The sequence below is a fragment of the Kocuria sp. APC 4018 genome, from assembly GCF_030407675.1.
Classification (GTDB): domain Bacteria; phylum Actinomycetota; class Actinomycetes; order Actinomycetales; family Micrococcaceae; genus Kocuria; species Kocuria rhizophila.
The window spans coordinates 1-47,202 of the sequence record NZ_JASDCY010000017.1 but is presented as its reverse complement, the minus strand read 5'-3'; the positions used below and the strand labels follow the sequence as shown (position 1 = coordinate 47,202).

The following is a 47,202-nucleotide window of genomic DNA, read 5'->3' as shown; positions in this document are numbered from 1 at the left end:
GCTGATCGTCACGGGGATGTCCGGTGCCGGCCGCTCCACCGCGACCCATGCCCTGGAAGACCTCGGGTGGTACGTGGTGGACAACCTGCCGCCGCAGATGCTCGGGACCCTCGCGGACCTGGCCTCCCGCACCCCGCAGACGCTGCCCAAGCTCGCCGTGGTGATCGACGTGCGAGGCAAGGCCCTGTTCAACGACATGCGCGAGACGCTGGCCGCCCTGGAGACCTCGGGCGTGGACTTCTCGGTGCTGTTCCTGGAGGCCTCGGACGAGGTCCTGGTGTCCCGCTACGAGCTCCAGCGCCGCCCGCACCCGCTGCAGGCCGGCGGGCGGATCCTGGACGGCATCAAGGCGGAGCGGGAGCTGCTGCGTGATCTGCGCGAGACCGCGGACTCCGTGCTGGACACCACGTCCTTCAACGTCCACGCCCTGACCAAGGCCGTGGCGGACATGTTCTCCACGAGCGGGCCCGTGGTGCTGCGCCTCACCGTGATGAGCTTCGGCTTCAAGTACGGCGTGCCGGCGGACGCCAACTACGTGGCGGACGTCCGCTTCATCCCCAACCCGCACTGGGTGCCCGCCCTGCGCCCGCGCACGGGCAAGGACCCGGAGGTGCGGGACTACGTCTTCGGCAACGACGGCGCACGCACGTTCGTGGACCGCTTCGTGTCCATGCTCGAACCGGTCTTCGCCGGCTACCGCAACGAGAGCAAGCACTACGCCACCATCGCCATCGGGTGCACGGGCGGCAAGCACCGCTCCGTGGCCATCACCGAGGAGGTCGCCCGGCGGCTCAGCAAGTCGCCCCGGGTGACCGTCAACATCCAGCACCGGGACATGGGCCGCGAGTAGCCTGCCCCCCAGACATGACGGAATCGATGAGTTCACTTCCCACCACGGGTGCCCTGCCCCGGCTGCCGCTGAGCAGCCGGCGTGACGTGGACCCCTACCACTCCCTGGACCCCTCCGCCCGGGACGCCCTGACCGACGCGGACTCGGTGGTGGCCCTCGGCGGCGGCCACGGGCTCTCCGCGAGCCTCTCCGCGCTGCGGCTGCTGGCCCCCGCCCTGACCGCCGTGGTCACGGTCGCGGACGACGGCGGGTCGTCCGGTCGGCTGCGCAACGACCTCGGCGTGCTGCCGCCGGGCGATCTGCGGATGGCGCTGGCGGCCCTGTGCGACGACTCCCAGTGGGGCCGCACCTGGAGCGACGTGATGCAGCACCGCTTCAGCATCGAGGGGCACCCGGACGAGGGACTGGACAACCACGCCCTGGGCAACCTGCTGATCGTGACCCTGTGGGAGCTGCTGGGAGACCCCGTGGAGGGACTGCGCTGGGCGGGGGCCCTGCTCGGGGCACGCGGTCAGGTGCTGCCCATGAGCTGTACTCCGCTCGTGATCGAGGGGGACGTCGCCCCGGGCAGCAGCCCCACGGTCGCCTGCCCGCCCGAGGCCGTCACGCGCACAGTCACGGGGCAGGCGCGCCTCGCCAAGGAGGCGGACGTGTGCAACGTGCGGCTCAGCCCGGCAGACGCCGAGGCGTGCCCGGAGGCCGTCACCGCGATCGAGGAGGCGGCCTGGGTGGTGCTCGGCCCCGGCTCGTGGCACACCTCGGTGCTTCCGCACCTGCTGCTGCCTCAGCTGCGGGATGCCATCTGCGCGTCTCCCGCCAAGCGGCTGGTCACCCTCAACCTCTCCCGCGACTCGGAGACCCTCAGCATGGGCTCGGGGGACCAGCTGCGGGTCCTCAAGCGCTACGCCCCGGAGCTGCGCCTGGACGTGGTGCTCGCGGACCCGTCCGCGGCCGAGTCCCCCAAGGACGTGGAGGCCGCCGCGGCACAGCTCGGCGCGGTGGTGCACTGGGACTCCCTCCGGGACAAGGACGGCGGCTCGGTGCACAACCCCTTCAAACTGGCCGCGGCCTACCAGCAGATCATGAACGCGGAGCACTGACCGGGGCAGCCCCGGCCCCCGCCCGAGCACGACAAGGAGATCGACGTCTATGGCATTGACCGCCTCGGTCAAGGAAGAACTCGCCCACCTGCAGGTGCGCAAGTCCGCGGTGCGCGCGGCGGAGCTGTCGGCCCTGCTGCGCTTCGCGGGCGGGCTGCACATCGTGGGCGGGCGCATCGTGGTGGAGGCGGAGCTGGACACGGAGTCCGTGGCACGCCGCGCAGCACGCACGGTGGGAGAGGTCTTCGGCCACGACTGCGAGCTCGGGGTGATCAGCGGCGGCGGTCTGCGCCGGGACCGCACCTGGGTGGTGCGGGTCGCCCGCGACGGCGAGGCCCTCGCCCGGCGCACCGGACTGCTGGACGCCCACGGCCGGCCCGTGCGCGGGCTGCCCCCCACGGTGGTCAACGGCAGCGTGGAGGAGTCCGCGGCCGTGATCCGGGGCGCGTTCCTGGCGCACGGCTCCCTCACGGAGCCCGGTCGCGCGGCCGCCATGGAGTTCACGTGCCCGGGACCGGAGGCGGCCCTCGCCCTCGTGGGCTCCGCGCGCCGTCTGGACGTCCTCGCCAAGGCGCGGCAGGTGCGCGGCGTGGACCGCGTCGTCGTGCGCGACGGCGACACGATCGCCGCGCTGCTCACGCGCCTGGGCGCCCACCGCGCGCTGCTGCAGTGGGAGGACCGGCGCATGCGCAAGGAGGTGCGGGCCACGGCCAACCGGCTCGCGAACTTCGACGACGCCAACCTGCGGCGTTCCGCGCAGGCCGCCGTCACGGCGGGGGCCAAGGTGGAGCGGGCACTGGACATCCTGGGCGACGGGGCCCCCGAGCACCTGCGCGCGGCCGGGCGGCTGCGCGTGGCCAACAAGCAGGCGAGCCTGGACGAGCTCGGCCGGCTGTCGGACCCGCCGCTGACCAAGGACGCGATCGCGGGCCGGATCCGCCGGCTGCTGGCCATGGCCGACCGCCGCGCGGAGGAGCTCGGCGTGGCCACCACCACGGAGTTCGCGGCCCAGGCGGGCGGGGAGCGGCGGCGCGGATAGTACCAGCCGCCCGTGACTCCGCAGTGAATGTTGGTTCATGTGGGGTTTGCGAACAGATGGCGCGTCGGTCCCCGCAGCACTGTCCTCGCGACGCCGGACGCGCTAGAATGAACACGGAAGAGCAGGTGGTTTCGTTGGTCGCCGAGCACTCCGGGTGTGGGAATCATGCCGAATGGTTTTGATCCCACATCCAGGCGATCACCGTCCGCCGCACACCCACACGCAGAGGAGAACGCAGTGACAGTCAAGGTTGCCATCAACGGATTCGGACGCATCGGCCGTTGCTTCGCGCGGGCCCTGTACACCCACCACGGCCACGACATCGAGCTGGTGGCCGTGAACGACCTCACCGCCCCGGAGACCTTGAAGCACCTGTTCGAGTTCGACTCCGTCATGGGTCGGCTGGGCTCCAAGGTCACCCTGGACGGTGACGTGATGTCGGTGGACGGCCACCAGGTGAAGTTCTTCGCCGAGGCCGATCCCTCCAAGCTGCCGTGGGGCGAGCTCGGGGTGGACATCGTGGTCGAGTCCACGGGCAAGTTCACCACCGGCCCCAAGATGCAGGCCCACCTGGACGCCGGCGCCAAGAAGGTCGTCCTCTCCGCCCCGGGCAAGGAGGTGGACGGCACCTTCGTGTACGGCGTGAACCACGAGAGCTACGATCCCGCCACCATGAACCTGGTGTCCGCGGCGTCCTGCACCACCAACTGCCTGGCCCCGCTGGCCAAGGTCATCGACGACGAGTTCGGCATCGAGCGCGGCCTGATGACCACCATCCACGCCTACACGGGTGACCAGCGCCTGCACGACGCCCCCCACAAGGACCTGCGCCGCGCCCGTGCCGCCGCCCTGAGCATGATCCCCACCACCACCGGTGCCGCTGCGGCCGTGGGCCTGGTGCTCCCCGAGCTCAAGGGCAAGCTGGACGGCTTCGCCGTGCGCGTCCCGGTCCCCACGGGCTCGCTCGTGGACCTCACCGTGGACGTCCGTGAGGACGTCACGGTCGAGTCCGTCAACGCCGCCGTCAAGAAGGCCGCGGAGGGCCCCTTCCAGGGCATCATCGAGTACTCCGAGGAAGCGCTGGTGTCCAAGGACATCGAGGGCTACGACGTCTCCACGGTGTTCGACGCGCCGCTGACCAAGGTGATCGACAACCAGGTCAAGGTCATCGCGTGGTACGACAACGAGTGGGGCTACACCATCCGCCTCGTGGACTTCGTGTCCTACGTGGCCGATAAGCTCTGAGACAGACCGCTCAGTGGCGCCGGTGCCCCGAGGGTGCCGGCGCCATTGTCGTCAGCAAGCGTTCACCACAGGGAAAGGGATGACAGACATGGCCAAGTCTTTGGACGATCTCATTGCGGAGGGGGTCGCGGGTCGCCGCGTCCTGGTGCGTTCGGACCTCAACGTCCCGCTGGACGGCTCCACCGTGACGGACGACGGTCGCGTGCGGGCGTCGCTGCCGGTGCTGGAGAAGCTCGTCGACGCCGGGGCGCGGGTCATCGTCATGGCCCACCTCGGCCGCCCCAAGGGCACCGTGGACCCCAAGTACTCGATCAAGCCGGCCGCGGACCGTCTGGCGGAGCTCTCCGAGGCACCGGTTCTGGTGGCCGCCGACGTGGTGGGCGAGGACGCCCGGGCCAAGGCGGAAGCGCTGCAGGACGGTCAGATCCTCGTGCTGGAGAACGTCCGCTACGATCCCCGCGAGACCTCCAAGGACGACGCCGAGCGGGGCGAGTTCGCGGGCGAGCTCGCGGCCCTGACCGGTGAGAACGGCGCCTACGTGGACGACGCCTTCGGGGCGGTGCACCGCAAGCACGCCTCCGTGTACGACATCGCGCAGAAGCTCCCGGGCTACCTGGGTGACCTCGTCAAGACCGAGGTGGACGTGCTGAGCAAGGTGATCTCCGATCCCGAGCGCCCGTTCGTGGTGGTGATGGGCGGTTCCAAGGTCTCCGACAAGCTCGCGGTGATCGACAACCTCATCGGCAAGGCGGACTCCCTGCTGATCGGCGGCGGCATGGTGTTCACGTTCCTCGCCGCCCAGGGCCACGCCGTGGGGTCCTCCCTGCTGGAGAAGGACCAGATCGAGACGGTCAAGGGCTACCTGGACCGGGCCGAGAGCGCGGGCACCGAGATCGTGCTGCCGGTCGACGTCGTCTACGCCTCCCGCTTCGCCGAGGACGCCGAGCACGAGGTGCGCCCCGTGGCGGACATCGAGGGTGGCTCGATCGGAGACTCCGGACTGGGACTGGACATCGGGCCCGAGTCCGCCAAGCTCTTCGCAGAGCGGATCGGGCAGGCCAGGACCGTGTTCTGGAACGGTCCCGTGGGCGTGTTCGAGATGGCGGCGTTCGCCGGTGGCACCAAGGCCGTGGCCGAGGCGCTGGCCACCTCGGACGCCATGAGCGTGATCGGCGGCGGCGACTCCGCCTCTGCCGTGCGCAACCTGGGGTACCGGGACGAGCAGTTCGGTCACATCTCCACCGGGGGCGGCGCCTCCCTGGAGTTCATCGAGGGCAAGGAGCTGCCGGGCGTCGTCGCGCTCGGAGCCTGAGCACCCCTCGGCGATCCGTCCCACAGCGAAGGAGAACCAGCATGACCACGCAGACCAACGGTGCTTTCGACCGCACGCCCCTGATTGCGGGCAACTGGAAGATGAACATGGACCACACGCAGGGCATCGCCCTGCTGCAGAAGCTCGCCTGGACGCTCAAGGACGCCAAGCACGACTTCTCGCGCGTGGAGGTGGCGGTGTTCCCGCCCTTCACGGACCTGCGCTCGGTGCAGTCCGTGGTGGAGGGGGACGGGCTGCAGGTCCGCTACGGTGCCCAGGACCTCTCGGACCAGGACTCCGGCGCCTACACGGGTGACGTCTCCGGGCAGTTCCTGGCCAAGCTCGGGTGCACCTACGCCCTCGTGGGCCACTCGGAGCGCCGGGCCATCCACGAGGAGTCGGACGAGACCTGCCGGGACAAGGTCCGCGCGGCCATCCGCCACGGGCTCACCCCGGTGCTGTGCGTGGGGGAGGGCCTCGAGGAGCGCCAGGCCGGCAACCACGTGTCCTACACCCTCGAGCAGCTGCGCGGGAGCCTCGCCGAGCTCTCGGAGGGTGAGCTCGAGGGTCTCGTGGTGGCGTACGAGCCCGTGTGGGCCATCGGCACCGGGGAGGTGGCCGGGCCGGAGGACGCGCAGGAGATGTGCCACGCCATCCGTGACGAGCTGACCTCGCTGCACAGCAAGGGCTTCTCCGACGCCACGCGCATCCTGTACGGCGGCTCGGTCAAGTCCTCCAACGTGGCGGCCATCCTCTCCGGCGCGGACGTGGACGGTGCCCTGGTGGGCGGCGCGAGCCTCGACGCGGAGGAGTTCGCCAAGATCGCGCGCTTCGAGCAGCACCTGGTCACCGGCTGACCGGTGCGCGGCCGGACCCGGGAGGGAACTCTTTCCGGGTCCGGTTCGGGACCCCTCGTGCTCGCGCGAGGGGTTTTCCAGTGTCCGCCTGTAAACTGTTCCGAGAACCTGCATCCGTGCCCCGGGCCGGAGGCCGCTCACGCGGCCGCCGTGGCACCCGCGCAGCAGTCCCAGCCATCGTGAAGTGAGGCAATTCGTGGAGATCCTCCAGATCGCCCTGCAGGTCGTCATCGTGGTGACCAGCATCCTGTGCATCATGTTCGTCCTGCTCAACAAGGGCAAGGGAGGCGGGCTCTCCGACATGTTCGGTGGCGGCATGACGCAGTCCCTGAACACCTCGGGCGCCGCCCAGAAGAACGTGGTGCGCATCACCACGGTGCTCGCCATCGTGTGGGCCCTGTCGATCGTGTGCTACGCGCTCGTGCTGCGGTTCGGCCCTCCGGCCGCCTGAGCCCGGCGCACCGCACGCGGGCCGGCAGCCGGCCACGCCCGGCGCGGCGCCCCGGGGTGGAACGACCCGGCAACGCGGTCGAGGTGGACGCACTCATGTCGAAGGCCCGGACCTGAGGTCCGGGCCTTCGTCGTGCTCGGGGGTTCTGCGCCTCACGGCCTGGGTGTCAGGGCTGGCGCAGCTCGGACCGCACCGAGCGCTGTGTTCCTCACGGCCGGGGAGTGACGACGTGGGGGACATGGACTGCGGGTGACGAGCTGCGGCGGTGCACCGGCCTGGCCGGCCGCCGCCGGTCGCCGGAGCCGCCTGCACTGTCAGCCTATGTCCTCCGCAGGATCCTGCGGGACACCTGGCAGCGCGTCCTCCGTGACCAGCCACAAAGTCTCGTGCGTGCCCCTCACAGCGCTCCCGGGCGCGGCCACCGGCGAGGTCTCACGGCGGATGTGAGCGAGCGCGTCAGCCTTGGCGGCACCGGAGACGAGGAGCCACACACGGTCCGCCGAGTTGATGGTGGCCAACGACATGGTCACCCGCTCGGGCGGGGGCTTGGGGGAGTCCCTCACGGCGAACACCGGTTCGTCGTGGCGCAGCACGTCCTGCCGTCCGGCGAACAGGGACGCCACGTGGGTGTCCGGGCCCAGGCTCAGCAGCGCGAGGTCGACGTGCGGCAACCCGGTGGGCGAGTCCTCCGCGGCGGCTGCCGCCGCCAGCTCTTCCCGGTAGTCCGCGGCCGCGGCATCCACCGTGTCGATCTCGTCCGCACCGGCCACCGGGTGGACACGGTCCCACGTCAGCGCGAGGGACTCGTTCCACGCGTCGGCGGCCTGCACTCCGTTGCGCTCGGGATCGGCGCCCGGCAGGAAACGCTCGTCCGACCACCACACGTTCACGCGTGACCAGTCGACGAGCTGGGCGTCCGGGTGCGTCGCAACCTCCCGGATCACCCGGGTGCCCATGCTTCCGCCCGTCAGGGCAATCGTTGCCTCACCCCGCTCGTCCTGGGCCCGTTCCAGCACCTCCAGGATCCGCCGGGCGGTGTCCTCGGCCAGACGGTCGTCGTCCGCGTGGGGCACGAGCCGGGGGACCGGCCGGTCGTGCTCCCTCACGACCGTTCCCCCGCGCCGGTGGACCGGGTTCCTGACCCGGGGTCCCCGGCGGGCGAGGTCCCCGGCGCCGACGACGCGGGCGCGCCGTCGGTCTCGTCCGGAACCGTGGCCGATTCGCCGGTGTCGTCCGCCTCGGCCATGGCCTCGTCGAGCGGGTCCTCCGCGCCGGGCTCGTCCGACGAGCGCGTGGTGATCCGTGCCCTGGACAGGCCCTGGGTGATGACCTCTCCGTAGATCTCGTCCGCGTCCAGGCGGCGCAGCTCCTCGGCCAGGCACGCGTTCAGGTCGCGGACGGGCATGGCGATCTGCTGCTGCGGCTGACCCGGCTGGGTCAGGACGGCCACGGTGCGCCCCGGGCGGTCGAGCTCCACGGGCCCGTGCTCGGTGACCAGGCACACCCGGTCGAGGGCACGGCGGGAGTCGTCGCTCACGATCGTGGCGGGCGCGTCCAGCCGGCACGAGAGCCACACACCGAGCAGCACCATGGACGGGGCCACCGCGGCACCCTCGAGGATGATCTCCCGCACGTCCACGGGGCCCACCTGGTCGAGCACGGCGGCGAGCTGGACGCGCCAGTTGGTGATGCGCGTCCACGCGAGATCCGTGTCCCCGGGGGTGTACTGCCGGGACAGCTGCTCGAGCGACTCGAACGGCTCATCGGCCCGGGACGAGTCCGTGATGCGGCGGTGGGCGATCCGCCCGATCGAGCTGCCGCTCGGGTTCGCCGGGAAGTCGTGCGGCCACCACGCGACGATCGGGGCGTCGGGCAGCAGCAGGGCGGAGACCAGGGTCTCCGTGGGCTCCGCGAGCTCGCCGTAGCCGTGCATGAGGATGACCTCCGAGGCACCGGCGTCACCGCCCATGCGCAGCTGGGCGTCCAGCCGTGTCTCATCCGAGGAGGAGTGCGCCACGTGCACGATGATCCGGCAGGGGTGCTCGTGGCTCGCGTAGTTGGCCGCCTCGATGGCCATCTCCGAGTGCCCCGCCTGCGCCAGGATCACGAGGGTGAGCACGCGCCCGAGGGTCACCACGCCGTTCTCGTCCCGCAGCTCGTTGAGCTTCTTCTCGATGCTCGCGGCGGTGGTGTTCTCCATGTCAACTATCACGGTCGCCTCCAGACGCGTCCGTCACGAGCCATGAGCTCGTGCGCCGATGCGGGACCCCAGGAGCCCGGTTCGTAGGGCTCAGGGGTCACCCGGTGCTCGCTCCAGTACTGCTCGAAGGGGTCCAGGATCTTCCAGGACTGCTCCACCTCCGAGTGGTCGGGGAACAGCGGCGGCTCCCCGAGCAGGACGTCGAAGATCAGCCGTTCGTAGGCCTCGGGGCTCGACTCCGTGAACGCGTGTCCGTAGCCGAAGTCCATGGTCACGTCCCGGATCTCCGACTGCGTGCCGGGGACCTTGGAGCCGAAGCGGATGGTCACACCCTCGTCCGGCTGGATCCTGATCACGATGGCGTTCTGGCCGAACTCCTCGTGGTCCGTGTCCCGGAACAGCAGGTTGGGGGACTTCTTGAACGCCACGGCGATCTCCGTGACCCGGCGGCCCAGCCGTTTGCCGGCCCGCAGGTAGAAGGGCACCCCGGCCCAGCGGCGATTGTTGATGTCCACGCGCAGGGCAGCGAACGTCTCCGTCCGCGAGTCCGCCGGGATGTCCGACTCCTCGTGGAAGCCCTTGACGAACTCCCCGCCCTGCAGCCCCGAGGTGTACTGGCCCAGGGCCGAGTGCTCGCCGAGGTCCTCGGGCAGCACCACCGACTCCAGCACCTTGGCCTTCTCCCGCCTCAGGTGGCTGGCGCTGAACGAGGCGGGCTCCTCCATGGCGGTCAGGGCGAGCAGCTGGAGCAGGTGGTTCTGGATCACGTCCCGGGCCGCCCCCACGCCGTCGTAGTACCCCGCACGGGAACCGATCCCGATCTCCTCGGCCATGGTGATCTGCACGTGGTCCACGGAACGGGCGTCCCACAGCGGCTCGAACATCTGGTTGGCGAAGCGCAGCGCCAGGATGTTCTGCACCGTCTCCTTGCCCAGGTAGTGGTCGATGCGGAAGACGCTGTCCGCGCGGAACACGCGTTCCACGATCGCGTTGAGCTCGCGCGCGGACTCGAGGTCGTGACCGAACGGCTTCTCGATGACCACACGGCGCCAGCCCGTGCTGTTCTCGCTGTCCGCGAGGTCGCGGTCCGCGAGCTGCTGGCACACCGTCTCGAAGGCCTTGGGCGGGATCGAGAGGTAGAACGCGTGGTTGCCGCGGGTGCCCCGGTCCCGGTCCAGCTCCTCGAGGGTCTGCGCGAGACGGTCGTAGGCGTCGTCGTCGTCGAACTCACCCTGTACGAACCGCAGGCCCGAGGCGAACTGGTTCCACAGGTCCTCGTTGTAGGGCGTGCGCGCGTGCTGCGTGACGTTCTCCTTGACGTACTCCGCGAACTGGGCGTCGTCCCAGTCCCGCCGCCCGAAGCCCACGAGCGAGAACGCCGGGGGCAGCAGGCTGCGGTTCGCGAGGTCGTACATCGCGGGCAGCAGCTTCTTCTTGGCGAGATCGCCGGTCACGCCGAACAGCACGAGGGCCGACGGCGCCGCCACGCGCGTGAGCCGCCGGTCGCGCGGGTCCCGCAGGGGGTTGGGATTCTTGGTGTCGGGCACGGGACTTCCTGTCCGGTCGCTGGTGGGTGGCGGGTGTCAGAGAGCCGACGCCGCCTCGAGCAGCTGGGCTACTCCCGCCGCGCGGTCGGTGAGACGCAGCCGCAGGACAGGGCGGTCGTGCTCGCCCAGCACGGCCGCGTCCCCGTCCGCCTGGGCGCTGATGAGCTCTCCGAACGTGAAGGGGATCCCGGGGATGTCCACGTCTGTTTCGGTGGCCGCCGTGATCTGCAGGTACACGCCCTGGGCGGGCCCACCCTTGTGGTACTGCCCGGTGGAGTGCAGGAAGCGCGGACCCCAGCCGAACGTCACGGGACGGCCGGTGTGCCGCGCCAGCTGGTCACGGATAGCCTCGAGCTGCGTCCACTGCAGGCGGTCGAAGTAGGCCTGCACGCTGACGTAGCCGTCCTCGGGGAGCTGCTCGAGCAGAGCCGTGAGCGCGTCCTGCACGGTGGTGGCGCCGTGGAGCAGGGACTCGTCGCCCCGAATCTCCACGCTCCCGTCCGTGGCCACGGCCGGGGAGGGCTCGGGGGAGGAGGCCAGCAGCTCGCGCGTGGCGGCCTTGGCGGACTCCACGTCCGGCTGGTTGTAGGGGTCGATGCCGAGCAGGCGCCCGGCCACGGCGGTGGCCACCTCGAAGGTCAGCATGAGCCCGCTGAGGGAACCGGCCACGCGCACGCCGTCACCGGAGCCGGTCTCCACGGACTCCTCGTCCACGAGGGACACCACCAGCACGTCCTGCGCACCGGAGGTCAGTTCGGGTGCGGCCTCGTCCACCACCACGGGCAGGACACCGGTGCCCGACTTGCCGGTGGACTCCGCGATCAGCTGCTCGGCCCAGTCCGCGAATCCCACGAACGGTGCGCCCTGGTTCACCAGGACGATCTTGTCGCGCAGCGGATCGGTTCCGCCGAGCGCCGCGCCCAGCTGCAGGCCGATGTTGTTCTCGTCGTCCTCGCGCAGCATCTCCGCGGCCTCCTCGGCGTCGTCGAGCAGCGCGGCGACGTCCACCCCGGCGAGCCCCGAGGGAACCAGCCCGAAGGCGGTGAGCGCGGAGAAGCGGCCGCCCACGTTCGGATCGGCGTTGAAGGTCTTGCGGTAGCCGGCCTCGCGCGAGGCCGAGTCCATGGGGGAGCCCGGGTCGGTGACCACCACGACGCGCGACGGGCCGTCGATGCCGGCCCGTTCGAACGCCTCGAGGAACACGCGGCGGGCGGAGTCCGTCTCCACGGTGGAACCCGACTTCGAGGAAACCACCAGGGCGGTGTGCTCGAGGTCCTGGAGGGCCGTGGAGACCATCTCGGGATCGGTGGAATCCAGCACGAACAGCTCCACACCGGCGCTGCGCGTGATGACCTCGGGGGCTAGCGAGGAGCCGCCCATGCCAGCGAGCACGAAGCGGGTGACGCCCTCGCGGGCGAAGTCGTCGCGCAGCTCCATGATCTCCGGGATCAGGGGACGGGAGACGGTCGCGGCGTCCGTCCATCCCAGCCGGACCGCAGCCTCCTCCTCTGCCGCGGCACCCCAGAGCGTGGGATCCTGCGCGAAGAGCTTGGAGGCGAAGTTGTCGGCGACGAGACGGGGTACGTGGGTGTCCACGGCGTCGCGCGCGGATCCTGCGGCCTGCAATGACAATGAGCTCACGGGGAGCCTCCTCGGACTGGTCGAGCTGGCGGTGTGGTGGATCGTAGGACCGTCCGCCGCGCCCTGCCGGGGAACCCGACGGGACGCGGCGCACGGGCAGGCCCGGCCGCTGCCGGGCGGGGACTCAGCGGGCGTCGTCGAGCGCGGTGCGCACGGTGGCGAGCAGCTCGTCCCAGGACGCGTCGAACTTCTGGAGACCCTCGGTCTCCAGCTGCTCCACGACCTCCTGGTAGGAGACACCCAGCGCGCCGATCTCGTCGAGGATCCGGGACGACTCCTCGTACGTGGCGGTCACGGTGTCCGCGGTGACCTCCGCGTGGTCGAACGTGGCGTCCAGGGTCTTCTCCGGCATGGTGTTCACGGTGTTCGGCGCCACCAGCTCGGTCACGTAGAGGGTGTCGGGCAGCTCAGGGTCCTTGACTCCCGTGGAGGCCCACAGCGGGCGCTGCGGGTTGGCGCCCGCGGCCGCGAGACGCTTCCAGCGCTCCGTGTCCAGGGACTGCTCGTAGACCTGGTAGGCGAGGCGGGCGTTGGCGAGCCCCGCCTTCCCCTTCAGTGCCGCAGCTTCACTCGAGCCGACGGCGTCCAGGCGCTTGTCGATCTCCGTGTCCACGCGGGACACGAAGAAGGACGCCACGGAGTGGATGGTGGAGAGGTCCTTGCCGTTCTCGAGAGCCTTCTCCAGCCCCTCCATGTAGGCGTTGATGACGTTGCGGTAGCGCTCGAGCGAGAAGATCAGGGTCACGTTGACCGAGATGCCCTCGGCGATCGTGGCCGCGATCGAGGGCAGGCCCTTCTCCGTGGCCGGGATCTTGATGAGCGCGTTCGGCCGGTCGATCGTCTGCGAGAGCTTCTGGGCCATGGACGAGGTCGCGTCGGCGTCCTGGGCGAGCCGCGGGTCCACCTCGATGGACACGCGCCCGTCCTGGCCCTGCGTGGCCTCGGCGATCGGGGCGAAGAGGTCGCACGCGTCTCGGACGTCGTCGGTGGTGATGCGGAACACGGCGTCGTCCACCGAGGTGCCGGCCGCGGCCAGCTCGGCCACCTGCTCGCGGTAGGACTCGCCGTCGGCGAGGGCCGCCGCGAAGATCGTGGGGTTGGTGGTCACGCCCACCACGTTCTTGGTGTCGATCAGCTCTTGCAGGTTGCCGCTCGTGAGCCGCTGGCGGGAGAGGTCGTCCAGCCAGATGGAGACGCCGGCGTCCGAGAGCTTCTGAGTGGGAGTGGTCATGTCTGTGTCCTCCGGTCGCGTGGGAAATCTGGGGCCGTTGCGGGCGGCGGGTCCGCCGCCCGCAACGGGTGCAGGGGTGTGGGGCTCAGCGCGCGGCGGCGATGGAGTCCAGGGCGGCCTCCGTCACGGCCTCTGCGGTGATGCCGAACTCGCGGTAGAGCGTCTCGTAGTCCGCGGACTCGCCGAAGTGCTCCAGGGAGACGGCCCGCCCGGCATCGCCGAGGAGGTCGTTCCAGGACATCCGGATGCCGGCCTCGACCGTGACCCGGGCCTTGACGCCCGCGGGGACCACGGACTCGCGGTACTGCGCGTCCTGGGCGTCGAACCACTCGCGGCACGGCATCGAGACCACGCGGGCGGACACGCCCCGGGCCTTGAGCTGCTCGCGGGCCTTCAGCGCGAGCTGAACCTCCGAGCCGGTGCCGATCAGCACCACGTCCGGCGTGCCCTCGCTGTCAGCCAGCACGTAGCCGCCGCGCGCCACGCCCTCGGCGGAGGCGAACTTCTCGCCCTCCGCGTCCGGGTGCAGGTCCTCACGGGCCAGCGTGGGCAGGTCCTGGCGCGTGAGAGCGATGCCCGCCGGGTGCTCGTGGCTCTCCAGGATGGTCCGCCACGCCACAGCGGTCTCGTTGGCGTCCGCGGGGCGCACGACGTCGAGTCCCGGGATCGCGCGCAGCGAGGACAGCTGCTCCACGGGCTGGTGCGTGGGTCCGTCCTCGCCCAGACCGATGGAGTCGTGGGTCCAGACGTAGATGGAGGGCACCTTCATGAGCGCACCCAGGCGCACGGCCGGGCGCTGGTAGTCGGAGAAGATGAGGAACGTCCCCGAGAAGGCGCGGGTCTGGCTGCTCATCACGATGCCGTTGACGATCGCCGCCGCCGCGTGCTCACGGATGCCGAAGTGCAGCACCCGGCCGTACGGGGAGCCCGTCCATTTCTCGGTGGAGCGCTTCTCCGGGATGAAGGACGGGGCGGAGTCGATCGTGGTGTTGTTGGAGCCCGCGAGGTCCGCGGAGCCGCCCCACAGCTCGGGGAAGGTGTCCGCGATCGCGTTGATGACCTGCCCGGAGGCCTTGCGGGTGGCCACGGCCTTGCCTGCTGGGAACGTGGGGAACGCCGCGCGGTAGTCCTCGGGCAGCTCCTGGTTCTTGATGCGGTCGTAGAGGGCCGCCTTGTCCGGGTGGGCGCTGCGCCACTGCTCGAAGGACTTCTCCCACTCGGCGCGCTCGGCCTTGCCGCGCTGGGCGACCTCGCGCACGTGGTCCATGATCTCGGGCTCGATCTGGAAGGACTTCTCGGGATCGAAGCCCAGGATCTCCTTGGTGGCGGCGACCTCGTCCGCGCCGAGCGCGGAGCCGTGGATGCCGCCGGTGTTCTGCTTGGTGGGGGAGGGCCAGCCGATGATGGTGCTGAGCGCGATCAGGGACGGCTTGTCCGTGACCTTGGTGGCGGCCACGATCGCGTCGTAGAGGCCCTGGACGTCCTCCTGGTACTGCCCGCCGTTGCGCCAGTCCACGCGGGTGGTGTCCCAGCCGTAGGCCTCGTAGCGGGCCAGCACGTCCTCGTTGAACGCCACGTTGGTGTCGTCCTCGATGGAGATCTTGTTGTCGTCGTAGATCACCACCAGGTTGCCCAGCTCCTGGGTGCCGGCCAGGGACGAGGCCTCGGAGGTGATGCCCTCCTGGAGGTCCCCGTCCGAGGCGATCACGAACACGTGGTGGTCGAACGGGGAGGTGCCCTGGGCGGCGTCGGCGTCGAAGAGCCCGCGCGTGTAGCGCTGGGCGTACGCGAAGCCCACGGAGGAGGCGAGCCCCTGGCCCAGCGGTCCGGTGGTGATCTCCACGCCCGTGGTGTGCCGGTACTCGGGGTGGCCCGGGACCTTGGAGCCCCACGTACGCAGCGACTCCAGGTCCGACATCTCCAGGCCGTAGCCCGAGAAGAAGAGCTGCAGGTAGAGCGTCAGCGAGGTGTGCCCGGGGGAGAGGATGAACCGGTCGCGCCCGGTCCAGCGGTCGTCCGAGGGGTCGTGGCGCATGACCTTCTGGAACAGCAGGTAGGCCACGGGTGCCAGGGACATGGCCGTGCCGGGGTGGCCGTTGCCGACCTTCTGCACGGCGTCCGCCGCGAGGACACGCGCGGTGTCCACGGCGCGGGCATCCTGTTCGGTCCAGTTCAGCGGTTGATCGAGGTTCGGCACGGTGGCGCGCCCCTTTCCTGTGGGGATGTGCGATGCGAACCGCCGCCCGACCGGCCGCAAGGCCTCCGGGTGCCGCGGAACGCGAGTTCCGCGCTCAACCTTAGTCCCGAGAGGCCGTGCCCGTCAGGGACGTACGCTGTGAGCGCGAACGGCTACCGGGCACCGGGTCGGGCGCCATCCGGGTGTCAATCCCGGCGGCTATACTGTTGACCGGGTGTCCCCGCGCGCAGTGCCGCGCCGGGCACCGCAGGACTCCCGCCCGTGCGGGCCGCACACGTTCTTTGGAGCATCGATTCCGTGAATCACCTCGATACCGCGACGCACCCGGATTCCTCGGGATCCCCCGCGACGCAAGGACACGGAGTGACCGGGACCCGCATCGGGGAGGTCGCCCCGGTGGGGTACCAGGGCCCGATGACCGCGCGCCGCAAGCTCAAGGCGTACGTGGCGCTCACCAAGCCCCGGATCATCGAGCTGCTCCTCGTGGCCACCGTGCCCACCATGTTCTTCGCGCAGCAGGGCGTGCCCGACTTCTGGCTCGTGCTCAACACGCTGGTCGGAGGCACCCTCGCGGCGGGCGCCGCGGGAGCCTTCAACTGCTACATCGACCGCAACGAGGACCGTCTCATGCGGCGCACGGCCAAGCGCCCCCTGGTCACCGGGGAGGTCAGCGACCGTGAAGCCCTGGTGTTCGCGTGGCTGCTGTCCGCGGTGGCCGTGGCCTGGCTGACCCTCGGGGTGAGCGTGCTGTGCGGTGTGCTGGGCGTGGTGGCCATCGCCCTCTACGCCGTCTTCTACTCGATCATCCTCAAGCGCCGCACCGCGCAGAACATCGTGTGGGGCGGGATCGCCGGGTGCATGCCCGTGCTGATCGGCTGGGCCGCGGTGCGCGGCACGCTCGAGTGGCCCGCGTTCGTGCTCTTCGCGTTCATCTTCCTGTGGACCCCGCCGCACTACTGGCCACTGTCCATGAAGTACGCGGAGGACTACTCGCGCGCGGGGGTTCCCATGCTCGGCGCGGTGGACTCCGCGCGGACCGTGGGTGCGCAGGTGGTGCTGTACGCGTGGGCCACCGTGATCTGCTCGCTGCTGCTGATCCCCGTGGGCGGTGCGGGCTGGGTCTACGGGATCATCGCGCTGCTCTCCGGCGCGTGGTTCACCTACCACTGCCACAAGCTCTACGGTCTGGCCCGGGCCGGGCGGCCCACGCTCAAGCAGGCCATGTACGTCTTCCACGGCTCGATCGCCTACATCACGTTCGTGTTCGTGGGCGTGGCCCTGGATCCGTTCCTCGGCGGTCCCATTCTCTGACCGGCGTGTCCGGTCCGTCCCATCCTGGGCATCCCGTCCACCGGCCGTCTCGCCGTGCCCGGGGACGACGCCGCTCGGCCGGCTCGGTCGCGGTGCTCGCCTAAACTGGGCCCATGCTCTCGATGGACTTCTCCGGTGTGATCGCCTACCCCGTGACTCCGCTGCATCCCGGCGGAGCCCTGGACCTTGACTCCTTGGAGAGCAGCATCGCCCGGCTGGCACGCAGCGGTGTGGACGGGATCGTGGTGCTCGGCACCTCGGGACTGTTCGCCTACCTCGACGCCGCCGAGCGGTCCGAGGTGGTGCGCACCGCCGTCCGCGCGGCCTCCGGCTCGGGAACCCCCGTGGGAGTCGGCATCTCGGCCATCACCACGCGTGAGGTCCTCCAGCACGCCTACGCCGCGGAGAACAACGGCGCGGACGGGCTCGTGCTGAGCCCCGTGAGCTACATCCCGCTGGTGTCGCAGGAGATCGCGGACCAGGTGGAGACGGTGTCCTCGGCGGTGTCGCTGCCCGTGTGCCTCTACAACAACCCCTCCACCACCGGGTTCACGTACCCGGTGGAGCTCGCGGCGGAGCTGTCCTGGCTGGACACCGTGGTGGCGTTCAAGGACACGGCGAGCTCCGGGCGGCTGTTCCACTCACGCCAGCTGCTGTTCGCCCAGCAGGCGGAACCCGGCACGGTCCACGGTGTGAGCCGGGACCAGCTGATCGTGGAGGAGTACCCACCGGCGGCGTGGCACAGCGGGATGGCCGCCCTGCTGGCTCCGGAGTTCGTGGAGTTCCACCGAGCGGTGAGAGAGGGCCGCGCGGAGGATGCGGCGGCCTGGAGCTCCGCGCTGCGCCCCCTCATGCAGCTCATGGGGCACGAACGTCCCCTGTCCGTGCTGTACGCCCTCGCGGAGGTCTGCGGCGTGCGCACGAGCGCACCGCGGCGTCCGCTGCTGCCCATTCCCTCGAGCGGCAAACGCGCACTCGCGGACGCCGTGGCACAGCTGCGCGGCCGGCCCGCGGCGCCGTCGGATGCCTGAGCGACTGCGCCACGGGGACGTCGTCGGGGGCGTGAGCACCCGCGTGGTCGCGAGCCTCGGAACCAGCTGCGCCGGGCGGTGTCGGGAGCCCCTGCACCAGCGGCACAGGACGGAAAAACGTCTGCCCCCGGGATGACCGGGGGCAGACGGCGTACGGGGAGGCGCGGGGTCAGCGCACCGGCTGTGCGGGCGCGGAGGCGGGTGAAGCCTCGCCCAGGTCCACGGGCGCCGCGTGCTCGTGGTGGTCGTCCGCGAGGTAGAAGCTGATGGAGACCACGCGGGTGGCCGCCCAGATCAGCACTGCCGAGAGCACCATGTGCAGGGACACGGCGGCCTCCGGAACGCCGTTGAAGTACTGGTAGTAGCCCACGGCGCCCTGGGCCATGATCACCAGGATCATGATGGCGTACGCGTTGCGCAGCACACGGGGCAGGGACTTCACCGTGGTCACCACGATGCCCGTCACGGCCGTGAGGGTGAGCAGGTAGACGGGGACCGCGTGGGCGCGGGCGATGACCACGGAGTCGAAGGCCAGCCGCGCGCTGTCCTGGTCCCCGGCGTGGGGGCCGGTGCCGGTCACCAGGGTGCCGAGGTAGAGCACCACGGCCGCGATAACGCCCGTGGCGACCGCGAGGCCGCGCACCAGGGTGGTGTGGCCGTGCAGCTGGCCGGGGCGCTGGTCGTGGGCCACTCGCGAGAGGCCCTCGCGCCGGGTGTTGAGCACCAGCAGCGTGGACAGCGCGATCATGATGGCTGAGAGGAAGTAGTGCGCACCCACGAGCAGCGGGTGCAGCTCCAGGTGCACCAGCACGCCGCCCACCACGGCCTGAACGGGGATCCCGAGCAGCAGGAGCAGCGCCAGCCGGAACAGCTTGGGGTGCTCCTCGCGCAGCTTCAGCACGGACAGGAACGTCAGGACCGCCACCACGGTGAGTACGAACGTGAGCAGGCGGTTGCCGAACTCGATGATCCCGTGCACACCCATCTCCGCCGTGTTCGTCCAGGAGTCGGGCGTACAGCGGGGCCACGTGGGGCACCCCAGGCCGGAACCGGTCAGCCGGACGAGACCGCCCGTGAAGATCAGCAGCGCGTTGGCCACCAGGGACGCCACCGCGAGGAAGCGCACCCAGGGGGTCACGGTGCTGGGCCACCAGAACGAATCGACGGCGGTGCGGGGAGCGGTGTCAGACATGGCGGGGCATCCAGGGGCAGAGGGGACGGGTCCCCCTCAGTGTAGCGATCCCGCCGTGGGAGCATCCTGGACGGGACCGCGCGCTCAGGGGGTCAGACCCACTTGAACCACCGCGCGGTGGCCGCCCAGCTCGCCACCGCCCATGCGGCGAGGACCAGCAGGGGAGCGGCACTCACCCGGCCGTGCAGGAAGCACTCCCGCAGCACCTCACCCGCGGCCGAGGAGGGCAGCCAGGACACGATCCCGGCGAGCCAGCCGGGCAGCGCGGACGCGGGGAAGAGCACACCACCGCCCGCGGCGAGCGCCACCCACACCACGTTGAGCACCGCCAGGGTGGCCTCGGCGCGCAGGGTTCCGGCGATCAGCAGGCCCAGCCCGGTGAACGCCACGGCGACCAGCACGAGCAGGGGGAGGGAGCCGAGCACGGAGGCCACGGTGGGGTGCCAGCCCAGCCAGAGGGCCACGGCCGCCACGATCACGTACTGCACGGCGAGCACGGCCAGCACGGCGAGCAGCTTGCCCGCGATCAGACCGGAGCGTCCCAGGGGAGTGGTCGAGAGCTGGCGCAGCACCCCGTAGCGGCGGTCGAAGCCGGTCTGGATGCCCTGCCCCGAGAAGGCGCTGGAGAGCACGCACAGCACCAGGATGCCGGGCACGGCCACGTCCGCACGGGAGGCCCCGTCCACGCGGTAGGGGTCCAGCAGGTCGGTCATGGTCAGGGCCACGAGTGCCATGACGGGCAGGATCACGAGCAGCAGCAGCTGCTCCCCGTTGCGCAGCATCGTGGTGGCCTCGAAGCGCGCCTGGGACACCACGCGCCGGGGCAGGGACGCGGCACGACGCCGCCCGTCCGGGTGGGGTGCCGAGGTGACGGCGTCTGCGGGGGTCACCGGGCATCCCTCCCGGCCACGTCCAGGAACACGTCTTCGAGGGAACGGGGTTGCACGCTCAGCGCCTCCGGCAGGGTGTCGTTGCGGGTGGCCCACGCGGTCAGCTCACGGACGCGGGTGGCGTCGAGCGGGCCGGTGAGGGTGACGGTGCGGTCCTTGACGACCCAGCGGACGTCGTCGTAGTCGGGGCGGCGCCAGGGCGGGTCCGCGCGCAGCACGGGACGCTGCTCCGGCGTGACGGTGATGGTCATGACCAGGGACGAGTCCCGGCCGGTGCGCACGAGGTCGGCCACGGTGCCCTGGGCGGCCACCGTGCCGTGGTCCACGATGTACACGTAGTCGGCGAGCCGGGCGGCGTCGTCCATGAGGTGCGTGGTGAGGATGATGCAGGTTCCCTGGTCCCGCAGGCGCTGGACCACGTCGAACACGAGCTGGCGCGAGCGCGGGTCCAGCCCGGCGGACGGCTCGTCCAGGAACAGCACGTCCGGGCGGCCCACGAGCGCCGCCGCGAGCGCCACGCGCTGGCGCTGGCCGCCGGAGAGCCGACGGACGGGCGTGTGGAGGAAGGACCGGATGCCGAGGCGCTCCACCAGCTCGGTCACGGGGACCGGGTCCGCGTAGAGGTTGCTGAGGTGGCGCAGCAGCTCTGCGGGTCGCACGGCCTGCGGGAGCCCGCCGTCCTGGAGCATGACGCCCACGCGGGCGCGCAGCTCCGGGGAGGCCCGCCAGGGGTCCTGGCCGAGCAGGCGGACCGTGCCCGAGGTGGGCTGCTGGAGGCCCTGGGCGCACTGCAGCGTGGTGGTCTTGCCCGCGCCGTTGGCCCCGAGCAGGGCCGTGACGCGCCCGGCGTGGGCCGCCATGCTGAGACCGCGGACCGCGCGGACGGGCTCACCGCGCCCGGGGAACGTCTTGACCAGGTCGCTGATGTGCAGGGCCGCGGTCCCCGGATCGGGGGCGGCAGCGGGGACTGAGGAAAATTCTGGGGGCGTCTGCACCCGGACAGTCTAGGACGGCCCGTGCCGTGACGCCCGGTGGGGGACTCCCGCCCGCGCCTCCGTGGGCGCCTCCCCGGGGCGTGCTCCGGGCGTTTGTCGGGGAATGGATTACCGCATACCCTCGTTATGTATTGCGTGCCTCACCGGTGAACCCAGTTCCCGTGGGGCCCGGGCCGCACGGAGCTGCACCGGCTCGGCCACCTCCCCGACTCGCCGCGAAGGATGTTGCACCCAGCATGAGTTCACCGGCCACGGACCGCACGAGCGCGGTGCGCACGGACCAGGATGACACCACCCGCTCGCGGGTGCTCTCGCTGGTGCTCGCCCACGGGCCCATCTCCGCCGCGCAGATCGCCAAGGACCTCGGCCTCACGCCCGCCGCCGTCCGGCGTCACCTGGACGCCCTGGAGTCCGAGCAGTTCGTGGAGGTTTCCATGGTGCGCAGCACCGCCTCGGGAGCTGGTCGGCCGGCGCGTCGCTACGTGGTGGCACCGGGCGGGCACGAGCAGCTGGCGCAGGACTACCGGGGGCTTGCCAGCCGTGCGCTGGCCACCATGGCCCGGGTGGGTGGTGAGGATCTCGTGCACGGGTTCGTGACCGAGGAGGTCGAGCGGTGGCGTGAGCGCTACCGGCCCAGCGTGGAGGCCGCGGGTCCGGACGTGGAGGACCGCCTCAACGCGCTGACCGCCGCCATGAGCCACGACGGCTTCGTGGCGTCCCACACCACGGTCACCCCCCGTGGTCCCAAGGGCGTGACTCTGCGCTCCGCCCAGCTGTGCCAGGGCCACTGCCCCATCCAGGACATCGCGAACGAGTACCCCGAGTTCTGCGAGCAGGAGACCGCCATGATCGCCGAGCTGCTGGACGTCGACGTCCGCAGGCTCTCCACCATGGCCGCGGGCGCCCACGTCTGCACCACACACGTCCCGCTGCAGCTGCGCGCGGCGGGTTCCAAGAACTCCACCAACCACACAACCGCACGACAGGGAGGGTTGTCATGACCGAGCGCATCGAACCCGCGGACACCGCGGGCACCATGACAGGCGACACCACGATTTCCGAGATCCTGGAGATGAACCCGGAGCTCGAGGGGATCGGCCAGTACCAGTACGGCTGGGCCGACAAGAACGACGCCGGCGCCTCGGCGCGCCGCGGCGTGAACGAAGAGGTGGTCCGGGACATCTCGGCCAAGAAGAGCGAGCCGGACTGGATGACGCAGCTGCGTCTGAAGGGCCTGAAGTTCTTCGACCGCAAGCCCATGCCCACGTGGGGCGCGGACCTGTCGGGCATCGACTTCGACAACATCAAGTACTTCGTGCGCTCCACGGAGCAGCAGGCGGGCTCCTGGGAGGAGCTGCCCGAGGACATCCGCAACACGTACGAGAAGCTCGGCATCCCCGAGGCTGAGCGCAACCGCCTGGTGGCCGGTGTGGCCGCGCAGTACGAGTCCGAGGTGGTCTACCACCAGATCCGCGAGGACCTCGAGGCCCAGGGCGTGATCTTCATGGACACGGACACCGCCCTGAAGGAGCACCCCGAGTTCTTCGAGGAGTACTTCGGCACCGTGATCCCCGTGGGCGACAACAAGTTCGCCGCGCTGAACACGGCCGTGTGGTCCGGCGGCTCGTTCGTGTACGTCCCCAAGGGTGTGCACGTGGACATCCCGCTGCAGGCGTACTTCCGCATCAACACCGAGAACATGGGCCAGTTCGAGCGCACGCTGATCATCGCGGACGAGGACTCCTACGTCCACTACATCGAGGGCTGCACCGCGCCGATCTACAAGACCGACTCGCTGCACTCCGCCGTGGTGGAGATCATCTGCAAGAAGAACGCCCGGGTGCGCTACACGACCATCCAGAACTGGTCCAACAACGTGTACAACCTGGTGACCAAGCGCGCCATCGCCCACGAGGGCGCCACCATGGAGTGGGTGGACGGCAACATCGGCTCCAAGGTCACCCAGAAGTACCCCGCGGTCTACATGACCGGCGAGCACGCGCGCGGTGAGACCCTGTCCATCGCCTTCGCGGGCGAGGGCCAGCACCAGGACACCGGGTCCAAGATGGTGCACATCGCCCCGAACACGTCCTCGTCGATCGTGTCGAAGTCGGTGGCCCGCAACGGCGGCCGCTCCGCCTACCGCGGCCTCGTGCAGGTGCGCGAGGGCGCCACGCACTCCAAGTCCAACGTGGTGTGCGACGCCCTGCTGGTGGACACGATCTCCCGCTCGGACACGTACCCCTACGTGGACATCCGCGAGGACGACGTCACCATGGGCCACGAGGCCACTGTTTCCCGCGTGTCCGAGGAGCAGCTGTTCTACCTCATGCAGCGCGGCATGCCCGAGGAGGAGGCCATGGCCATGATCGTGCGCGGCTTCGTGGAGCCGATCGCGCGTGAGCTGCCCATGGAGTACGCGCTCGAGCTCAACCGTCTCATCGAACTGCAAATGGAAGGATCCGTTGGCTGATATGTCCACCACTGATCAGACCGCCCGTGCCGCACAGGACGCCGACGAGCAGGTGAACGGAGTGCCCACCGGCGAGGACCGCGTCGCCATCCCGGGCATGAGCCAGGAGGGCGAGACCCTGCAGGAGGGCCGCAATCAGGCCGGTGAGCCCGAGATCCGCCACACCCAGCACGGGGACATCTCCGGCGTGCCGGACTCCTCCCGCGCGGGCCGCACCACGTCCTACGACGTGGCCGACTTCCCGCCGCTGAGCAGCAAGCTCGAGCACTGGCGCTTCACGCCCATCAAGCGGCTGCGCGGGCTCGACGACGCCGCCCTGCAGGGCCCCGCGCCCGCCGTCTCCGTCTCGGGGGACGACGCCGTGCAGATCACCTCCGTGGGCCGCGACGACTCCCGCGTGGGCTCGGCCGGCATCCCGGAGGACCGGGTCTCGGCGAACGCGTGGTCCTCGTTCCGCGAGGCCACCGTGATCTCCGTGCCGCGCGACGCCCAGGTGGCGGAGCCCGTGATCGTGACGCTCACCGGTGAGTCCGAGGAACCCGCGGCCCAGCACATCGTGGTGGACGCCGGGGCGAACTCCAAGGCGCTCGTGGTGCTGCGCCACGTGGGCACCGCCGTGCTGGCCCAGAACATCGAGTTCTCGGTGGCGGACGGCGCCAACCTCACCGTGGTCTCGCTGCAGGAGTGGACGGACGACTCCGTGCACGCGTCCTCGCAGCAGGCCAAGCTGGGCCGCGACGCCACGTTCAAGCATGTGCTCGTGAGCCTGGGCGGTGACCTGGTGCGCGTCACCCCGTCCACCCGCTTCACCGCTCCCGGCGGCGACGTGGAGATGTACGGCCTCACGTTCGTGGACGACGGCCAGCACCTGGAGTCCCGGCTGTTCGTGGACCACTCCGTGCCGCGCTGCCGGTCGCGCGTGAACTACAAGTCCGCGCTGCAGGGTGAGAACGCCCACGGCGTGTGGGTGGGCGACGTCCTGATCCGCGCCGAGGCCGAGGGCACGGACACCTACGAGCTCAACCGCAACCTGATCCTCAACGACGGTCCGCGCATGGACTCCGTGCCGAACCTGGAGATCGAGACCGGCCTGATCGCCGGTGCAGGTCACGCCTCCACCACGGGGCAGCTGGACGACGAGCACCTCTACTACCTGATGTCCCGCGGCATCCCGGAGGACCAGGCACGCCGCCTGGTGGTCCGCGGATTCCTGTTCGAGATCATCCAGCAGGTGGGCGTGGAGGCCCTCGAGGAGCAGCTGCGCGCGTCCCTGGAGGACGAGCTCGCCCGCACCGAGAGCTGAGACCCCGGCCCAGCGCCGTCGTCAGACCCGAGAATTCCGCACCGCGCCCGAGAGCGGGCCGGTGCCCACGAGACCCAAGGAGAAACACCGCATGTCAACTCTGGAGATCAAGGACCTCCACGCGTCCGTCATCCTGGACGACGAGAGCACCAAGCCCATCCTCAAGGGCGTGAATCTGACCATCAACTCCGGTGAGGTGCACGCGATCATGGGCCCCAACGGCTCGGGCAAGTCCACGCTGGCGTCCACGATCGCCGGCCACCCCAAGTACCAGGTGGACTCCGGCTCCGTGACCCTGGACGGGCAGGACGTGCTGGAGATGTCCGTGGACGAGCGCGCCCGCGCCGGCCTCTTCCTGGCCATGCAGTACCCGGTGGAGATCCCCGGCGTGACCACCTCCAACTTCCTGCGCTCCGCGAAGACCGCGATCGACGGCGAGGCACCCTCCCTGCGCACGTGGACCAAGGACGTCCGCACCGCCATGGACAAGCTGAAGATCGACAACGACATGCTCCTGCGCAACGTCAACGAGGGCTTCTCCGGCGGCGAGAAGAAGCGCCACGAGATCCTGCAGCTGGAGATCCTCAAGCCGAAGATCGCCCTGCTGGACGAGACGGACTCCGGCCTGGACGTGGACGCGCTGAAGATCGTGTCCGAGGGTGTGAACCGCGCCCTGTCCGAGGACAACACGGGCATCATGCTGATCACGCACTACACGCGCATCCTGCGCTACATCAAGCCGCAGTTCGTGCACGTGTTCTCCGACGGCCGCGTGGTGGACCAGGGCGGTCCGGAGCTCGCGGAGCAGCTGGAGAACGAGGGCTACGACCGCTACGTTCAGGCCGCTGCCAAGTAGGCACCGGCGCACCACTTCCTGAGGAGGTCGCCATGAGCGAATCCACCGGCACCGCCGCGGCGGAGACCACCGGGCCCAACGGCCAGGCCTCGGTCGAGGAGATCACGGACCTGCTGAAGAACGTGATCGACCCCGAGCTGGGCGTGAACATCGTGGACCTGGGCCTGCTCTACGGCCTGGAGTACCAGGACGATGCCTCCCTGCGCCTGGACATGACGCTCACCACGGCGGCGTGCCCGCTGCAGGACGTCATCGAGGAGCAGGTCTCCCAGAACCTCTCGCCCGCCGTGGACGAGTGGCACGTGAACTGGATCTGGATGCCCCCGTGGGGTCCGGAGCGGATCACGGAGGACGGCCGGGACCAGATGAGGGCCCTGGGCTTCAACATCTGATCCCACCGGGTCCGCCACGCGCGGGCCACGGTGGGCACCGTTCTGGAGACGGGGCACGGGAAGGGCACGATCCACAGGGATCGTGCCCTTCCTGCCGTTCGCCGAGGGGACAGACGCCCCCTGCAGACGCCGGAGCGTGCGGCGGCGTCCGTGCGCACCGGACGTGACGGCACGCGGGCCGACCGTGGGGGCGGACGCGGGGGCCCTGCGGAACCTGGTCTGGGTGCCCTGGTAGTTTCGAGCGAGAATCCGCGACCGGGAGGACCCCATGGAACGCCATCTGCCGCAACTGTCCGAACTCACACCGCTCATGAAGTTCGGCTCCTTCAATCCGGACCGGCGCGCCGCGAGGCTCGCGAAGGCCGCGGACGTGGAGGCGCTGCGGCGGATCGCGCGGCGTCGTACGCCCCGCCCGGCCTTCGACTACGTGGACGGCGCGGCCGGGCAGGAGATCACCCACCGGCGCAACCGGGAGGCGTTCGAGTCCGTGGAGCTGCTGCCGCGGATCCTGCACGGCACGGACACCGCGGACCTGAGCACGGAGATCGCGGGTGCCCGCAGCGCTCTGCCGTTCGGGATCGCCCCCACGGGATTCACCCGCTTCATGCACTCGGAGGGCGAGATCGGGGGAGTGCGCGCCGCTCGGCGCGCCGGCATCCCGTTCTCCCTGTCCACCATGGGCACCCGCTCCATCGAGGAGGTCCGGGACGCCGCTCCGGACGCCCAGAGATGGTTTCAGCTCTACCTCTGGCGTGAGCACGCGGCGTCGCTGGACCTGCTGCGGCGCGCCAAGGCCGCGGGCATGACCACGCTGCTGGTCACGGTGGACACGCCCGTGCCCGGTCAGCGGCTGCGGGACACCCGCAACGGCATGACCATCCCGCCCAGGATCACGCCGAAGACCGTTCTGGACGCCTCCTACCGCCCGGAGTGGTGGTTCAACTTCCTGACCACGGACTCGCTGAAGTTCGCCTCGCTCTCGGACACCTCCGGTGCCCTGGCGGAGCTGATCTCCACGATGTTCGACCCCGGACTGAACCTGGAGCACCTCGCGTGGATCCGGGAGAACTGGGACGGGCAGCTGTTCGTCAAGGGCATCCTCACGCGCGAGGATGCCCGGCGCGCCCTGAGCATTGGCGCGGACGGGCTGGTGGTCTCCAACCACGGCGGGCGTCAGCTGGACCGCGCACCGGTCTCCCTCACCGCGCTGCCGGAGATCCGCGACGAGGTGGGTCCGGACGTTCCCCTGGTCCTGGACTCCGGGGTGATGTCCGGCGCGGACGTGGTGACGGCCCTGTGCGCGGGCGCGGACTTCGTGCTGATCGGCCGCGCGTACCTCTACGGCCTCATGGCCGGGGGAGAGCAGGGGGTGTCACGGGTCATCGAGCTGCTCGAGGAGCAGATCCGCACCACCATGCTGCTCATGGGCGCCGGATCGGTGGCGGAGCTGGGCCCGCACGCCATGCGGGCTCCGTGGCTGCCGCGCGCGGAGGATGCGCGACGCCACTGACTGCCGCGGGCGTCAGGCCAGGGCGTCCGGGTGGTCCAGGTCCTCGGCGGAGAACGTGCTGCACGCGCGGATGTCGCCGGTCTGGTAGCCGCTCAGGAACCAGGCCTGGCGCTGGGCGGACGTCCCGTGCGTGAAGGACTCCGGGTTGGCCCGTCCCTGGGCGGCCTGCTGGATCCTGTCGTCGCCGATCGCGCCGGCCGCCTCGATCGCGTCCGAGAGCTGGGCGCGCGTGATGGGCTGCAGCTGCACGGCTCCGCCCGGCTCCACGGCGTGGTGGGCCCACAGCCCGCCGTAGCAGTCCGCCTGCAGCTCGGTCCTCACGGCCGCGGACGTCGCACCGTGGGGATCGCGCTGGGCACGCCCCAGGGTCCCCTGCAGGTTCTGCACGTGGTGCCCCACCTCGTGGGCCATCACGTACTCCTGGGCCAGGGCGTCCGCGTCCGCACCGAAGTCCGTGCGCAGCTGCTCGAAGAACCCGGTGTCCAGGTACACGGTCTGGTCCGGCGGGCAGTAGAACGGACCCGTGGCGGAGGACGCCTGCCCGCAGGACGTGCCCGCCGAGCCCGCGAAGAGCATGACCTCGGGCAGCACGTACCGCTCACCCGTGGCCTGCGGGTAGTACTCGCCCCAGAACTGGTCCAGGGACTGCACGGTGGCCACCATGCGGCACTGGGGGTCGGAGTTCGCGTCCGCTCCGGTGCGGCAGCGATCCTCCAGCCCGGAGTCGACCTGCTGCGTCCCTGTGGTCTGCGCCTGGGTGCCGCCCGTCACGGCGTCGATCCCGTCCTGGCCGAAGAACAGTCCCGCGAGCAGCAGCAGGACGACGCCGCCCAGCCCGCCTCCCACGGCGATGCCGCGTCCGCCACCACCGCCGGTGCGGACCCGTCCGGCGTCCAGCTGTGAGTTGTCGTTGAAGCTCATGAGCGCATCATAGGTCCACGCTGACGGTCCTGGGCCCCCGGGTGCCTCGGTGTCACTCGTGTCTGCGCGTCACTCCAGTCCGCGCGCCACGAGGGCCTCGCCCGTGCGGTGGGCGTAGTCCACGGTGGCGATCACCGCCGGGGTGACCAGCTGAACGGGGCGGGGGCGCACGGTGCGCGCCGCGGCGGCGTCCCGCAGGGAGGAGAGCACGCCGAAGAGCCAGGGGACGGAGCGGATCATGAGGGAGACCGCCAGCCCGATGCGCTCGGGGTCGACGCCCACGCGGCGCAGCGGGGAGCACAGCCGGACCAGCCCGTCGATGAGCCGGGGCAGCTCCGTGGTGGTCAGCAGCAGGCGGGTCAGGGTCACGACCGCCAGCAGGGACAGCACCACGTCCGCTGCCCGGGCGGGACCGGTGACCAGCACGTGGTAGACGGTCAGGAGCAGCACCAGGAACCGCAGGGGGCGCAGGGAGGCCACCCAGCGGCGCACCCCCAGACCGGTCGTGGCGGAGATCAGGGCGGTGAGGGCCAGCGCGGTCAGGGACACCGGCCACGAGCGCAGCAGCATCACGGCGAGGCAGGAACCCAGCACCAGGGCGGCCTTGAGCCCCAGGGGACAGCGGTGCAGCCACGAGGTGCCGGGAACGTAGGTGCCCAGCAGGTCGTCGCGGCGGGCGGCGGTCCCGCTCACCGGGCGCGGTCCACGGACAGCACGGCACCTCGGCCGGGACAGGGGCTCACGCGGCTTCCCCCGGGAATCCCGTCTCGCACCACGCGCGGTAGCGGGGGATGACCTCCTCCGGCGGGCCCTGGGCGATGATGCCCGCACCGTGGACCACCGCCACGTGCTGGGCGGTGGACGCCAGCTCCAGGTCGTGAGTGCTGATGAGCTGCTGCTGGGGCAGTCCGTCCAGCAGCTCCCGCAGCCGCAGCCGGTTGCGCAGGTCCAGCAGGGTGGTGGGCTCGTCCAGGACCAGCACGCGGGGGTCCACGGCGAGCACCGCGGCCAGGGCCACGAGCTGGCGCTCACCGCCCGAGAGGTCGAACACCGAGTGGTGCGCGCGGTCCGCCAGGCCCACGCGCCGCAGCCACTGCACGGCCTGCTCCTCGCGTTCCGTACGGTCGCGGACGCGGCGGCGCAGGGACAGCTCGATGTCCTCCACGGGGGTGGGCATGAGGATCTGTGACGCGGGGTCCGTGAAGACGAACCCCACCCGGGACCGGGCGTCCTTGGGGGAGGCCACCGGGTCCACGCCGTGCGTGCGCACCGCACCCGAGGACGGCGTCACCAGCGCGTTGAACAGGCGCAGCAGGGTGGACTTGCCGGAGCCGTTGAGCCCGATCACGGCGGTGCGCCGCGCGGTGAACTCGCACGTGACCCGGTCCAGGACGGTCACGGGACCGCGGGGTCCCTCCATGGTGACGGTCACGTCCGCGCAGGACAGGGACTCGTGCTGCGCGGAGCGTGGCTCACCGTCCACTCAGAGAACCGCCCCGGCCATGCGGGGGAACGCGCGGTGCACGGCCACGGCGATCAGCGCGGCCACGACCACCTTGAGCACGTCACCGGGGACGTACGCGAGGTCCGCGACCACGGCGGCCTGCAGCGCGAGCCCACCGTTGACCATCATGCCCACGATGCCCATCACGTGGGAGAGCACCAGGCCCGCGAGACCGGCGAGGAACAGCTTCAGGCCGAGGGCGCTGCGGCGGTCGGGGTCCACGGCGGAGGATCCCTCGCGGCGGGTCACGCGTTCCACGCGCACGAAGTAGTGGGACATCCAGCCCACGAGGCCCGCCACGAACGGGAAGGACAGCAGGTAGCCCGCGGACGGGCCGGCCAGCACCGCGGGACCACCCGTGAACCCGGCGAACACCGGGACGCCCAGCAGACCGACCACCACGTACAGGGCGAGGGCCAGGAAGCCGCGCCAGCCGCCCAGGACCATGCCGGTGAGGAACACCGCGAGCGTCTGCAACGTGATGGGCACTCCCAGAGGACCCACGGGGATCGCGGGGACCAGGGCGAGCACGCACGTCAGCGCGGCGAACACGGCGATGTTTGCGAGGTCGAAGGAGGTCACGGTGCGGGGGGCGCGGGCGGCTTCTGTCATGGGCTGCAGTCTAGTTGCTGGTCCCGGGGGAACGGCCCAGGCCACGATTTGCGCGAGCGGATAGACTGGTGCGGTTCCCCGCTCCCACGGGGCGACCGCATGCCCGGAGCTCTTCCGGGCCCCGCACCGTCCGCCCACGCCACCTCGCGTGCGCGCGCGGCACCGTCCCACGAAAGGCCTTGCTCCGTTGATCACCGTGACCGACCTCGAACTGCGCGCCGGAGCGCGTCTGCTCATGGACGAGGTGAACTTCCGCGTGGACAAGGGCGACAAGGTGGGTCTGGTGGGCCGCAACGGCGCCGGGAAGACCACCATGACCAAGGTGCTGGCCGGGCTCACCCTGCCCGCCGCGGGTGAGGTCACACGCTCGGGTTCCATCGGCTACCTGCCGCAGGACCCCAAGGTGGACGACATGGACCAGCTGGCGCGGGACCGCATCCTCTCCGCGCGCAACCTCGCCGGGGTGATCACCAAGCTGCGGCGCACCGAGGAGGAGATGGCCTCGGAGGACGACGCCGTCCGGGCCAAGGCCATGCGCCGCTACGACCGCCTGGAGTCCGAGTTCCTGGCCGGCGGCGGCTACGCGGCGGAGTCCGAGGCCGCCACCATCACCAACAACCTCAACCTCCCGCCGCGCGTGCTGGAGCAGCCGCTGCACACGCTCTCGGGTGGTCAGCGCCGGCGCGTGGAGCTCGCGCGGATCCTGTTCGCGGACGCGGACACCATGCTCCTGGACGAGCCCACCAACCACCTGGACCACGACTCCGTGGTGTGGCTGCGCGAGTTCCTGCGCTCCTACCAGGGCGGGCTGCTCATGATCTCCCACGACGTGGAGCTCATGGACATGGTGGTCAACAAGGTGCTGTACCTGGACGCCAACCGCTGCGTGGTGGACGTCTACAACATGACCTGGAAGAACTACCTGCAGCAGCGCGAGCAGGACCAGGCCCGCCGCAAGCGCGAGCGCGCGAACGCGGAGAAAAAGGCCGGGGTGCTCATGGACCAGGCCAACAAGATGCGCGCCAAGGCCACCAAGGCCTCCGCCGCCCAGCAGATGATCCGCCGCGCGGAGCGCCTCATGGCGGGCATCGAGGGCGAGCGGGTGCAGGACAAGGTCGCGGCCATCCGCTTCCCGAAGCCCGCGGACTGCGGCAAGACCCCGCTCACCGCGCAGGGGCTGTCCAAGTCCTACGGCTCGCTGGAGATCTTCACGGACGTGGACCTCGCGATCGACCGGGGCTCCCGCGTGGTGGTGCTCGGGCTCAACGGTGCGGGCAAGACCACTCTGCTGCGGATGCTCGCGGGCCAGGCCGAGCCGGACACCGGTGAGGTGGTCGCGGGCCACGGGCTCAAGCTCGGCTACTTCGCCCAGGAGCACGACACCCTGGACACGGACCGTACGGTGCTGGAGAACATGAAGTCCGCCGCGCCCGATCTCGCGGACACCCAGGTGCGCACCATCCTGGGCTCGTTCCTGTTCCAGGGCGACGACGTGGACAAGCCCGCCGGGGTGCTCTCCGGCGGCGAGAAGACGCGACTGGCGCTGGCAACCCTCGTGGCGTCGTCGGCGAACGTGCTGCTGCTGGACGAGCCCACCAACAATCTGGACCCGGCTTCGCGCCACGAGATCCTCAACGCGCTGCGGACGTACGAGGGCGCCGTGGTGCTCGTCTCACACGACGAGGGCGCCGTGGAGGCGCTCGAGCCCGAGCGCGTGGTCATGCTCCCGGACGGCGTGGAGGACCTGTGGAGCCAGGAGTACCAGGACCTCATCAGCCTGGCCTGAGCGCCGTCCTGCGCGCGGCCGACGCCGCTGCAGAGCCGGGCAGGTGCCCGTCATCACCGCGCTGCGCATTTACCCGGGCGGTGCGGGTGGGCGATTCGGGGCCGACCCAGACCTGAGACCCAGTTTGCCGCGCGCAGGGCCGTTGCGTGCCGTCACGGCACGGCTGCGGCGGGTGTCAGTCCTCGAAGAGGATGACCTGGCGCACGGCACGGCCGTCCGCGAGCCGGTCGAAGCTCTCGTTGATCGCGGACAGTGCCACCCGCTCGGAGATCAGCTCCTCGATGGGCAGCTTGCCCTCCCGCCACAGCTGCAGGTACACGGGGATGTCCCGGGCGGGCACGGCGGAGCCCAGGTAGGAGCCCACGATCGTGCGGGCCTCCGCCGTGAGCCCGAGCGGGGCAATGGTGGAGCGGGCGTCGGGGGAGGGCAGGCCCACCGTCACGGTGATGCCCCCGGGTGCCGTGGCGGCCACCGCGGTCTCGAACGCGCGCGGGTGCCCTGCGGCCTCGATGACCACCTCGGCCCGCACGCCGTTCTCCGCGAGCTCGTCCGGGGAGTGCACGGCCGTGGCGCCCAGTTCGGTGGCCCTCGCGAGCTTCTCCGGGTTGGCGTCCACGCCGATCACGGGACCCTTCTCCACCGACAGCGCGGCGAGCAGCGCGGCCATGCCCACGCCTCCCAGGCCCACGACCATGACGGTGTCCCCGTCCGAGGGGCGCCCCGCGTTGAGCACGGCCCCGCCGCCGGTGAGCACGGCGCAGCCCACCACGGCGGCGATCTCGGCGGGTACGTCCGCCCCCACGGGGACGACCGACTGGCGGCTCACCACGGCGTGGGACGAGAAGCCGGAGACCCCCACGTGGTGGTGCACGTCCTGCCCGTCCCGGTGCAGCCGCAGGGCCGAGCCGGGCAGCAGCCCGGCGCTGTTGGTTTCGGTGCCCGGGGTGCACGGCAGCTTGCCGTCCGTGGCGCAGTTCTCGCACTGCTCGCAGCGCGGCAGGAACACGGTGGTCACCTGGTCCCCGGGGGACACGTCCGTGACGCCCTCGCCCACCTGTTCCACGATGCCCGAGGCCTCGTGGCCCAGCACCATGGGCATGGGGCGGGGCCGGTTGCCGTCCACCACGGAGAGGTCCGAGTGGCACACGCCTGCCGCACGGATCCGCACGAGCAGCTCGCCCGGCCCGGGGCCGTCCAGCTCCAGCTCCTGCACGGACAGTGGACGGGACTCGGCGTACGGACGGGACAGCCCGATCTCGTCCAGCACAGCGGCGGTGATCTTCACGGCAACTCCTTTGCGGGTGTGGTGGGCACGGGGCGGACGACGCCGCCCGCTCGCCTCACCGGCGGTTCTGCGCCTCGAGCGCGTCCAGCAGGGCGTCCTCCTCGTCCTCCGCGGTGGGGACGGACGAGGCGCGCGTGCGCTTGGGTCGGTAGAGCGACTTCAGGTGGGCGGGCATGTCGTCCGCCATCTGCAGCTGGCGGATCACCAGGGACTCGTCAACGTCCCCGATGTAGTTGCCCTCGGCGTCGTAGTAGCGGGCCAGCTGCCGCTCGACCTCCGCCGCGTAGGCGCGGTCCCACTCCTCGTTCTTCACGTGCTGGCGCGCCGAGTAGCCGTAGGCCACGAACACCAGGACGGCGAAGGCGTACCACTGCATGGAGTAGGACAGGTGCGGTCCGTAGTCCACCTCGGGGCGCTCCGCGGCCTGGGGGGTGTTCGCGGCGGGGGGCTCTTCGGAGACGAGCTCTCCGTAGCCCTCCGTGGCCACGTCCCCGCCCCACTGGGTGCCGAGCACCGGGAGGTCGATGGACGCGGACTGGCCCTCGGGCGCCCCGCGGTCCACGGTGCCCTCGGAGGGCCGCAGCCGGACCGTGACGCTCACCGTGCCGCCGGGCGGCGGGGGCACGGCGGAGGGCATGCCGTTCGCGGAGTTGTCGGTGGGGATCCAGCCACGGTCCACCGCCACCACCGTGCCCTCGGCGGTGCGGAACGGGACCACCACGTCGTAGCCCACCCGGCCGTCGTGGGGGCGGTTGCGGATCAGCACGGTGTCCTCGGGCACGTAGCTGCCCTCCAGGGTCACGGGGTGCCACGTCTTCGACTCGTCGTAGTCCGCGAACAGCGGGGTGCCCTGCGCGGCGTCGTACGGCGCGGCGTCGTAGTTCTCGGTGATCCTGGTGTTCTCCGCCACGAGGTGGTCGTTGCGGGACATCTGCCACTGCGCCAGGTAGAGGCACACCACGGCGGCCACGCACGTGAGCGCGAACCACCCGATCCAGGCGGGGGAGGTCAGGAAGGAGTACTTGCGCATCAGTCCAGCCGCTCCGTCCCCGCGGGGCCGACGCCGCCCGCGCCCTCGGTGGGTTCCGGGGCGGTCTCGCGGGGGACCTCGTCTGGCACGGAGGCCTGCGCGCCGGGCTCGACGCCGCCGGTCGGCTGCTGCTCGAACGGCTCCACGTCCTTGAGGAAGCCGCGCTGGCCCAGGAAGTCCGCGAGGTGCTCCCGGTGCTCGTCGCACGCGAGCCAGGTCTTGCGGCGCTCGGGGGTGTGCACCCGGGGGTTGTTCCACACCAGGCTCCAGCGTGCGGCGGCACGGCAGCCGCGACGGGAGCACACCGCGTGAGGTGTGCTGTCCGCGGGGCCGGACGCGGCGGCGTCGTGCCCCGTGGAGCCAGGGGCCAGCGAGCCGAGCAGATCGAAGTCCACGGTGAGATGTTCCTCCGGGTTTCCTGTGGTGGGCAGGGCGCACTCCACCCTAGTTGCGCCGCGTGGCCGAGGGGTCGGGGCCCGGCAGCTGCCGGGGTGCGTGGTGCACCGTGTACTCGCCGTCCACCACCACGTCCCCGGCATCGGGGGAGACGTCCCGCGTCTCGGCCACGGTCGGCAGCTCCGTGCGCGTGGGGGGCCGGTACGCGGAGCCGGTGCGCTGCGACCGGTCTGCCCCGCGGTTCGCGAGCATCACCGCGAGCCACGGCAGCACCGCGGCCCCCAGGATCAGCAGGACGCGCACGGTGAGGTTGTCGATCAGGAAGACCCCGATGATGCAGGCCACGCGCAGGGCCATCTGCACGCCGTAGACCTTCATGCGGTGCGACATGTCCGTGGTGTGCGCGTCCGCCGCCGAGGTGATCGAGTGGACCTCGGTGGAGCCGTGCGTGGGGTGCTGGGAACGTGTGATGGGAACCGGTCCTTCGGCGGATGTCCTGGGGGATGTCCCCGGGGGTCACGCTTCCACCTCTGACTGGGAGCGTGCTGACCATTGTGGCACCGTTGCGGTACGGTCCCAAGTGGGGGGGAGCCCACCAGGTCAGGGGACGGTTAGGATGCTGTGACGTCCTGATCCCCCCTGGATGCGGTGACCCGGCCGCGTCCTCCCTCCACGGAAGGTTCCACCATGTCTGAGAAGCCCTCAACCGCGCGCACCGTGCTCGTCACGGGAGGCAACCGCGGCATCGGACGCGCCATCGCGGAGGCCTTCGTGGCGGCCGGGGACAACGTGGTCATCACCTCCCGCTCCGGCGGTGACGGGCCGGAGGGCGCCTACACGGTGGCCGCGGACGTGACGGACTCCGCCTCCGTGGACGCGGCCTTCAAGGAGGTCGAGGCCAAATTCGGACCCGTGGAGGTGCTCGTGGCGAACGCCGGCATCACCAAGGACAACCTGCTGGTGCGCATGAAGGAAGCCGACTTCCAGGACGTCATCGACACCAACCTCACCGGGGCCTTCCGCGTGGTGCAGCGCGCCACCAAGGGCTTCATGCGCCTGAAGAGGGGCCGCGTGGTCTTCATCTCCTCCGTGGTGGGGTACACCGGGGCTCCCGGGCAGACCAACTACGCGGCGTCCAAGGCCGGGCTCGTCGGCATGGCCCGGGCCATCACCCGGGAGCTCAGCTCCCGCGGGGTCACGGCCAACGTGGTGGCTCCCGGGTACATCCACACCGCCATGACGGACGAGCTCTCCGACGAAGTAACGGAGAACTACCTCTCGATGATCCCCGCCGGCCGCTTCGGAGAGGTGGAGGAGGTGGCCAAGGCCGTGACATTCCTGGCCTCGGACGACGCCCGCTACATCTCCGGCGCTATCATCCCCGTAGACGGCGGGCTCGGAGTGGGTCACTGATCCACCGCACCGGGCCCCACGAATCCACCCCGCTAAGGAGTCACAGCATGAGCTCAGTCGCCGGCAAGACCATCATCATCACCGGGTCGTCGCGAGGGGTGGGCGCGGACACGGCCAAGATCCTCGCGTCCCAGGGCGCCAACGTGGTGATCAACTACCGCCAGAAGGCTCCGCGCGCCACCAAGGTGGTCAAGGAGATCACCGAGGCGGGCGGCCGCGCGATCGCCGTGCAGGCGGACATCACGGACCCCGAGTCCCGCGGCGGGCTCTTCCGCGCGGCGCAGGACGAGTTCGGCGGCGTGGACGTGCTGATCCTCAACGCCTCCGGCGGCATGGAGACGGAGCTCGGCGAGGGCTACGCGCTGAAGCTCAACCGGGACGCCCAGAACGACACCCTCACCGAGGCGCTGGAGCTGCTGCCCCGGGGCGGTCGTGTGGTGTTCGTGACGAGCCACCAGGCCCACTTCATCAACGAGGTGGAGACCATGCCGGAGTACGAGGCCGTGGCGAAGTCCAAGCGGGCCGGCGAGGACACTCTCACCGCGCGCGTCCCGGAGATGGCCGAGAAGGGCGTGAGCTTCGTGGTGGTCTCCGCGGACATGATCGAGGGCACCGTCACCGCCACCCTGCTCAACCGCGCCCGCCCGGGTGCCCTGGACGAGCGTCGAGCGGCTGCGGGCAAGCTCTACACCGTCAACGAGTTCGCGCAGGAGATCGCGAAGATGGTCACCGCGGACGTGGAGTCCGGGCACGTTGAGCTCGTGGGCGGGGCCGAGGACTTCCTGGCCCAGGCCGGGAAGTGACCCGCACCGCAGCACTCGTCGGCTGAGCTCTGCGGACCACGACGCCGCACGCGCACCCCGCGTGCGGCGTCGTCCCGTTTCCGGACGGGCCCGGTTCGAACGGCCCCGCGAACTGTGGTAGGTTTTCTGTCGTTGCCGAGGGCCACGGAGGTTCTGTTCGCAGGATCTCACCGGCCCAGACACCTGCGCGGGTGGCGGAATAGGCAGACGCGCTAGCTTGAGGTGCTAGTCCTCGTATTAGAGGGTGGGGGTTCAAGTCCCCCCTCGCGCACAGAGAAGAACCCCGTTCGACCACTGGTCGAACGGGGTTCTTTCGCTGGGTGCTCCTCTGCAGGCCGGTGCCCGGACTCAGAGCCCGTTCGCGGTGGCTCCGTGGGCCGCCTGCTCGGGGGTGAAGCCCTCGGAGACGAGCTGGTCGATCAGCGCGGAGCGCGAGAAGCCGGACATGTCCAGGTACTGCTTGCCCTTCTTGGCCGCCTGCGCCATGTAGTCCGGGTTGGTGGTGTCCACGCCGTAGGCGGCCTGCTCGGTGGTGAAGCCCTCGAACTCGAGCTGTTCGATCAGTCCGCTCCGGGAGAACGCAGACGTCCGGAGGTAGTCCTTGGCCTTCTTGGCGGCCTGCTCGTTGTAGTTGGTGGCCAGGCTGTCCACCGCGGCTGTGGCCTCCTGGGTGGTGAAGCCCTCGTACTCCAGCTGCTCGATCAGACCGCTCCGGGAGAAAGCCATGAACGCGAGGTAGTCGGAGGCCTTCCGGGTGGCGCTGTCCTGCGACACGCCGCCCTTGGCCGTGGCGCCGCTCGTGCCGGACGCCGCTTCGTCACTGCTCTGGGAGCCCGAACCGGTCGTGTCCTTGGCAGGGCTCGGTGTGGGCATTTCCGGGGCGGGAGTCTCCGCTTCCGCCATGTACGAGGTGCTCTCCTCGGCCGGCGTCTGGCCCGCGTCCGTGGGCTGGGGCGCTTCGAAGGACGGCGCTGTGACCGTCTCGGTGGACGAGCTGGACGCGGGGGAGCTCTCCTTCGGAGCCGGCTCCGCAGAGGTCGTGGTGGATCCACACCCGGACAGCAGTGCGAGCGCCACGGCGCCACCGGTGAGCAGGAGAACGGGGGAGGGTCGCTGAGCCATGGCTGGCCTTTCGAGAAGGGATGTGCCGAGAGGGCACATCGAATGCATGAGCATGTATTTGCTTTCATACATAGTGACACCCGGGCGCCCCGGTGGATGCCCCCACTACGGCCCACACGGACTGTTTCGCAACCAGGGGCTCGGATACCCGGGCAGGGCCCGGCTGTACCCGTAGCATGAGGGGCAGTGACCCGCGGCACGCAGCGCCGCGGCGTCGTCGTCAGGGCCGGAGCGCAGCGCGCGAACGGTCGTCCGTGCATCGAGACCCCAGGTGAGACATGCCGAGCAGCCCCCAGCCGCCCAGAGAGCCGAGCAGCAGGACGGGCCATCCGCTGTCCGCAACGGAGGACGCCACCGCGCGGGTGGGTGATAAGGGCGCGCAGAACGCGGGCAACGGCCTTGCCGCCGGCCCGGCGGAGCGATCCGCACCGGAACGCGGCGTCGGCCGCGCACGGGGTGGCACCGGCGTACCGGGGTGGCTGCGGTGGCTGATCCCCGTGGTGCTCGTGCTCGCGTGGTTGGGCGTCATGGGCGTGGGCGGACCCACGTTCGGGAAGCTCTCGGACGTGACCTCCAACTCGCAGGCGGACTTCCTGCCCGTGGACTCGCAGGCCACACAGGTGCAGGACCGGCTGGGGGAGTTCCGCGACTCGGACGGCATCCCCGCCATCGTGGTCATGGAGTCGCAGGGTGAGATCACCCGGGCGCAGCTGGGGACGATCGGCACGGCCACCCAGGACCTCGCGGGCGTGCCGGACGTCCTGGAGGTCTCACCGCCCATCCCGTCCGAGGACGGGCGCGCGGTGGAGGTGGTCGTGCTCGTGGATGCCGAGGCGGAGACGGGCGACGTGGTCGCCGAGCTGCGCGACGAGCTCGCCCAGAACACCCCGGAGGGACTCACCGTGGCCGTGACCGGCCCGGCGGGTCTCGTGGCGGACCTGTCCGAGGCGTTCGCTGGCATCGACGGGCTGCTGCTGGGGGTGGCGCTGCTCGCGGTGCTGGTGATCCTGGTGATTGTCTACCGCTCGCCCCTGCTCCCGTTCCTGGTGCTGCTCACGAGCGTGGCCGCGCTGTGCGGAGCGATCCTCGCGGTGTACTTCCTGGCGGAGCGCGGTCTGATCGCCCTGAGCGGGCAGACGCAGGGCATCATGTCGATCATCGTGATCGGCGCGGCCACCGACTACGGACTGCTCTACACCGCCCGTTTCCGTGAAGCACTGCACACCACGCCGTCCCGCTGGACCGCCACGCGGATCGCCTGGAAGGGCACCGTTCCCGCGGTGCTGGCCTCCGGGACCACCGTGATCGCCGGTCTGCTGTGCCTGCTGTTCTCGGAGCTCACCTCCAACCGCGGGGTGGGTCCCGCCACCGCCATCGGCGTGGTCTTCGCGATCCTCGCCGGGCTGACCCTGCTTCCGGCGCTGCTCGCGATCTTCGGCCGCGTGGCCCTGTGGCCCAGGATGCCGCGCGTGGACGAGAACCCCGAGGCGCACGAGCAGGCCATGGACCCCTACTCCCACCAGGGTCTGTGGCCCGCTGTGGCCCGACTGGTGGACCGGAAGTCGCGGGCGGTGTGGATCGTGTGCACCGTGCTGCTCGGTGTGGCCGCCCTGGGTGCCACCCAGCTGGACGCGGGCGGCGTACCAGAGTCCGAGTTCGTGCTGGGGGAGTCCGAGGCCCGGGACGGCACCGCCGTCCTGGAGCAGCACTTCCCGGGCGGCTCAGGGGACCCTGTGTACGTCATCGCCCCGCAGTCCGAGGCCGACGAGGTGGCCCAGCACCTTGCCGGGGACGACGACGTCGCCTCGGTGGCCTTCGCGGCGAACGACTCTCCGAGCGGAACGCTTCCGTACCCCGCTCCGCAGGGCGGTCCGTTCGCGGGGGTGGAGCCCACCGTGAGCCAGGGGGACGTGCTGATCCAGGCCACCCTGACCTCCGCCTCGGACTCCGAGGAGGCCCAGGCGGCGGTGCAGCGGCTGCGCGGGGAGCTCGCCGGGATCACTCCGGAGGCCGCCGTGGGAGGCACCACCGCGGTCCAGGTGGACACCATTGCGGCCTCGGAACGGGACCGCGCGGTGATCATCCCCATCATCCTGGTGGTCATCCTGCTGATCCTCATGGTGCTGCTGCGCAGCGTGATGATGCCCGTGCTGCTGATCGCCACCACGGTGCTGTCCTTCCTGGCGGCACTGGGCATCTCCACCCTGGTGTTCGAGCTGCTGGACCTCAACCAGGCGGATCCCACGGTGCCGCTGTTCGGGTTCGTGTTCCTGGTGGCGCTGGGGATCGACTACAACATCTTCCTCATGAGCCGCGTGCGCGAGGAGGTGGTGACCGCGGGGCACCGCGCGGGCGTGCTGGCCGGGCTCATCACCACGGGCGGGGTCATCACGTCCGCGGGCATCGTGCTCGCCGCCACGTTCGCCGCCCTGGCGGTTCTGCCCATCCTGTTCCTGGTGCAGCTCGCGGTCATCGTCACGGTCGGGGTGCTGCTGGACACCGTGGTGGTGCGCTCCCTGCTGGTGCCCGCCCTGGTGCTGGACATCGGGCCCCGGTCCTGGTGGCCCTCCCGGGTGGGAACCCCCGGCCGGCACCGGGCAGGGGAGGGGCACCAGGCCTGAGCAGCGCCCCCCGCGGTCTTTGTGCGCCCCGCCGGGTGGCCGATACACTGCGGCCATGCCCCAGAACTGTGCCGTCGTCGCCCTTGCCGTGTCCCCGGACGATGAAGCCACGCAGGCCGTGGTGGACCTCCTGCAGCGCGCCGGAGTGACCGTGGACTCGCCCACCTGGGTGCGTGTGACCGGCACCGCGTCCGACGACCGGGCCGCGGACGTGGAGGGGTACAACGCCCTGACCATCCCGGTGGAGACCGAGGACCCGGCCGCCCTGCGGCGCGCCCTGCAGCCGGATCCGCGTCGGCAGAGCGTCCCCGGGGTGGACCTCAACGTGGTGGAGGCCCGGTGGACGGAGCAGTCCCGCCGCAAGCTCGTGGTCCTGGACGTGGACTCCACGCTGATCCGCCAGGAGGTCATCGAGCTGCTCGCCGCCCATGCCGGGCGCGAGGCGGAGGTCGCGGAGATCACCGAGCGCGCCATGCGCGGGGAGATCGACTTCGAGCAGTCCCTTCGCGAACGGGTGGCCGTCCTGGCGGGCCTGTCCTCAGAGGTGATCGACGACGTCGCCGACGCCGTGCGGCTGTCCCCGGGGGCCCAGGCGCTCGTGCGCACGCTGCTGCGGGAGGGGCACGCGGTGGCCGCCGTGTCCGGAGGCTTCCGGCAGGTGCTCGCCCCGCTGGCCGCCTCCCTGGAGCTGACGCGCTGGGCCGCGAACGGCCTCGAGGTGGAGGACGGGCAGCTGACGGGTCGTGTCGGCGGGCCGGTGGTGGACCGCGCCGCCAAGGCGGAGATCGTCGCGCAGTGGGCCCGTGAACTGGAGATCGCACCCGAGGACGTCCTGGTGGTGGGCGACGGCGCCAACGACGTGGACATGGCCCGTGCGGCCGGGCTGTCCGTGGCCTACCGTGCCAAGCCGGCCCTGCAGGACGTGGCGGACACGCAGATCAACATCCCCAACCTGGACGCCCTGCGGTTCTTCCTGGACCTGTGAGCCGCGCGTCCTGTCCGGTGGCCCCGCGCCGGTGCGCCGATCTGGGGACGTACTGGTCACGGGCACTAGAGTGGCCGTCATGAGCTCAGTTCTTGAAGTGGCGGACGTCTCGGTGGTCCGCGGTGCGAAGACCCTGCTGGATTCCGTGAACTGGACCGTGCAGGACGGCGAGCGCTGGGTCATCCTGGGCCCCAACGGGGCGGGCAAGTCCACGCTGCTGTCGATCGCCGCGGCCCGGCTGCACCCCACCACCGGCATGGTGGACATCCTGGACGAGATCCTGGGCGCGGTGGACGTGTTCGAGCTGCGTCCGCGCATCGGCCTGAGCTCCGCCCCGCTGGCGGGCCAGATCCCGCACGCCGAGACCGTGGGGGACGTCATCCTCACCGCGGCCTACGGGGTCACCGGGCGCTGGCGCGAGGAGTACGACGACGCCGACATCCAGCGTGCCGAGGAGCTGCTCGCCACGTGGGGACTCACAGAGCTGCGGGACCGCAGCTACGGCACCCTCTCCGAGGGTGAGCGCAAGCGCGTGCTGATCGCCCGTGCGCTGATGACGGACCCGGAGCTGCTGCTGCTGGACGAGCCCGCCGCCGGGCTGGACGTGGGCGGGCGCGAGAAGCTCGTGCAGCGCCTGGACGAGCTGGCCCGGGACGAGGCCGCGCCGGCCATGGTCATGGTGACCCACCACCTCGAGGAGGTCCCGGACGGGTTCACGCACGCGCTGCTGCTGCGCGAGGGCCGGGTGGTGGCCGCGGGGCCCGTGGGCCGTGTGATGACCCAGAAGAACCTGTCCGAGACGTTCGACATGCCGCTCAAGCTCGTCAAGGTGGGCGACCGGTACGCGGCGTTCGCCCGCTGAGCCGCTCGTGATCGCGCTGTCAGCCGCGTCCGTGCCGGCCGAGGTCTTCGGCGCCGGCGGAACCGTGGGCTTCGAGTGGTGGCAGGTCCTGCTCATCCTCGTCGCCGGTTTGTGGGCCGGGACGATCAACACGATCGTGGGCTCCGGCACCCTCGTGACGTTCCCCGTGCTCGTGACCATGGGGGTTCCCCCGGTCACGGCGTCCATGTCCAACGCCATGGGCCTGATCGCGGGCAACCTCACCGGGGCGTGGAGCTACCGCAGCGAGCTGCGCGGGCTCAAGCGCACGCTGCTCAAGCTCCTGCCGTGCTCGGTGGTGGGCGGCGTGATCGGCGCCGTGCTGCTGCTGCACCTGCCCGAAGAGGTCTTCGAGGTGGTCGCCCCGGTCCTGATCGTGGTGGCCCTGCTGTTCGTGGTCTTCCAGCCGCGGCTGCAAGCCGTGGTGCGCGCCCGCAAGGAGCGCCAGGCGAGCACGTCGGGGGCCGCTCAGGGCGCCCCGGAGCACGACGCCGCTGTCCCCGCCGAGAGGGGCACGGCGGCATCGTCGGCCCAGCCCGACGCCGCCGTCCCCGCCCAGGCGGGCACGGCGGCGTCGTCCCTGCAGGTGGACGGCTCCCGGCAGCCCGCGGTCCTGTACGTGCTCGTGTTCCTGGCGGGGATCTACGGCGGGTACTTCGTGGCCGCGCAGGGCGTGCTGCTCGTGGGCATCCTGGGCGTGTTCCTGCTCGCGCCGCTGCAGTCCGCGAACGCCGTGAAGAACGCCCTGGTGGCGGCGGTGAACATCGTGGCCGCGATCTCCTACGTGCTGCTCGCGTTCGACCGCATCAACTGGTGGGTCGTGCTGCTCATTGCCGTGAGCTCCACCGTGGGCTCGTGGTTGGGGGCGAAGATCGGCAAGCGGATGCCCCCGGTGGTGCTGCGCACGGTGATCGTGGTCCTGGGGCTCGTGGCCCTGGCGAACATGGTGTCCAACCTGCTCTGACGCACCCCCGACCGTACTCTGAGCCCGCCGCGTCGGGTCGGCCCGTCTCAGGCCCTCCCGGATCCCACGCACCGTCCAGGTCCACGCACGGCACGCACCGGCACGAACCCCGACCCCGACACCCCAGGAAGACCCGTGACCTCACCCGCACCCCTGTCCGAGCGTCTCGTCCAGCTGAGCGACCCCGCCGATCCCCGCGTGGCCGACTACACGAGCCTCACGGACGTGTCCCTGCGCCGGAAACTGGAGCCCGAGCGTGGGCTGTACCTCGCGGAGTCCTCCAAGGTGCTGCGCCGCGCCCTGGACGCCGGTCACCGGCCGCGGTCCTTCTTCATGGCGGAGAAGTGGGTGGACGGGCTCCGCGACGTGCTGGAGTCCCACGACGTGCCCGTGTACGTGGGCACGGACGAGGTGCTCGAGCAGATCACCGGCTTCCACCTGCACCGCGGGGCGATGGCCGCGATGCACCGGCCGGCACCGCTGCCCCTGGAATCCGTACTGGCCTCCGCGCGGCGCGTGGCCATCCTTGAGGACATCGTGGACCACACGAACGTGGGGGCGATCTTCCGCTCGGCCGCGGCCCTGGACGTCGACGCCGTGCTGGTCACCCCGCGCTGCGCCGACCCGCTCTACCGGCGTGCGGTGCGGGTCTCCATGGGCACGGTGTTCCAGGTCCCGTGGGTGCGCCTGGAGCACTGGACCGCGGACCTGCAGCGGGTCAAGGACGCCGGGTTCCTCACCGCGGCGCTGGCCCTGAGCGACGACGCCGTCACGGTGGACGCCCTGGCCGCCGAGCAGCCGGAGAAGCTGGCGCTGGTCCTGGGCACCGAGGGCCAGGGCCTGGGTGCTGCGACCCTGCACCACGCGGACCGCCACGTGGTCATTCCCATGAGCCACGGCGTGGACTCCCTCAACGTGGCGGCCGCGAGCGCGGTGGCGTTCTGGGAGACGCGGCCGCGCTGAGGTGACCGGCCTGCGAGCCGGTGCGAGCGGCGTCGTCGGCCGTGGACCTGCACGACCTCACCGAGGATGCGTCACAGCTGGGCCCCCGCAACGCGTGGGCCACACGTGCCCAGCCTTTTGGAGCGGCAGGCCGTTCCCGAGACGCCGACGGGCGGCTCCCCAGAGGGGAACCGCCCGTCGTTCGTGTCAGCGCAGCTGCGGCGAGGGGACCGTCAGCGCGTGGTCCACACTCCGCGCTGGGGGGTCCAGTGGGCGGTCACGCCGTTGGAGAAGCGCTGGTGGACCACCCCGTTGGACGTGTACTCGTCCGTGGCGGGCCAGCCCCAGCCGCGTTCGAGCCCGGCTCGCTTCCATGCCTTGCCGATGGCTCCGGTCTCCTTCACCGCGTGTGCGCCGGTGGCCTGGCTCCACAGCACCTTGGTCTGCGCGGAGCCCTTGCGGTGCACCTGGTAGGCGCCGCCGGAGACACGCATCTCGTCGGTGCTGGGGTAGCCGTAGCCGCGCTCCCGGCCGGCCGAGACGAACTTCTTGCCCACCAGGGTGGCGTTCTCCAGGATGTGGGCGCCCGTGGCCGAGCTCCAGTAGATGGTGGTCTTGCGGCCGTTCTTGGAGAACTCCTGGTAGCGACCGCCGTTGGCGGCGTCCGCCTCGCTCGAGACCGGGTTGCCCCACTTGGCGGCACCGCCCGTGGAGCGCCACTTGGCGCCGATGCCACCGGACGTGGTGTAGCCGCCGGCGGGAACGACCGCGCGCACGGCGGCGGCCGGGTTCAGGTTCAGGGATCCCATCCGGCCGCTCGCGGTGGACTTCAGGATCTGCTCCACGCGGGCGGGCGTGATCGAGGGATCGCGCTGCTTCATCAGGGCCACGGTGCCGGAGACCAGCGGGGTGGCCATGGAGGTGCCCATCATGTTGCCGTACGTGGCGCCCGCCGGGCCGCGGGTGCCCGAGTTGACCGTGGAGAGCATGGGGTACTGGCTGGTTCCGCCCGGTGCCAGCACGTCCACCACGGCGCCCGTGTTCGAGTAGCTGGCGGTGTTGCCGTTGTTGTCGGCGGCGCCCACCACGATCGTGTTGGCGCAGTTCGCCGGGGCGGTGCCGCCCGCGTTGATCGCGGAGTTGCCGGCGGCGGCCACCACCGGCACGCGCCGGTTCACGGCGGTGTTGATGGCGTTCTGCATGGTGGCACCGCACTGCCCGGGGTAGTTAAGGGACAGGTTGATGACCGTGGCGGGGTTCGGGTTGGCGGGCTCTCCGGCCACAGGGGCCCCGGCCGACCAGGCCACGGCATCGGCGATGTCCGAGACATACCCGTTGGTGCACTTGCCCAGGACACGCACCGGCTGGATCTTGGCTCCCGGTGCGGCGCCGGTGATTCCCGCGCCGTTGTTGGACTGCCCGGCGGCGAGGCCGGCCACGTGGGTGCCGTGCCAGGACGAGTTCCTCGCGGACGGCGAGCACTCACCCGCGCCGCTCCAGTCGCCCTCGTCCCTCGGGTTGGAGTCACGCTCGTTGCCGTCGCGCGAGAGGTAGGTGTCGCTCACGAAGTCGCGGCCGGGCACCACCTTCGCGTTGAGGTCGCCGTGGGAGGTGATGCCGGTGTCCAGCACCGCGATGGTCTGGCCGTTGCCGCGGGACATGTCCCACGCCTGGGTGAAGCTCACTCCGCCCTGCTGGGGCCACAGGCTCCACTGGAAGTTCGTGTACACGTCGTTGGGGACCCACGAGGTGGACGCCAGACGGTCGGCCTCCGCGTACTCCACGGCCGGGTCCGCCTCGATCTGCGCCACGAGCTCCTTCTGCTCGGCCTCGTCCAGCTCACGGTCCAGCTCCAGCACGTCCGCCTGGGCCACGGTGGTCTTGACCCGCTGGGTGACGTCCGGGGCCTTCGCGCCGTCCAGGGCCTCCTCGGAGGCGGCCTCCACGACCTTCTCCTTGCTGGCGTCGGGGGCCGCGGTGTCCTTGAACTTCACGATCACGCGGTCGGACTCGGTGGGGGGATCCGAGGGCACGGTCGTGGTGGGGGAGTCCGGCCCGCCGGCAGGCGCGGCGGGGGCCGCGCTGGCCGGCTGCGCGGTGAGCACCAGGGCGGCCGTGACCGCGAGCGGCAGGACGGTACGGCGCGCGGCGGCCCCGAGCACACCGAACGGCGACGGCGCGGCGTCGGCAACGTGCTTCGCGGCACGGGACGCGCCGGGACCGTGGGAGGTGACGGGGGGAATGCGGCGCTCAGGGCGCACGCGGGAGTGACGTGACGTCATGGGTGGGGGAAACCTTTCGGTGACCGCGGCACA

General features: G+C 70.9%; 42 protein-coding genes and 1 tRNA gene. 24 read left to right on the top strand and 19 right to left on the bottom strand.

Translation table 11 applies throughout. The annotated features are described in order from the left end of the window. Position 1: 1 nt before the first annotated feature. From rapZ to secG, 7 genes are all read left to right on the top strand, one after another. Positions 2-850, top strand: a complete 849-nt coding sequence (gene rapZ / locus QL985_RS05075) for an RNase adapter RapZ (RefSeq protein ID WP_290147594.1) — start codon at positions 2-4, stop codon at positions 848-850. Positions 851-876: 26 nt separating this feature from the next. Next, positions 877-1,950 (top strand): uridine diphosphate-N-acetylglucosamine-binding protein YvcK, encoded by a 1,074-nt coding sequence (gene yvcK, locus QL985_RS05070; protein WP_249493888.1) that lies wholly within the window; start codon positions 877-879, stop codon positions 1,948-1,950. A 49-nt stretch (positions 1,951-1,999) separates the two neighbouring features. Continuing rightward, positions 2,000-2,989, top strand: a complete 990-nt coding sequence (gene whiA, locus QL985_RS05065; protein WP_135010116.1) for a DNA-binding protein WhiA — start codon at positions 2,000-2,002, stop codon at positions 2,987-2,989. 237 nt (positions 2,990-3,226) lie between these two features. Further along, complete coding sequence (gene gap, locus QL985_RS05060) at positions 3,227-4,234, top strand: type I glyceraldehyde-3-phosphate dehydrogenase (protein ID WP_249493887.1); 1,008 nt, start codon at positions 3,227-3,229, stop codon at positions 4,232-4,234. Between the two features lie 79 nt (positions 4,235-4,313). Further along, the gene (locus tag QL985_RS05055; RefSeq protein WP_200829426.1) at positions 4,314-5,546 is read left to right on the top strand and encodes a phosphoglycerate kinase; all 1,233 of its coding nucleotides are present in this window, start codon (positions 4,314-4,316) and stop codon (positions 5,544-5,546) included. 41 nt (positions 5,547-5,587) lie between these two features. Further along, positions 5,588-6,403 (top strand): triose-phosphate isomerase, encoded by an 816-nt coding sequence (tpiA, locus tag QL985_RS05050; RefSeq protein ID WP_135010122.1) that lies wholly within the window; start codon positions 5,588-5,590, stop codon positions 6,401-6,403. 196 nt (positions 6,404-6,599) lie between these two features. Further along, the gene (secG, locus tag QL985_RS05045; RefSeq protein ID WP_039101201.1) at positions 6,600-6,854 is read left to right on the top strand and encodes a preprotein translocase subunit SecG; all 255 of its coding nucleotides are present in this window, start codon (positions 6,600-6,602) and stop codon (positions 6,852-6,854) included. A 314-nt stretch (positions 6,855-7,168) separates the two neighbouring features. Here secG and pgl read toward each other — a convergent pair whose 3' ends face one another. The 6 genes from pgl to tkt all read right to left on the bottom strand — a co-directional run bounded on the left by pgl (position 7,169) and on the right by tkt (position 15,670). Further along, positions 7,169-7,960, bottom strand: a complete 792-nt coding sequence (pgl, locus tag QL985_RS05040; RefSeq protein WP_208546921.1) for a 6-phosphogluconolactonase — start codon at positions 7,958-7,960, stop codon at positions 7,169-7,171. Then, positions 7,957-9,066: a glucose-6-phosphate dehydrogenase assembly protein OpcA gene (locus QL985_RS05035; protein ID WP_235005058.1), complete on the bottom strand. Its 1,110-nt coding sequence runs from the start codon at positions 9,064-9,066 to the stop codon at positions 7,957-7,959. Before QL985_RS05035 ends, pgl begins: the two co-directional genes overlap by 4 nt. Continuing rightward, positions 9,063-10,574 (bottom strand): glucose-6-phosphate dehydrogenase, encoded by a 1,512-nt coding sequence (gene zwf / locus QL985_RS05030; protein WP_035885007.1) that lies wholly within the window; start codon positions 10,572-10,574, stop codon positions 9,063-9,065. The genes QL985_RS05035 and zwf overlap by 4 nt, the downstream gene beginning before the upstream one ends. Before the next feature lie 63 nt (positions 10,575-10,637). Then, complete coding sequence (locus QL985_RS05025; protein ID WP_039101200.1) at positions 10,638-12,242, bottom strand: glucose-6-phosphate isomerase; 1,605 nt, start codon at positions 12,240-12,242, stop codon at positions 10,638-10,640. Between the two features lie 124 nt (positions 12,243-12,366). Then, on the bottom strand, positions 12,367-13,473 hold the full coding sequence (tal, locus tag QL985_RS05020) for a transaldolase (protein ID WP_039101199.1): 1,107 nt from the start codon (positions 13,471-13,473) through the stop codon (positions 12,367-12,369). 85 nt (positions 13,474-13,558) lie between these two features. Beyond that, complete coding sequence (gene tkt, locus QL985_RS05015; RefSeq protein ID WP_259905936.1) at positions 13,559-15,670, bottom strand: transketolase; 2,112 nt, start codon at positions 15,668-15,670, stop codon at positions 13,559-13,561. Between the two features lie 414 nt (positions 15,671-16,084). Between tkt and QL985_RS05010 the strand changes: the two genes are divergently transcribed. Further along, entirely contained in the window at positions 16,085-16,981 is an 897-nt protein-coding gene (locus QL985_RS05010) for a heme o synthase (protein WP_047978267.1), read from the top strand. A 113-nt stretch (positions 16,982-17,094) separates the two neighbouring features. Beyond that, positions 17,095-18,012, top strand: coding sequence for a dihydrodipicolinate synthase family protein (locus QL985_RS05005; RefSeq protein WP_039101197.1), 918 nt, complete (start codon positions 17,095-17,097; stop codon positions 18,010-18,012). Between the two features lie 169 nt (positions 18,013-18,181). Here QL985_RS05005 and QL985_RS05000 read toward each other — a convergent pair whose 3' ends face one another. The 3 genes from QL985_RS05000 to QL985_RS04990 all read right to left on the bottom strand — a co-directional run bounded on the left by QL985_RS05000 (position 18,182) and on the right by QL985_RS04990 (position 21,089). After that, the gene (locus tag QL985_RS05000; RefSeq protein ID WP_047978249.1) at positions 18,182-19,204 is read right to left on the bottom strand and encodes a COX15/CtaA family protein; all 1,023 of its coding nucleotides are present in this window, start codon (positions 19,202-19,204) and stop codon (positions 18,182-18,184) included. Positions 19,205-19,296: 92 nt separating this feature from the next. Beyond that, the gene (locus QL985_RS04995) at positions 19,297-20,094 is read right to left on the bottom strand and encodes an ABC transporter permease (protein WP_047978248.1); all 798 of its coding nucleotides are present in this window, start codon (positions 20,092-20,094) and stop codon (positions 19,297-19,299) included. Beyond that, positions 20,091-21,089 (bottom strand): ABC transporter ATP-binding protein, encoded by a 999-nt coding sequence (locus QL985_RS04990; RefSeq protein WP_059281215.1) that lies wholly within the window; start codon positions 21,087-21,089, stop codon positions 20,091-20,093. The genes QL985_RS04995 and QL985_RS04990 overlap by 4 nt, the downstream gene beginning before the upstream one ends. 236 nt (positions 21,090-21,325) lie before the next feature. Between QL985_RS04990 and QL985_RS04985 the strand changes: the two genes are divergently transcribed. The 6 genes from QL985_RS04985 (at position 21,326) to QL985_RS04960 (ending at position 27,623) form a co-directional block, all read left to right on the top strand. After that, a complete protein-coding gene (locus QL985_RS04985; protein WP_059281216.1) occupies positions 21,326-22,090 on the top strand; it encodes a winged helix-turn-helix transcriptional regulator in 765 nt (254 codons plus the stop codon). Beyond that, a complete protein-coding gene (sufB, locus tag QL985_RS04980; protein WP_039101192.1) occupies positions 22,087-23,562 on the top strand; it encodes a Fe-S cluster assembly protein SufB in 1,476 nt (491 codons plus the stop codon). Before QL985_RS04985 ends, sufB begins: the two co-directional genes overlap by 4 nt. Before the next feature lies 1 nt (position 23,563). Then, positions 23,564-24,865 (top strand): Fe-S cluster assembly protein SufD, encoded by a 1,302-nt coding sequence (sufD, locus tag QL985_RS04975; protein ID WP_259905935.1) that lies wholly within the window; start codon positions 23,564-23,566, stop codon positions 24,863-24,865. Positions 24,866-24,956: 91 nt separating this feature from the next. Further along, positions 24,957-25,721 carry a Fe-S cluster assembly ATPase SufC gene (gene sufC, locus QL985_RS04970; protein WP_047978246.1) on the top strand — a complete coding sequence of 255 codons (765 nt, stop codon included), beginning with the start codon at positions 24,957-24,959 and terminating at the stop codon, positions 25,719-25,721. Positions 25,722-25,753: 32 nt separating this feature from the next. After that, a complete protein-coding gene (locus tag QL985_RS04965) occupies positions 25,754-26,113 on the top strand; it encodes a metal-sulfur cluster assembly factor (protein WP_019309181.1) in 360 nt (119 codons plus the stop codon). A gap of 268 nt (positions 26,114-26,381) precedes the next feature. Continuing rightward, entirely contained in the window at positions 26,382-27,623 is a 1,242-nt protein-coding gene (locus QL985_RS04960; protein WP_259905933.1) for an alpha-hydroxy acid oxidase, read from the top strand. A gap of 12 nt (positions 27,624-27,635) precedes the next feature. Here the strand turns inward: QL985_RS04960 and QL985_RS04955 are convergent, their stop codons facing one another. The 4 genes from QL985_RS04955 to QL985_RS04940 all read right to left on the bottom strand — a co-directional run bounded on the left by QL985_RS04955 (position 27,636) and on the right by QL985_RS04940 (position 30,660). Then, positions 27,636-28,544, bottom strand: coding sequence for a neutral zinc metallopeptidase (locus tag QL985_RS04955; RefSeq protein ID WP_259905931.1), 909 nt, complete (start codon positions 28,542-28,544; stop codon positions 27,636-27,638). A gap of 69 nt (positions 28,545-28,613) precedes the next feature. Continuing rightward, on the bottom strand, positions 28,614-29,237 hold the full coding sequence (locus QL985_RS04950) for an energy-coupling factor transporter transmembrane protein EcfT (RefSeq protein ID WP_019309184.1): 624 nt from the start codon (positions 29,235-29,237) through the stop codon (positions 28,614-28,616). A 46-nt stretch (positions 29,238-29,283) separates the two neighbouring features. Beyond that, the gene (locus QL985_RS04945) at positions 29,284-30,027 is read right to left on the bottom strand and encodes an energy-coupling factor ABC transporter ATP-binding protein (protein WP_082141988.1); all 744 of its coding nucleotides are present in this window, start codon (positions 30,025-30,027) and stop codon (positions 29,284-29,286) included. After that, the gene (locus QL985_RS04940; RefSeq protein ID WP_047978244.1) at positions 30,028-30,660 is read right to left on the bottom strand and encodes a biotin transporter BioY; all 633 of its coding nucleotides are present in this window, start codon (positions 30,658-30,660) and stop codon (positions 30,028-30,030) included. It lies immediately after the preceding gene. A 187-nt stretch (positions 30,661-30,847) separates the two neighbouring features. Between QL985_RS04940 and QL985_RS04935 the strand changes: the two genes are divergently transcribed. Further along, positions 30,848-32,446: an ABC-F family ATP-binding cassette domain-containing protein gene (locus tag QL985_RS04935; protein WP_047978243.1), complete on the top strand. Its 1,599-nt coding sequence runs from the start codon at positions 30,848-30,850 to the stop codon at positions 32,444-32,446. A 175-nt stretch (positions 32,447-32,621) separates the two neighbouring features. Here QL985_RS04935 and QL985_RS04930 read toward each other — a convergent pair whose 3' ends face one another. From QL985_RS04930 to QL985_RS04915, 4 genes are read right to left on the bottom strand one after another with little or no spacing between them, the layout of a single operon-like run. Further along, positions 32,622-33,731, bottom strand: a complete 1,110-nt coding sequence (locus QL985_RS04930; protein WP_047978242.1) for an alcohol dehydrogenase catalytic domain-containing protein — start codon at positions 33,729-33,731, stop codon at positions 32,622-32,624. A gap of 55 nt (positions 33,732-33,786) precedes the next feature. Then, positions 33,787-34,761 (bottom strand): SURF1 family protein, encoded by a 975-nt coding sequence (locus QL985_RS04925; RefSeq protein WP_047978241.1) that lies wholly within the window; start codon positions 34,759-34,761, stop codon positions 33,787-33,789. Beyond that, the gene (locus QL985_RS04920; protein WP_059281218.1) at positions 34,761-35,156 is read right to left on the bottom strand and encodes a hypothetical protein; all 396 of its coding nucleotides are present in this window, start codon (positions 35,154-35,156) and stop codon (positions 34,761-34,763) included. The genes QL985_RS04925 and QL985_RS04920 overlap by 1 nt, the downstream gene beginning before the upstream one ends. A gap of 49 nt (positions 35,157-35,205) precedes the next feature. Next, positions 35,206-35,580: a DUF3099 domain-containing protein gene (locus QL985_RS04915; protein WP_259905938.1), complete on the bottom strand. Its 375-nt coding sequence runs from the start codon at positions 35,578-35,580 to the stop codon at positions 35,206-35,208. A 264-nt stretch (positions 35,581-35,844) separates the two neighbouring features. On the opposite strand from QL985_RS04915, the gene QL985_RS04910 reads away from it, so the two are divergent. The 3 genes from QL985_RS04910 to QL985_RS04900 all read left to right on the top strand — a co-directional run bounded on the left by QL985_RS04910 (position 35,845) and on the right by QL985_RS04900 (position 37,644). After that, the gene (locus tag QL985_RS04910; protein WP_070637833.1) at positions 35,845-36,570 is read left to right on the top strand and encodes a beta-ketoacyl-ACP reductase; all 726 of its coding nucleotides are present in this window, start codon (positions 35,845-35,847) and stop codon (positions 36,568-36,570) included. Between the two features lie 47 nt (positions 36,571-36,617). Beyond that, positions 36,618-37,373, top strand: a complete 756-nt coding sequence (locus QL985_RS04905) for an SDR family oxidoreductase (protein WP_047978238.1) — start codon at positions 36,618-36,620, stop codon at positions 37,371-37,373. A 185-nt stretch (positions 37,374-37,558) separates the two neighbouring features. Further along, positions 37,559-37,644, top strand: a tRNA-Leu gene (locus QL985_RS04900). Between the two features lie 77 nt (positions 37,645-37,721). On the opposite strand, the gene QL985_RS04895 is transcribed toward QL985_RS04900, so the two are convergent. Then, positions 37,722-38,495 (bottom strand): Ltp family lipoprotein, encoded by a 774-nt coding sequence (locus QL985_RS04895; protein WP_259906411.1) that lies wholly within the window; start codon positions 38,493-38,495, stop codon positions 37,722-37,724. Between the two features lie 527 nt (positions 38,496-39,022). Between QL985_RS04895 and QL985_RS04890 the strand changes: the two genes are divergently transcribed. From QL985_RS04890 to QL985_RS04870, 5 genes are all read left to right on the top strand, one after another. Further along, on the top strand, positions 39,023-41,116 hold the full coding sequence (locus tag QL985_RS04890; RefSeq protein WP_239358264.1) for an MMPL family transporter: 2,094 nt from the start codon (positions 39,023-39,025) through the stop codon (positions 41,114-41,116). A 55-nt stretch (positions 41,117-41,171) separates the two neighbouring features. After that, positions 41,172-42,101 (top strand): phosphoserine phosphatase SerB, encoded by a 930-nt coding sequence (gene serB / locus QL985_RS04885; RefSeq protein ID WP_239358226.1) that lies wholly within the window; start codon positions 41,172-41,174, stop codon positions 42,099-42,101. A gap of 79 nt (positions 42,102-42,180) precedes the next feature. Beyond that, positions 42,181-42,963, top strand: coding sequence for an ABC transporter ATP-binding protein (locus QL985_RS04880; protein ID WP_259906413.1), 783 nt, complete (start codon positions 42,181-42,183; stop codon positions 42,961-42,963). A 7-nt stretch (positions 42,964-42,970) separates the two neighbouring features. Continuing rightward, entirely contained in the window at positions 42,971-43,945 is a 975-nt protein-coding gene (locus tag QL985_RS04875) for a sulfite exporter TauE/SafE family protein (RefSeq protein WP_249493881.1), read from the top strand. 135 nt (positions 43,946-44,080) lie between these two features. After that, positions 44,081-44,908 (top strand): RNA methyltransferase, encoded by an 828-nt coding sequence (locus QL985_RS04870; RefSeq protein WP_259905797.1) that lies wholly within the window; start codon positions 44,081-44,083, stop codon positions 44,906-44,908. A gap of 212 nt (positions 44,909-45,120) precedes the next feature. Here QL985_RS04870 and QL985_RS04865 read toward each other — a convergent pair whose 3' ends face one another. Beyond that, positions 45,121-47,169: a S8 family serine peptidase gene (locus QL985_RS04865; protein ID WP_019309200.1), complete on the bottom strand. Its 2,049-nt coding sequence runs from the start codon at positions 47,167-47,169 to the stop codon at positions 45,121-45,123. Positions 47,170-47,202 lie beyond the last annotated feature (33 nt).

What these genes read in the sequence shown, in the direction of transcription:
- QL985_RS05055 (WP_200829426.1), top strand. Translation starts at nt 4,314, where the DNA reads ATGACAGACATGGCCAAGTCTTTGGACGATCTCATTGCGGAGGGGGTC.
- tpiA (WP_135010122.1), top strand. Translation starts at nt 5,588, where the DNA reads ATGACCACGCAGACCAACGGTGCTTTCGACCGCACGCCCCTGATTGCG.
- yvcK (WP_249493888.1), top strand. Translation starts at nt 877, where the DNA reads ATGAGTTCACTTCCCACCACGGGTGCCCTGCCCCGGCTGCCGCTGAGC.
- QL985_RS04890 (WP_239358264.1), top strand. Translation starts at nt 39,023, where the DNA reads ATGGGCGTGGGCGGACCCACGTTCGGGAAGCTCTCGGACGTGACCTCC.
- tal (WP_039101199.1), bottom strand. Translation starts at nt 13,473, where the DNA reads ATGACCACTCCCACTCAGAAGCTCTCGGACGCCGGCGTCTCCATCTGG.
- sufB (WP_039101192.1), top strand. Translation starts at nt 22,087, where the DNA reads ATGACCGAGCGCATCGAACCCGCGGACACCGCGGGCACCATGACAGGC.
- sufC (WP_047978246.1), top strand. Translation starts at nt 24,957, where the DNA reads ATGTCAACTCTGGAGATCAAGGACCTCCACGCGTCCGTCATCCTGGAC.
- QL985_RS04895 (WP_259906411.1), bottom strand. Translation starts at nt 38,495, where the DNA reads ATGGCTCAGCGACCCTCCCCCGTTCTCCTGCTCACCGGTGGCGCCGTG.
- QL985_RS04865 (WP_019309200.1), bottom strand. Translation starts at nt 47,169, where the DNA reads ATGACGTCACGTCACTCCCGCGTGCGCCCTGAGCGCCGCATTCCCCCC.
- QL985_RS04905 (WP_047978238.1), top strand. Translation starts at nt 36,618, where the DNA reads ATGAGCTCAGTCGCCGGCAAGACCATCATCATCACCGGGTCGTCGCGA.
- QL985_RS04955 (WP_259905931.1), bottom strand. Translation starts at nt 28,544, where the DNA reads ATGAGCTTCAACGACAACTCACAGCTGGACGCCGGACGGGTCCGCACC.
- QL985_RS04965 (WP_019309181.1), top strand. Translation starts at nt 25,754, where the DNA reads ATGAGCGAATCCACCGGCACCGCCGCGGCGGAGACCACCGGGCCCAAC.
- QL985_RS05010 (WP_047978267.1), top strand. Translation starts at nt 16,085, where the DNA reads ATGACCGCGCGCCGCAAGCTCAAGGCGTACGTGGCGCTCACCAAGCCC.
- sufD (WP_259905935.1), top strand. Translation starts at nt 23,564, where the DNA reads ATGTCCACCACTGATCAGACCGCCCGTGCCGCACAGGACGCCGACGAG.
- QL985_RS04880 (WP_259906413.1), top strand. Translation starts at nt 42,181, where the DNA reads ATGAGCTCAGTTCTTGAAGTGGCGGACGTCTCGGTGGTCCGCGGTGCG.
- QL985_RS04985 (WP_059281216.1), top strand. Translation starts at nt 21,326, where the DNA reads ATGAGTTCACCGGCCACGGACCGCACGAGCGCGGTGCGCACGGACCAG.
- QL985_RS04925 (WP_047978241.1), bottom strand. Translation starts at nt 34,761, where the DNA reads ATGCGCAAGTACTCCTTCCTGACCTCCCCCGCCTGGATCGGGTGGTTC.
- QL985_RS04910 (WP_070637833.1), top strand. Translation starts at nt 35,845, where the DNA reads ATGTCTGAGAAGCCCTCAACCGCGCGCACCGTGCTCGTCACGGGAGGC.
- QL985_RS05005 (WP_039101197.1), top strand. Translation starts at nt 17,095, where the DNA reads ATGCTCTCGATGGACTTCTCCGGTGTGATCGCCTACCCCGTGACTCCG.
- QL985_RS04940 (WP_047978244.1), bottom strand. Translation starts at nt 30,660, where the DNA reads ATGACAGAAGCCGCCCGCGCCCCCCGCACCGTGACCTCCTTCGACCTC.
- QL985_RS05000 (WP_047978249.1), bottom strand. Translation starts at nt 19,204, where the DNA reads ATGTCTGACACCGCTCCCCGCACCGCCGTCGATTCGTTCTGGTGGCCC.
- whiA (WP_135010116.1), top strand. Translation starts at nt 2,000, where the DNA reads ATGGCATTGACCGCCTCGGTCAAGGAAGAACTCGCCCACCTGCAGGTG.
- serB (WP_239358226.1), top strand. Translation starts at nt 41,172, where the DNA reads ATGCCCCAGAACTGTGCCGTCGTCGCCCTTGCCGTGTCCCCGGACGAT.
- QL985_RS04960 (WP_259905933.1), top strand. Translation starts at nt 26,382, where the DNA reads ATGGAACGCCATCTGCCGCAACTGTCCGAACTCACACCGCTCATGAAG.